The 43,582-nt window shown below is 64.9% G+C and carries 42 protein-coding genes, 1 tRNA gene and 3 pseudogenes; 22 read left to right on the plus strand and 24 right to left on the minus strand.

Annotation, left to right across the window (positions count from 1 at the left end; translation table 11 throughout):
* Nucleotides 1–22: 22 nt before the first annotated feature.
* The 4 genes from bfr to pyrC form a co-directional block, all read right to left on the minus strand.
* The gene (bfr, locus tag C722_RS0109675; RefSeq protein WP_017640309.1) at nucleotides 23–499 is read right to left on the minus strand and encodes a bacterioferritin; all 477 of its coding nucleotides are present in this window, start codon (nucleotides 497–499) and stop codon (nucleotides 23–25) included.
* Between the two features lie 192 nt (nucleotides 500–691).
* Nucleotides 692–907: a bacterioferritin-associated ferredoxin gene (locus C722_RS0109680; RefSeq protein WP_026083759.1), complete on the minus strand. Its 216-nt coding sequence runs from the start codon at nucleotides 905–907 to the stop codon at nucleotides 692–694.
* A 118-nt stretch (nucleotides 908–1,025) separates the two neighbouring features.
* Complete coding sequence (gene rnt / locus C722_RS0109685) at nucleotides 1,026–1,697, minus strand: ribonuclease T (RefSeq protein ID WP_371099781.1); 672 nt, start codon at nucleotides 1,695–1,697, stop codon at nucleotides 1,026–1,028.
* A gap of 2 nt (nucleotides 1,698–1,699) precedes the next feature.
* The gene (gene pyrC, locus C722_RS0109690) at nucleotides 1,700–2,743 is read right to left on the minus strand and encodes a dihydroorotase (RefSeq protein ID WP_017640312.1); all 1,044 of its coding nucleotides are present in this window, start codon (nucleotides 2,741–2,743) and stop codon (nucleotides 1,700–1,702) included.
* 141 nt (nucleotides 2,744–2,884) lie between these two features.
* Here pyrC and C722_RS0109695 point away from each other — a divergent pair, with 141 nt between their 5' ends.
* Both C722_RS0109695 and C722_RS0109700 read left to right on the plus strand, forming a co-directional pair.
* Nucleotides 2,885–3,835: an OmpA family protein gene (locus C722_RS0109695; RefSeq protein WP_017640313.1), complete on the plus strand. Its 951-nt coding sequence runs from the start codon at nucleotides 2,885–2,887 to the stop codon at nucleotides 3,833–3,835.
* Between the two features lie 116 nt (nucleotides 3,836–3,951).
* On the plus strand, nucleotides 3,952–5,169 hold the full coding sequence (locus C722_RS0109700) for an argininosuccinate synthase (protein WP_017640314.1): 1,218 nt from the start codon (nucleotides 3,952–3,954) through the stop codon (nucleotides 5,167–5,169).
* Between the two features lie 50 nt (nucleotides 5,170–5,219).
* On the opposite strand, the gene C722_RS0109705 is transcribed toward C722_RS0109700, so the two are convergent.
* The 5 genes and pseudogenes from C722_RS0109705 to C722_RS0109725 form a co-directional block, all read right to left on the minus strand.
* Entirely contained in the window at nucleotides 5,220–5,402 is a 183-nt protein-coding gene (locus tag C722_RS0109705; protein ID WP_017640315.1) for a PA3496 family putative envelope integrity protein, read from the minus strand.
* Between the two features lie 140 nt (nucleotides 5,403–5,542).
* The gene (nth, locus tag C722_RS0109710; protein ID WP_017640316.1) at nucleotides 5,543–6,181 is read right to left on the minus strand and encodes an endonuclease III; all 639 of its coding nucleotides are present in this window, start codon (nucleotides 6,179–6,181) and stop codon (nucleotides 5,543–5,545) included.
* Nucleotides 6,178–7,173: pseudogene (locus C722_RS0109715) on the minus strand (RnfABCDGE type electron transport complex subunit B); the annotation flags it as partial. The gene nth and the pseudogene C722_RS0109715, both read right to left, overlap by 4 nt.
* Nucleotides 7,174–7,344: 171 nt before the next feature.
* On the minus strand, nucleotides 7,345–9,384 hold the full coding sequence (metG, locus tag C722_RS0109720; protein WP_017640318.1) for a methionine--tRNA ligase: 2,040 nt from the start codon (nucleotides 9,382–9,384) through the stop codon (nucleotides 7,345–7,347).
* A 220-nt stretch (nucleotides 9,385–9,604) separates the two neighbouring features.
* Nucleotides 9,605–10,756 carry a M14-type cytosolic carboxypeptidase gene (locus C722_RS0109725; protein ID WP_017640319.1) on the minus strand — a complete coding sequence of 384 codons (1,152 nt, stop codon included), beginning with the start codon at nucleotides 10,754–10,756 and terminating at the stop codon, nucleotides 9,605–9,607.
* A 122-nt stretch (nucleotides 10,757–10,878) separates the two neighbouring features.
* Between C722_RS0109725 and apbC the strand changes: the two genes are divergently transcribed.
* From apbC to C722_RS0109750, 5 genes are all read left to right on the plus strand, one after another.
* Nucleotides 10,879–11,973, plus strand: a complete 1,095-nt coding sequence (apbC, locus tag C722_RS0109730; RefSeq protein WP_017640320.1) for an iron-sulfur cluster carrier protein ApbC — start codon at nucleotides 10,879–10,881, stop codon at nucleotides 11,971–11,973.
* A gap of 81 nt (nucleotides 11,974–12,054) precedes the next feature.
* The gene (gene dcd / locus C722_RS0109735; protein ID WP_017640321.1) at nucleotides 12,055–12,621 is read left to right on the plus strand and encodes a dCTP deaminase; all 567 of its coding nucleotides are present in this window, start codon (nucleotides 12,055–12,057) and stop codon (nucleotides 12,619–12,621) included.
* Nucleotides 12,622–12,736: 115 nt separating this feature from the next.
* Nucleotides 12,737–13,666: a chemotaxis protein CheV gene (locus C722_RS0109740; protein ID WP_017640322.1), complete on the plus strand. Its 930-nt coding sequence runs from the start codon at nucleotides 12,737–12,739 to the stop codon at nucleotides 13,664–13,666.
* Between the two features lie 72 nt (nucleotides 13,667–13,738).
* On the plus strand, nucleotides 13,739–14,542 hold the full coding sequence (locus C722_RS0109745; protein WP_017640323.1) for an MOSC domain-containing protein: 804 nt from the start codon (nucleotides 13,739–13,741) through the stop codon (nucleotides 14,540–14,542).
* Nucleotides 14,539–15,429: an LD-carboxypeptidase gene (locus C722_RS0109750; protein ID WP_017640324.1), complete on the plus strand. Its 891-nt coding sequence runs from the start codon at nucleotides 14,539–14,541 to the stop codon at nucleotides 15,427–15,429. The genes C722_RS0109745 and C722_RS0109750 overlap by 4 nt, the downstream gene beginning before the upstream one ends.
* A gap of 21 nt (nucleotides 15,430–15,450) precedes the next feature.
* Here C722_RS0109750 and C722_RS0109755 read toward each other — a convergent pair whose 3' ends face one another.
* Nucleotides 15,451–17,304: a pyruvate kinase gene (locus C722_RS0109755; protein WP_017640325.1), complete on the minus strand. Its 1,854-nt coding sequence runs from the start codon at nucleotides 17,302–17,304 to the stop codon at nucleotides 15,451–15,453.
* A gap of 211 nt (nucleotides 17,305–17,515) precedes the next feature.
* On the opposite strand from C722_RS0109755, the gene nadA reads away from it, so the two are divergent.
* Nucleotides 17,516–18,574, plus strand: coding sequence for a quinolinate synthase NadA (nadA, locus tag C722_RS0109760; protein WP_026083760.1), 1,059 nt, complete (start codon nucleotides 17,516–17,518; stop codon nucleotides 18,572–18,574).
* A gap of 18 nt (nucleotides 18,575–18,592) precedes the next feature.
* On the opposite strand, the gene C722_RS0109765 is transcribed toward nadA, so the two are convergent.
* Complete coding sequence (locus tag C722_RS0109765) at nucleotides 18,593–20,032, minus strand: M48 family metalloprotease (protein ID WP_017640327.1); 1,440 nt, start codon at nucleotides 20,030–20,032, stop codon at nucleotides 18,593–18,595.
* A 95-nt stretch (nucleotides 20,033–20,127) separates the two neighbouring features.
* On the opposite strand from C722_RS0109765, the gene C722_RS0109770 reads away from it, so the two are divergent.
* Nucleotides 20,128–20,382: a sulfurtransferase TusA family protein gene (locus C722_RS0109770; RefSeq protein WP_017640328.1), complete on the plus strand. Its 255-nt coding sequence runs from the start codon at nucleotides 20,128–20,130 to the stop codon at nucleotides 20,380–20,382.
* On the opposite strand, the gene C722_RS0109775 is transcribed toward C722_RS0109770, so the two are convergent.
* Together C722_RS0109775 and C722_RS0109780 are read right to left on the minus strand one after the other, a co-directional pair.
* Nucleotides 20,383–20,856, minus strand: coding sequence for a peroxiredoxin (locus C722_RS0109775; protein ID WP_017640329.1), 474 nt, complete (start codon nucleotides 20,854–20,856; stop codon nucleotides 20,383–20,385).
* Between the two features lie 22 nt (nucleotides 20,857–20,878).
* Nucleotides 20,879–21,439 (minus strand): glycine cleavage system protein R, encoded by a 561-nt coding sequence (locus C722_RS0109780; protein WP_007162770.1) that lies wholly within the window; start codon nucleotides 21,437–21,439, stop codon nucleotides 20,879–20,881.
* A 152-nt stretch (nucleotides 21,440–21,591) separates the two neighbouring features.
* Here C722_RS0109780 and dapA point away from each other — a divergent pair, with 152 nt between their 5' ends.
* From dapA to C722_RS0109805, 5 genes are all read left to right on the plus strand, one after another.
* Nucleotides 21,592–22,470, plus strand: coding sequence for a 4-hydroxy-tetrahydrodipicolinate synthase (dapA, locus tag C722_RS0109785; RefSeq protein ID WP_017640330.1), 879 nt, complete (start codon nucleotides 21,592–21,594; stop codon nucleotides 22,468–22,470).
* 14 nt (nucleotides 22,471–22,484) lie between these two features.
* Nucleotides 22,485–23,669: an outer membrane protein assembly factor BamC gene (gene bamC, locus C722_RS0109790; RefSeq protein ID WP_017640331.1), complete on the plus strand. Its 1,185-nt coding sequence runs from the start codon at nucleotides 22,485–22,487 to the stop codon at nucleotides 23,667–23,669.
* The gene (locus tag C722_RS0109795) at nucleotides 23,608–24,366 is read left to right on the plus strand and encodes an MBL fold metallo-hydrolase (RefSeq protein WP_017640332.1); all 759 of its coding nucleotides are present in this window, start codon (nucleotides 23,608–23,610) and stop codon (nucleotides 24,364–24,366) included. The genes bamC and C722_RS0109795 overlap by 62 nt, the downstream gene beginning before the upstream one ends.
* A gap of 157 nt (nucleotides 24,367–24,523) precedes the next feature.
* On the plus strand, nucleotides 24,524–25,234 hold the full coding sequence (gene purC / locus C722_RS0109800; RefSeq protein ID WP_007162774.1) for a phosphoribosylaminoimidazolesuccinocarboxamide synthase: 711 nt from the start codon (nucleotides 24,524–24,526) through the stop codon (nucleotides 25,232–25,234).
* 80 nt (nucleotides 25,235–25,314) lie between these two features.
* Nucleotides 25,315–25,404 (plus strand) — tRNA-Ser (locus C722_RS0109805).
* Nucleotides 25,405–25,462: 58 nt separating this feature from the next.
* Here C722_RS0109805 and C722_RS0109810 read toward each other — a convergent pair.
* Nucleotides 25,463–25,747 carry a hypothetical protein gene (locus C722_RS0109810; protein ID WP_017640333.1) on the minus strand — a complete coding sequence of 95 codons (285 nt, stop codon included), beginning with the start codon at nucleotides 25,745–25,747 and terminating at the stop codon, nucleotides 25,463–25,465.
* Between the two features lie 577 nt (nucleotides 25,748–26,324).
* On the opposite strand from C722_RS0109810, the gene C722_RS0109815 reads away from it, so the two are divergent.
* On the plus strand, nucleotides 26,325–26,795 hold the full coding sequence (locus tag C722_RS0109815; RefSeq protein ID WP_017640334.1) for a hypothetical protein: 471 nt from the start codon (nucleotides 26,325–26,327) through the stop codon (nucleotides 26,793–26,795).
* A gap of 21 nt (nucleotides 26,796–26,816) precedes the next feature.
* Here C722_RS0109815 and C722_RS0109820 read toward each other — a convergent pair whose 3' ends face one another.
* Entirely contained in the window at nucleotides 26,817–27,023 is a 207-nt protein-coding gene (locus tag C722_RS0109820) for a carbon storage regulator (RefSeq protein WP_017640335.1), read from the minus strand.
* 88 nt (nucleotides 27,024–27,111) lie between these two features.
* A complete protein-coding gene (locus C722_RS0109825; protein ID WP_017640336.1) occupies nucleotides 27,112–27,372 on the minus strand; it encodes a hypothetical protein in 261 nt (86 codons plus the stop codon).
* A gap of 260 nt (nucleotides 27,373–27,632) precedes the next feature.
* On the opposite strand from C722_RS0109825, the gene C722_RS0109830 reads away from it, so the two are divergent.
* Nucleotides 27,633–29,201, plus strand: a complete 1,569-nt coding sequence (locus C722_RS0109830; protein WP_017640337.1) for a catalase — start codon at nucleotides 27,633–27,635, stop codon at nucleotides 29,199–29,201.
* A 71-nt stretch (nucleotides 29,202–29,272) separates the two neighbouring features.
* On the opposite strand, the gene rfbD is transcribed toward C722_RS0109830, so the two are convergent.
* Both rfbD and C722_RS24800 read right to left on the minus strand, forming a co-directional pair.
* Nucleotides 29,273–30,157: a dTDP-4-dehydrorhamnose reductase gene (gene rfbD / locus C722_RS0109835; RefSeq protein WP_017640338.1), complete on the minus strand. Its 885-nt coding sequence runs from the start codon at nucleotides 30,155–30,157 to the stop codon at nucleotides 29,273–29,275.
* Nucleotides 30,158–30,406: 249 nt separating this feature from the next.
* The gene (locus tag C722_RS24800; protein WP_017640339.1) at nucleotides 30,407–31,252 is read right to left on the minus strand and encodes a sigma-54 dependent transcriptional regulator; all 846 of its coding nucleotides are present in this window, start codon (nucleotides 31,250–31,252) and stop codon (nucleotides 30,407–30,409) included.
* A 251-nt stretch (nucleotides 31,253–31,503) separates the two neighbouring features.
* Between C722_RS24800 and C722_RS0109845 the strand changes: the two genes are divergently transcribed.
* Complete coding sequence (locus C722_RS0109845; protein ID WP_017640340.1) at nucleotides 31,504–31,896, plus strand: hypothetical protein; 393 nt, start codon at nucleotides 31,504–31,506, stop codon at nucleotides 31,894–31,896.
* Nucleotides 31,897–31,902: 6 nt separating this feature from the next.
* On the opposite strand, the gene xth is transcribed toward C722_RS0109845, so the two are convergent.
* Entirely contained in the window at nucleotides 31,903–32,691 is a 789-nt protein-coding gene (gene xth / locus C722_RS0109850; protein ID WP_017640341.1) for an exodeoxyribonuclease III, read from the minus strand.
* 444 nt (nucleotides 32,692–33,135) lie between these two features.
* Here xth and C722_RS24805 point away from each other — a divergent pair, with 444 nt between their 5' ends.
* A complete protein-coding gene (locus tag C722_RS24805; RefSeq protein ID WP_037063577.1) occupies nucleotides 33,136–35,820 on the plus strand; it encodes a glycoside hydrolase family 5 protein in 2,685 nt (894 codons plus the stop codon).
* 224 nt (nucleotides 35,821–36,044) lie between these two features.
* Complete coding sequence (locus tag C722_RS0109860; protein WP_017640342.1) at nucleotides 36,045–36,233, plus strand: hypothetical protein; 189 nt, start codon at nucleotides 36,045–36,047, stop codon at nucleotides 36,231–36,233.
* A 13-nt stretch (nucleotides 36,234–36,246) separates the two neighbouring features.
* Here C722_RS0109860 and C722_RS0109865 read toward each other — a convergent pair whose 3' ends face one another.
* The 4 genes from C722_RS0109865 to C722_RS0109880 form a co-directional block, all read right to left on the minus strand.
* Nucleotides 36,247–36,588, minus strand: a complete 342-nt coding sequence (locus C722_RS0109865) for an FKBP-type peptidyl-prolyl cis-trans isomerase (RefSeq protein WP_017640343.1) — start codon at nucleotides 36,586–36,588, stop codon at nucleotides 36,247–36,249.
* A 55-nt stretch (nucleotides 36,589–36,643) separates the two neighbouring features.
* Complete coding sequence (locus tag C722_RS0109870) at nucleotides 36,644–37,504, minus strand: pirin family protein (protein ID WP_017640344.1); 861 nt, start codon at nucleotides 37,502–37,504, stop codon at nucleotides 36,644–36,646.
* A gap of 74 nt (nucleotides 37,505–37,578) precedes the next feature.
* The gene (locus tag C722_RS0109875; protein ID WP_017640345.1) at nucleotides 37,579–38,664 is read right to left on the minus strand and encodes a sigma-54-dependent Fis family transcriptional regulator; all 1,086 of its coding nucleotides are present in this window, start codon (nucleotides 38,662–38,664) and stop codon (nucleotides 37,579–37,581) included.
* Between the two features lie 10 nt (nucleotides 38,665–38,674).
* Complete coding sequence (locus tag C722_RS0109880; protein ID WP_017640346.1) at nucleotides 38,675–39,841, minus strand: acyl-CoA dehydrogenase family protein; 1,167 nt, start codon at nucleotides 39,839–39,841, stop codon at nucleotides 38,675–38,677.
* Nucleotides 39,842–40,142: 301 nt separating this feature from the next.
* On the opposite strand from C722_RS0109880, the pseudogene C722_RS27015 reads away from it, so the two are divergent.
* Both C722_RS27015 and C722_RS27020 read left to right on the plus strand, forming a co-directional pair.
* A pseudogene (locus tag C722_RS27015) lies at nucleotides 40,143–40,829 on the plus strand (PAS domain-containing protein); the annotation flags it as partial.
* 150 nt (nucleotides 40,830–40,979) lie between these two features.
* Nucleotides 40,980–41,369 (plus strand): annotated as a pseudogene (locus C722_RS27020) (methyl-accepting chemotaxis protein); the annotation flags it as partial.
* Between the two features lie 67 nt (nucleotides 41,370–41,436).
* Here the strand turns inward: C722_RS27020 and C722_RS0109890 are convergent.
* On the minus strand, nucleotides 41,437–42,681 hold the full coding sequence (locus C722_RS0109890) for an acyl-CoA dehydrogenase family protein (protein ID WP_017640348.1): 1,245 nt from the start codon (nucleotides 42,679–42,681) through the stop codon (nucleotides 41,437–41,439).
* Nucleotides 42,682–42,867: 186 nt separating this feature from the next.
* On the opposite strand from C722_RS0109890, the gene C722_RS0109895 reads away from it, so the two are divergent.
* Nucleotides 42,868–43,582: MBL fold metallo-hydrolase (locus C722_RS0109895; RefSeq protein WP_017640349.1), on the plus strand; the 715-nt coding region annotated here is incomplete at its 3' end.

Consider the following 43,582-nt stretch of genomic DNA (forward strand, 5'->3'; position numbering starts at 1 on the left):
TTTTTTATGGGCGTTTGCCCGATCAATCGTCGTCGTGCATCTGCGACTGGATGTAGTTCTCGATCCCGACGCTGGCGATCAGACTCAGCTGGGTTTCCAGCCAATCGATGTGCTCTTCCTCGGACTCGAGGATGCTCTTGAGCATGTCGCGGCTCACGTAGTCCCGCACGCTTTCGCAATAGGTGATGGCTTCACGCAGGTCAGCCACGGCGCTGATTTCCAGGCGCAGGTCGCACTGGATCATTTCCTGGGTGTTCTCGCCGATCATCAGCTTGCCCAGGTCCTGCAGATTGGGCAGGCCTTCCAGGAACAGGATGCGCTCGATCAAGCGATCGGCGTGCTTCATCTCGTCGATGGATTCCTTGTACTCATGATGACCCAGCTTGCGGATACCCCAGTCGTTGTACATCCGCGAGTGCAGGAAATACTGGTTGATGGCCACCAGTTCGTTGCCAAGGATCTTGTTCAAGTGCTGGATGACGGTGATATCGCCTTTCATGGCCGGACCTGCAAATCGGGTGGGATTGCCGGCAGTCTGAGCGTGGAAGGGCCCTTTGTCAAAAGCTTAAGTTGTTGAAAAATCGACGAAAATCGAACGGTAATCGAAAGCTTTTCCATCCTTTCCGTAAGCGTTTGATTAGACAATAAAAAAGCCGGACGCAAGGTCCGGCTTTTTTTGCAGGGATGTTGCTCAGGCGCGCGGGACGTCCAGGGCGTAGGCGAGCTGCTGGGCACCATGTAGCTCACCGAGGGTTTCCTTGACCACCTGCTTGGCGAGGCAAGCGCACTTGCCGCACTGGGTGGCGCAACCCGTGCTTTCCCGGACTTCCCGATAACTGCAGCAGCCTTCATAGATGGCTTCGCGAATATGCTTGTCGGTCACGCCACGGCAAAGACACACGTACATGGATCGCCTGCTGTATGAGTGGAGGTGCCGCTAAAGCTAATGACAATGAGAATGATTGTCAAAGGTGTAGGCGGCAAAATCTCATCAAAGACGTCCTGGGCGACAGGCGGTTGTCCGATCAGTCCAGGTCGACCCAGCCGCCCATCTCCCGCCAGCGATTGACGATGCCGCAGAACAGCTCGGCGGTCTTCTCGGTGTCGTAACGGGCCGAGTGGGCTTCGCGATTATCGAATTCGATACCGGCCGCCTGACAGGCCTTGGCCAATACCGTCTGACCATAGGCCAGGCCGGCGAGGGTAGCGGTATCGAAGCTGGAGAAGGGGTGGAAGGGATTGCGCTTCAGGCCACAACGCAAGACCGCGGCATTGAGAAAACCCAGGTCGAAGCTGCTGTTGTGGCCGACCAGGATGGCTCTCTTGCAGCCACTGGCCTTGAGCGACTTGCGCACGCCCTTGAAGATCTCGCTCAGGGCCTGCTCTTCGCCCACCGCCATGCGCAGCGGATGGTCGAGCTTGATGCCGGTGAATTCCAGCGCCGCCGGTTCGATATTGGCGCCGACGAAGGGTTCGACGCGGAAGAAGTAGGTGTGATCCGGATAGAGCACCCCTTCCTCGTCCATGGCCACGGTGGTGGCGGCGATTTCCAGCAGGGCATCGGTGGCGGCGTTGAAGCCACCGGTCTCGACGTCCACCACCACCGGCAAATAGCCGCGAAAGCGGCGCGCCATGGGGATGCGCGAGTCGGACATCGGCTGGCTGGCATCCAGTTCGTCGCTGAAGGTCTCGTCCATGCTCATGCGCCCACCTCCAGCCGCCAGCGCAGCGTTTCGCCCGCGCGCAGCGGAATCACCTCGTGGTCGCCGAACGGCAGGGAGGCCGGCGCCTGCCAGTCCTCGCGCACCAGGGTGACGATCTCGGTGTTGCGCGGCAGGCCGTAGAAGTCGGCACCGAAATGGCTGGCGAAGCCTTCCAGGCGGTCGAGGGCATTGCGGCTTTCGAAGGCCTCGGCATAGAGCTCCAGGGCGCCATAGGCGGTGTAGCAGCCGGCGCAGCCGCAGGCCGCTTCCTTGGCGTGACGGGCATGGGGTGCCGAATCGGTGCCGAGGAAGAACTTGGGATTGCCGCTGGTGGCGGCGTCCAGCAGGGCGCTCTGGTGGGTATTGCGCTTGAGGATCGGCAGGCAATAGAAGTGCGGCCGGATCCCGCCCACCAGCATGTGGTTGCGGTTGTACAGCAGGTGGTGGACCGTGATGGTGGCACCGACGTTGGCCGGGGCCTCGCGCACGAAGGCAGCGGCATCACCGGTGGTGATGTGCTCGAACACCACCTTCAGCGTCGGGAAGCGCTGGACGATACGCACCAGGTGCTCGTCGATGAATCGCTTCTCGCGGTCGAAGACATCCACCTCGGCATGGGTGACCTCGCCATGCATCAGCAGCGGCAGGCCGATCTCGGCCATGGCTTCCAGGGTGGGGAAGAGGTTGTCCAGCGAGGTGACCCCGGAATCGGAGTTGGTGGTGGCACCGGCCGGATAGAGCTTGGCGGCGTGCACGAAGCCGCTGGCCTTGGCGCTGCGTACGTCGTCCGGGCTGGTGCGGTCGGTGAGGTAGAGCACCATCAGCGGCTCGAAGCGACTGCCGGCCGGACGCGCGGCCAGGATGCGCTCGCGGTAGGCGGCGGCCTGTTCGGCGTTGCGCACCGGTGGCACCAGGTTGGGCATGACGATGGCGCGACCGAATTCCCGGGCGGCGTCGGCGACGGTCTGCGGCAGGGCGGCGCCGTCGCGCAGGTGAATGTGCCAGTCATCGGGACGGGCAAGGGTGATCCGGTCGGTCATGCGGGATTCCAGGCTGCGGGAAAGTAGGGAAATGCTACCGGAAAAGGGGGTAGCCGGCACCCGTGCGGCGGGACCGCGCTCAAGTTTTCCGCGCCCTCGACCGATAAGAAGCCCAGGTACTTTTTCTTTCCGGAGCCCGACGTGCGCCCGCGTTACCTCTTCCTTTCCTGTCTGCTGCTCGCCGTGCCGGCCTGGGGGATGACCTTCCAGAGCCGGCTCGAGAGCGTGGAATGGAAAGTGGAGGGCGACATCTTCGCCTGTCGCCTGCTGCAGCCCATCCCGCGCTTCGGCAGTGGTGGCTTCCTGCGCCGCGCGGGCGAAGCCACGGTGTTCGAGCTGCGGCCCAATGGCCAGTGGCTGCCGGCGGGCAGTGCCCACCTCAAGGCGGCCGCAGTGCCCTGGAAGCCGGGGCTCGGGGACATCAGCCTCGGCTCGGTCAAGGTGGTGGAGGGCGAACAGGCGCTGGCCACCAGCGCACAGCAGGCGCAGCGCCTGCTGGCGGGGCTGATGGAAGGGCGTATGCCCCAGGTGAGCAGGGCAGGTGCCCTGGATGACCGGGTCGAGGTCCGGCTGCTGCCGGTGCGCTTCGAGCCGGCCTACCAGCAATTCCAGGCCTGTACCCAGAAGCTGCTGGCGGTCAATTTCGAGCAGATCCGTCATTCCCAGGTCGGCTTCCCGGGCGGCGGCGATACCCTGGACGACCTCGCCAAGGCCAAGCTCGATCTCATCGACGAGTACCTGAAGGCCGATCCGACGGTCAATCACGTCATCGTCTCCGGCTACAGCGACAACCAGGGCACCCGGTTGGACAATCGCCAGGAATCCCGCCTGCGCGCCATCGCCGTGATGGAGTACCTCAAGAGCAAGGGTTTCGCCGCCGAGCAGATCGAGCTGCGCTTCTTTGGCGAGCAGTATCCCGTGGCACCCAACACCAGCAAGGCCAATCGCGCGCTCAATCGCCGGGTGACCCTGGTGTTCTCACGGGCGCCGGCAAGCAGCGAACCAGCGGCCGCGCCAACCACCAGCACCGCCGCCAATCCGGCCGAACCGCCGGCGCCTACCCCGGCACCGCCCGCCAAACCCAAGGGCTGATCCACCCGACCGGATGTCGCCCAGACATCAGAGTGCGTCGCGCCCCTGTAAAAGCGGCGAGGCGACCAGTAGACTTGTCGCTTTCCGACTCAACGCAACACACGGGAGCGAACGGCATGGCGGATGTGAAGAAGGTAGTCCTGGCGTATTCCGGCGGCCTGGACACCTCGGTGATCCTCAAGTGGCTGCAGGATACCTATAACTGCGAAGTGGTGACCTTCACCGCTGACCTCGGCCAGGGCGAGGAAGTCGAACCGGCACGCGCCAAGGCCCAGGCCATGGGCGTCAAGGAAATCTACATCGACGACCTGCGCGAAGAGTTCGTCCGCGACTTCGTCTACCCGATGTTCCGTGCCAACACCGTCTACGAAGGCGAGTACCTGCTGGGTACCTCCATCGCCCGTCCGCTGATCGCCAAGCGCTTGATCGAGATCGCCAACGAAACCGGTGCCGACGCCATCTCCCACGGCGCCACCGGCAAGGGCAACGACCAGGTGCGCTTCGAGCTGGGTGCCTATGCGCTCAAGCCAGGCGTCAAGGTGATCGCCCCCTGGCGCGAGTGGGACCTGCTGTCCCGCGAGAAGCTGATGGACTACGCCGAAAAGCACCAGATCCCGATCGAGCGCCACGGCAAGAAGAAGTCGCCGTACTCCATGGACGCCAACCTGCTGCACATCTCCTACGAGGGTGGCGTGCTGGAAGACACCTGGACCGAGCACGAAGAAGACATGTGGCGCTGGACCAAGTCCCCGGAAGCCGCACCTGACACCCCGACCTACATCGAGTTGACCTACCGCAACGGTGACATCGTCGCCATCGATGGCAAGGAGCTGAGCCCGGCCACGGTGCTGGCCGAACTGAACCGCATCGGCGGCGAGAACGGCATCGGTCGCCTGGACATCGTCGAGAACCGCTATGTGGGCATGAAGTCCCGTGGCTGCTACGAGACCCCCGGCGGCACCATCATGCTCAAGGCCCACCGCGCCATCGAGTCCATCACCCTCGACCGCGAGGTGGCCCACCTCAAGGACGAACTGATGCCCAAGTACGCCAGCCTGATCTACACCGGCTACTGGTGGAGTCCCGAGCGGCTGATGCTGCAGCAGATGATCGACGCCTCCCAGGCCAACGTGAACGGCGTGGTGCGGCTGAAGCTGTACAAGGGCAACGTCATCGTCGTCGGTCGCCAGTCCGACGAGTCGCTGTTCGACGCCAACATCGCCACCTTCGAAGAAGACGGCGGTGCCTACAACCAGGCGGACGCGGCGGGCTTCATCAAGCTCAACGCCCTGCGCATGCGCATCGCCGCCGGCAAGGGTCGCACCCTGCTGTAAGGGTGGCCCTGCAACGCAAAACCCCAGCCTAGGCTGGGGTTTTTTATGGGCTACAGATCGAAGTCGTACTCGGAGATCTGCCGCTTCAGGCGACGCTCTTCGAGCATGTCGTCGATCAGGCGCCGCTTGGTCAGATTGGTCTTGCTGATGACGATGGGCTCGACGGTTTCAGGCGTCTCGCCATCGGTCTCGAAATCGTCGTCTACATCGATATCGCTTTTGTCTTCGGCCATTGGTAACTCCTGCAAGGCTGGACAGGGTCACACGCACTCATGACAGGGCGGCGGGACCTTTTCGCGCACCTTATAACGACAAAGCAGGGGCCGGTAAAAAAGATTTTTTCAATCGCTGAAGGGCTTTGATACGCCCTTTTTCAATCGTCAGAGGTTTTTGCCTTGTATTCACAGAGATCTTCGATGCGGCAGCTGCCGCAGCGGGGCTTGCGCGCCTGGCAGACATAGCGGCCATGCAGGATCAGCCAGTGGTGGGCATCCAGCAGGTAGGCCTTCGGCACCACCTTGAGCAGCTTGAGCTCGACCTCCACCACGTTCTTGCCGGGGGCCAGATTGGTTCTGTTGCTGACCCGAAAGATATGGGTGTCCACCGCCATGGCGAGCTGGCGGAAGGCAGTGTTGAGCACCACGTTGGCGGTCTTGCGGCCCACGCCGGGCAGGGCCTCCAGTTCTTCGCGGGTCTGGGGTACCTCGCCGCCATGGCGTTCCAGCAGCAGCCGGCAGGTCTCGATGACGTTCTTGGCCTTGCTGTTGTAGAGCCCTATGGTCTTGATGTACTCCGACAGACCCTCTACCCCGAGATCCAGGATGGTCTGGGGCGTGTTGGCCACCGGATAGAGGCGGGCGGTGGCCTTGTTGACGCTGACGTCGGTGGCCTGGGCGGAGAGGATCACCGCGATGAGCAGCTCGAACGGCGAGGCATAGGCCAACTCCGTCTTGGGGTCGGGATTGTCCTCGTGCAGGCGACGAAAGATTTCCAGGCGTTTGGCAGCGTTCATCGGGCGATTTGCTCTTCCAGGGCCACGAGGCGGTGAGCCGCCTGCTGAGCGGCGCTGTGCAAGGTTTCCAGTTGCGCGTTCTGCTCGAGTGTTGGCTCGGTACCAAAGGCCCGCTCGGCCTTGGTCAGCTGGGCACGCGCCAGGGTGGCAGCGATCCGCGCCTGCTTGAGGGCGGCGGGATCGGCGGCTGGCGTCGCCAGAGCAGGTGCGCTGGCAGTGGCGGGCGCTTGCTGCGCCTGGTCGAGGGCCGCCTGGGCCTGCTGGGCGGCTTCACGCAACTGCTGCACCTGGGTTTCCAGTGCGGGCGTGCCGTATTGGGCCAGTTGCCGTTCGGCCTTCTGCAGGGCGACACGTGCCATGGCGGCAGCGATCTTCAGCGGCTTGAGCGAGGATTCCGCCGTGGCGGGGTGCTCTGCAACCGTGGCGGTCGCAGGTGGCACCTGACGGCGCTGGCGCTCGGCGTCCAGTCGCTCGCGGTCCCGCTGCAGGCGCGCCTGGCGGGCATCGAAGCGGCGGCGGTAGTACTGCGCGCGCTGACGTTCCGCCTGGCGATCGACCGGTGCCGGCACCGCCACCAGATCGATGCAGTCCACCGGACAGGGCGCCAGGCACAGCTCGCAACCACTGCATTCGCTTTCGATGACCGTGTGCATCAGCTTGGCCGCGCCGAGGATGGCGTCGGTAGGGCAGACCTGGATGCACTTGGTACAGCCGATGCACTCGGCCTCGCGGATCACCGCGCGCTGGCTGGGCGTCACCGGATAGGGCGAATCCAGGGGCAGCGGCGGACGCTGCAGCAGCGCTGAAAGCTCGAGGATGGTGGCTGCGCCCCCGGGCGGACACTTGTTGTGCGCTTCGCCCGCGGCGATGCCCGCCGCATAGGGCTGGCAACCGGGATGGCCGCACTTGCCGCACTGGGTCTGCGGCAGCAGGGCGTCGATGGCGGTGATGAGAGTAGCGTGGGCGTTCATGATCAGGGTCGGGGCTGGGGGAAGAACGGCGCCCTGAGAGCCTGCTCAAAGTCGGCTGCGCGTCGGCCAAACTGCGTTGAAAATGGCTTCGGAATGCTCATTTACGCTTTGTAAACTCCGCTTCCTCAGCCATGTTCGCCTTGTTTGTCGCTAGCTCGCTCGCCTTTGAGCAGGCTCTCGGCGCCGTCGCTGTCACATCACCCGCTGGCCGGGCTTGGCGCCACTGTCGGGGCTGAGCAGGTGGATCTCGGTGCCGCCGGGGCCGGCGGCCAGGACCATGCCTTCGGAGACGCCGAACTTCATCTTGCGCGGAGCCAGGTTGGCGACGTACAGGGTCAGCCGACCTTCGAGCTGGCTCGGCTCCGGGTAGGCGCTCTTGATGCCGGAGAAGACGTTGCGCTTGGCGTCGCCGATGTCCAGGGTCAGGCGCAGGAGCTTGTCAGCGCCCTCGACGAATTCGGCCTTTTCGATCAGTGCGATGCGCAGGTCGACCTTGGAAAAGGTATCGAAGTCGATGGTCTCGGCCAGCGGGGCCTTGGTCAGTTCGCCGTTGCCGGCGGGCTCGGGCGCGGCCTGGGCGGCCAGGTCTTCCTTGGAAGCGTCGATCATGGTCTGCACCTTGGCGGGTTCGATGCGGGTGAGCAGGGGCTGGAAGGCGTTGAGCTGATGATTGGCCAGGCGGGTGTCCAGGTCGGCCCAGGTCAGGGGGGCGACATTGAGGAAGGCCTCGGCGGCGGCGGTCAGGTTGGGCAATACCGGCTTGAGCAGGATCGCCAGCTGGCGGAACAGCTCGATGCCCTGGGCGCAGATGGCCTGGACTTCGTCGGCCTTGCCGTCCTGCTTGGCCAGGCTCCAGGGCGCCTTGTCGGCGATCCAGGCGTTGGCGCGGTCGGCCAGGGCCATGATCTCGCGCATGGCACGGCCGAAGTCACGGGTCTCGTAGGCCTCGGCGATGCTCGGCGTGGCGGCGCGGAAGGCGGCTTCCAGTTCGGGTGCGGCCTGGGCATCCACCAGCAGGCCGGCGTTGCCCTTGTGGATGAAGCCGGCGCAGCGGCTGGCGATGTTGACCACCTTGCCCACCAGGTCGGAATTGACCTTCTGCACGAAGTCCTCGAGGTTCAGGTCGATGTCCTCGACGTGGCGTGAGAGCTTGGCGGCGAAGTAGTAGCGCAGGTATTCGGGATTCAGGTGATCCAGGTAGGTGCGCGCCTTGATGAAGGTGCCGCGGGACTTGGACATCTTCTGGCCGTCGACGGTGAGGAAGCCGTGGACGTTCAGCGCCGTGGGCTTGCGGTAGCCGGCGCCTTCGAGCATGGCCGGCCAGAACAGCGCATGGAAGTTGACGATGTCCTTGCCGATGAAGTGGTACAGCTCGGCCGTGCTGTCCTTGGCCCAGTAGGCGTCGAAATCCAGGTCGTCACGACGGTCGCAGAGATTCTTGAAGCTGGCCATGTAGCCGATGGGCGCGTCCAGCCAGACATAGAAGTACTTGCCCGGGGCGTCGGGGATCTCGAAGCCGAAGTAGGGCGCGTCACGGGAGATGTCCCATTCCTGCAGGCCGGCGTCCAGCCATTCGGCGATCTTGTTGGCCACCGATTCCTGCAGGGCGCCGCTGCGGGTCCAGCCCTTGAGCATCTCGGCGAAGTCGGGAAGCTTGAAGAAGAAGTGCTCGGATTCGCGCAGCACCGGGGTCGCGCCGGAGATGGCCGACTTGGGGTCCTTCAGCTCGGTGGGCGCATAGGTGGCGCCGCACTTCTCGCAGTTGTCGCCGTACTGGTCGGCGCTGCCGCATTTGGGGCAGGTGCCCTTGATGAAGCGGTCGGCCAGGAACATCTGCTTGTCCGGGTCGAAGTACTGGGTGACCGGACGGGTGGCGATGTGGCCGTTCTCCCGCAGCTTCAGGTAGATGGCGCGCGACAGCTCGCGATTCTCTTCCGCATGGGTGGAGTGGAAGTTGTCGAAGGCCACGCCGAAGTCGGCGAAGTCGGCGCTGTGCTCGCGCTTGACGTTGTCGATCAACTGCTCGGGCGTGATCGCCTCGCGCTCGGCGCGCAGCATGATGGCCGAGCCGTGGGCGTCGTCGGCGCAGACATAGATGCACTGGTTGCCGCGCAGCCGCTGGAAGCGGGCCCAGATGTCGGTCTGGATGTACTCGACCATGTGGCCGAGGTGGATGGAGCCGTTGGCGTAGGGCAGGGCGCTGGTGACGAGAATCTTGCGGGGCTCGGTCATGGTCTTGGCTGGATCGCGGCGCTGATAAGTTGACCGACCATCATAGCGAAATGGCCGGTCGGTTTCATCCGTGGGGATGGGCGTTGAAAAGCGCGAAGTCCTGCGAGCTAGCGCCAGGCAAGGCGGAAATTGCCGAAGAGGCGCAGTTTACAACGGGTAAATGAGCATTCTGAGGCAGTTTCCAACGCCGTCTGGCCGACGCGCAGCAGACTTCGAGCATTTAGAGATCGGCCAGCTGCCAGTACAGGGCATTGACCATGGCCGCGCCCAAGGCGGCGCTGCGGGCACCGTTCCAGCCCACATCCGGGCGGGGGTCATTGGCGTTGTCCTTGAACGGCAGCTCCAGGGTCAGGGCCAGGCAGCCATGGGTATGGCCGACATACTTGGTGGCGAGTTTCAGGGTTTCGCTGCCGAAGTGACCACGGGGATAGCCGTACCGGGTCTGGAAATCCGGGCTCGCACGTTGGAAGCGCTGCAGGAAGGCCTGTTGCTCGGCCTCTTCGCGCTCACCGAAGTTGGGCAGGCCATTGCAGCCGTCGACGAAGACATAGGGCAGGGCCTCGTCGCCGTGGATGTCGAGAAACAGGTCGCAGCCGCTCGCGGCGATGGCGCGGCGTACCGCCAGCACCTCGGGACTGCGTCCTTCGTCCGGCTCCAGCCATTCGCGGTTGAGGTTGGCGCCGGCGGCGTTGGTGCGCAGATTGCCCAGCGCCGAGCCGTCGGGATTCATGTTGGGCACCACGTGCAGCACGGCCCGCTCCAGCAGCTTGGCGCCCACCGGATCGCCCTGGTGTTCGCCCAGGCCGAGCAGCCTACGCAGCAGGCCTTCCACGAACCACTCGGCCATGGGCTCGCCGGGGTGCTGGCGGGCGATGATCCAGATGTTCTTCTTGCCAGCGCCCGGCGTACCGATGCGCAGCAGGTCCAGCGAACGTCCCAGCAGCGAACGGCCGACGGTTTCCAGACGGACGGCGGGGTGGCGTTGCGCCTCACCAACGAAGGCCAGGTGACGGCTCTCCGGATAGGGCTCGAAATAGGCGAAGAACAGGCTGTCGTGTTCCGGGGTGACGGTCCAGCTCAGGGTCTTGCCGTCGTAGCGGGTGGGAATGCGGAACCACTCCTGCCCGCAATAGCTGGCGACCACGCCATAGTCGCGCCAACCCTCTGGGTAGGCGCACGCGCCGGCGTTGTCGAAGCTCAGCTGGCAGGGTAGGCCGCGGGCGCCTTCGAGACGGAAATGGAACCACTGGGTGAAGGGCGAGGCGGTGTCCGGGCGAATGCGCAGGCGGATATCCGCGTGATCGGCCAGGGACAGCACCTCGACGGCGCCGCTGTCGAAGGTGGAACTGATGTGCAAGGAAGAGGCGTTCACGCAGGGCTCCACGGGCGAGGGGAAAGCCGGGAGTGTAGCGCCGCGTGGATAGGCTTTAGCAAGGACAGTGGGTAGCATAGGCCGCAGCTTCTCTTTCCTATCCGCTGTTTCCGGGAGTCTGCATGACCGCTCCGACTCGCGAGGCCATCGAGGCCGCGCTGCGCCAGTATCACGATCCCTATCTCGAACAGGACCTGCTCAGCGCCGGCGCCCTGCGCGACCTCGCGCTGGACGGTGGCCGGGTGCGCGCCCGCTTCGAGCTGGGCTATGCCGCCGGACTGTTCAAGGGTGGCCTGGCCCAGGTGCTCAAGACTGCGCTGGAGAACGTCCCCGGGGTCGAGACCGCCGAGATCCAGATCGACTGCACCATCGCGCCCCACGCGGCGCAGCCGCAGTTGGAGGCCATGGGCAACGTCAAGAACATCATCGCCGTGGCCTCGGGCAAGGGCGGAGTGGGCAAGTCCACCACGGCTGCCAACCTGGCGCTGGCGCTGGCCCGCGAAGGCGCCCGGGTCGGCGTGCTGGACGCCGACATCTATGGCCCCAGCCAGGGCATCATGTTCGGCTTCGCCGAGGGCACCCGTCCCGAGGTGCGTGACGAGAAGTGGTTCATCCCGCTGCAGGCCCATGGCGTCGAGGTCATGTCCATGGCCTTCCTGACCAACGACAAGACCCCGGTGGCCTGGCGCGGCCCCATGGTCTCCGGCGCCCTGATCCAGCTGATCACGCAAACCGCCTGGAATGACCTGGACTACCTGGTGATCGACATGCCGCCGGGCACCGGCGACATCCAGCTGACCCTGGCGCAGAAGGTGCCGGTGGCCGGTGCGGTGATCGTCACCACGCCCCAGGACCTGGCCCTGCTGGATGCCAAGAAGGGCGTGGAGATGTTCCAGAAGGTCAACATCCCGGTGCTCGGGGTGGTGGAAAACATGGCGGTGCACATCTGCTCCAACTGCGGCCATGCCGAGCACCTGTTCGGCGAAGGCGGCGGCGGCCGGCTGGCCGAGCAGTACGGCGTGGACCTCTTGGCCTCGCTGCCGCTGGCCATGGCCATCCGCGAGCAGGCCGACGCCGGACGGCCCACCGCCATCGCCGATCCGGACAGCCAGATCGCGCTGATCTACCAAGAACTGGCGCGCAAGGTCGGTGCCCGCATCGCCCAGGGCGGCCAGGCTGGCGGCGGCATGCCGACCATCACCGTGAGCGACGACTGATTTCGTCCGTTCGCCTTTGAGACCGCGCGGCTATCCACTAGAATGCGCGGTCAATTTTTTCGCCCCGGAGCCAGACCTGCCATGAGCATCAAATCGGATAAGTGGATTCGCCGCATGGCCCAGGAGCACGGCATGATCGAGCCCTTCGTCGAGCGCCAGATGCGCGGCGCGGACGACAGCCGGGTGATCTCCTACGGGGTGTCCAGCTACGGCTACGATGTGCGCTGCGCCAACGAATTCAAGGTCTTCACCAACATCCATTCCGCGGTGGTGGACCCGAAGAACTTCGATGACAAGAGCTTCGTCGATGTGGTCAGCAACGTCTGCATCATCCCGCCGAACTCCTTCGCCCTGGCGCGCACCGTGGAATACTTCCGCATTCCGCGCGACGTCCTGACCATCTGCCTGGGCAAGAGCACCTACGCCCGCTGCGGCATCATCGTCAACGTCACGCCGCTGGAGCCCGAGTGGGAAGGCCACGTCACCCTGGAGTTTTCCAACACCACGACCCTGCCGGCCAAGATCTACGCCAACGAGGGCGTGGCCCAGATGCTGTTCCTGCAATCCGACGAGGCCTGCGAGGTCTCCTACAAGGATCGCGGCGGCAAGTACCAGGGCCAGCGCGGCGTGACCCTGCCGCGCGCCTGATCCGCGCGTCTGTTCTGGAAGCCGCCCTCGGGCGGCTTTCCTATTTCCGGGACTCAAGAACTGGCGTCAGCCGCCGATAGCCTGTGACCTGACTTATCTTTGGAGTGGACTTTCCATGGCCGGCATTCTCGACACCGTCGATCAACGCACTCAGCTGGTTGGCGAGAACCGTCTGGAAATTCTCATGTTCCAGCTGTCCAGCCGGCAGATGTTCGCCATCAACGTGTTCAAGGTGCAGGAAGTCCTCAAGCTGCCGCGCCTGACCCAGATGCCCAAGCGCCATCCGATGATCTGCGGCGTGGTCCACCTGCGTGGCCAGACCCTGCCGGTGATCGACCTGGCCGCCGCCATCGGCATGCGACCCATCACCCCCGACGAGAACAGCACCATCATCGTCACCGAGTACAACCGCTCGGTGCAGGCCTTCCTGGTCGGTAGCGTCGATCGCATCATCAACCTCAACTGGGACAGCATCCAGGCCCCGCCCGGCGGCGCCGGACGCCAGCACTACCTGACCGCCATCACCCGCATCGAAGACCGCCTGGTGGAGGTGATCGACGTGGAAAAGGTGCTGGCGGAGATCGCCCCCTACAACGTCAAGGTCTCCCAGGAGCGCCTGGCCGATCCGCTGCTGGCCAAGGCCCGCGGCCGCGAGGTGCTGCTGGTCGACGACTCCAGCACCGCCATTGGCCAGTTGCGCGACACCCTGGTGCAGCTGGATCTGAAATTCCACGTCGCCACCGACGGCCTGCAGGCCCTGCGTAAGCTCAAGGCCTGGGCTGACGAGGGCGTGGTGCTGACCGAGAAGCTGCTGATGGTACTGACCGATGCCGAGATGCCGGAAATGGACGGCTACCGCCTGACCACCGAGATCCGCCAGGATCCGCGCCTCGCCGACCTCTATGTGGTGTTGCACACCTCGCTGTCCGGCAGCTTCAACGAAGCCATGGTGAAAAAGGTGGGCTGCAACGCCTTCCTCTCCAAGTTCCAGCCCGATCAACTGGTCGAGGAAGTGCGCCGGCGCCTGGCGCTGGCCGAGGAGTAGTTCCCGCGGTTTCGCCGCTCCGGCGCCTCCCTTACACTGGCGGCCTTTGTCCGCCGCCAGGAAGCCGCGCCCATGTCGCACCTCAGTGCCCTCTATCGTTATCCCGTCAAGTCGACGGCCGTGGAATCCCTGGCGCAGGCCGAGGTGGACGCCTTGGGCCTGGTGGGTGATCGCCGCTGGATGGTGGTAGATGCCGACACCGGCCGCTTCCTGACCCTGCGCCAACTGGCGCAGATGAATCAGATCGAGGCGCGCTGGCTGGCCGCTGACCGCCTGCGCCTGAGCGCACCGGGACGGACGCCGATCGAGGTGGCGGTGCCGGGCGCGGCAGACGAGCAACTCGGCGTGACCATCTGGCGCGATACCCTGCAGGCGCCGGTGGCTGCCGAAGCCGATGCCTGGCTGAGCGACTTCCTCGGGCGTCCTTGCCGCCTGGTGCACATTGCCGAAAGCCATGCTCGCCAGATCAACACTGATTTTGCCGAGCCCGGGCAGAAGGTCCACTTCGCCGATGGCTTTCCCCTGCTGCTGACCAGCGAGGCCTCTCTGGCCGATCTGGTGGCGCGCGTCGGCAAACCGCTGGAAATGCTGCGCTTCCGGCCGAATCTGGTGGTGGAAGGGACGCCGGCCTATGCCGAGGATGGCTGGAAGCGACTGCGCATCGGGACGGTGGACTTCGCCGTGGCCTGTCCCTGCGCGCGCTGCATCGTCATCACCCAGGATCCGGTGACCGGCGAGAAGGATCCGGATCGGCAACCGCTGACCGCGCTGCGCGAATACCGCTTCAATGACAACCGCATGTTGTTCGGCATGAACGTCATCCCCCTGGGCCGTGGCGTCATCGAGGCCGGCATGCCAGTGGAGGTGCTGGAATGAGTCCCGTGCGGCGTGTGGCGCTGGTCAGTCCGGCAGGTGCGGTCAAGGAAGAGCTGGTCACGGCAGCGGTCGAGCAGTTGCAGGCCACCGGTATCGAAGCGGTGCTGGGGGAGCAGGCGCTTAAGCGCCATCGCTATCTCGCCGGAACCGCCGAGGAGCGGGCAGCGGATCTGCATTGGGCGTTCAGCCAGGCAGACGTGGATGCAGTCTGGTGCCTGCGCGGCGGCTATGGCTCCGCCCAGCTGCTGCCCTGGCTGGACTGGTCGCGGCTGTCCAGCAGCAAGGGGCGGCCCCTGATCGGCTACTCCGATCTGACCGTACTGCTGGAAGCCTTTCACCGCCGTGGCCTCACCGCAATCCACGGTCCCGGCGCGCTGGACTGGGGGCGTCGTGACGAGGATCCTGAAGCCCAGGCCGCCCGTATCCGCTCCCTGGAGTCGGTGCTGGAGCTGTGCGCCGGTGCCCGTCCGGGCTGGCAACTGGAGCGCCTGGCCGGTCCGGCCCAGGTGCCTGCCGGCGAGCTGATCGGGGGTAACCTCACCACCCTGGCCAGCGTGGTCGGCACGGCGGCAGCGCTGCGTCCCCATGATGGCGCCATCCTCATGCTGGAAGACGTCGGCGAGCCCTACTACCGGCTGGAGCGCAGCCTCTGCCAGCTGCTGGGCAACCTGACCGAACATCGCATCGGCGCCGTCTGCCTGGGCACCTTCACCGATTGTCCACCGCGCAACGTCGAGCAGTCGCTGGAAGAGATCTTTGCCGAATGGCTGGCCCCGCGCGGCATCGCCCTCTACCGCGGCTTGCCCAGCGGCCACGGCCCGGAAAACCAGGCCTGGCCCTATGGGGCTCGTGTCCGTCTGGAAGCGGGTCGCCTGCAGGTCCTCTAGGCCTAACCGGCCCTGGGCGGATCAGTCCGCCCAGGGCGAGGCCAGTTCCAGCTTGCGCAGCATCTGGCGCTTCTTGCTGTTGTAGCCCTGCATCCGCACCAGCAGCTCATCCAGGGTGGCGACCGCCTTGAGGATGTGCGGGCCCTTGTTCAGCATCACGCATTCGGCGCGGACCCCGGTGGCGGCATCGGTGATCTCGGCGCGGGAAGGTGAGCCCTTCTTGGCCAGGTTTTCCAGGACCTGGGTCGCCCAGATCACCGGCACATGGGCCGCTTCGCACAGGCAGAGGATGTCTTCCTGCAGGGCCGCCAGACGCTCGAAGCCGCCTTCCACCGCCAGATCGCCACGGGCGATCATGACGCCGAATCCGCCGCGCTGCATTCCCGCCAGCAACAGCGCGGGAAGGTTGTCGAAGCCACGCCGGGTCTCAATCTTCAATACCACGGCCAAGTGGTCGGCCTGCAGGCGTTCCAATTCCACGAGCAAGGCGCGGACGTCGTCCGCGCTGTTGACGAAGGACATCTCGATGCCGTCGGCATGCTCGGCGGCAAAGGCGAGGGCGGCGAGGTCCTGGTCGCCCAGCGCTGCCAGCCGCAGGGTGCTCTGGGGAAAGTTGATGCCCTTGTCGCCCTTGAGCTTGGCGCCGCCGGGCGCATGGGTGATGCGGACGTGCAGTGCGTCTTGATCGGCGCGCTCGATCACCCCGCCGATCTTGCCGTCGTCGAACCAGACCGGCTCGCCGCCGCGCACGTCGGCGAATACCTGGGGCAGGGTGCAGCCCAGGGTGGCCGGTGTCAGCAGGCGACCGCCGCTGTCATGGCTGGCGGACTGGCCGGGCGTCTGGTCGGCGGTCAGGATCAGCAGGTCATCCTCGGCCAACCGCAGAGCGCCTGGCTGCGGAGCGAAGTCACCGATGCGGCTGTGCCGCTTGCGTCCGTAGCGCTCGACGCTCAGGTGCAGCCCAGGTGCGAGATAGGTGGTCTTGGCCGCCTCCGCCCAGCAGCCGCGGTCCGTGACCTCGACGATCGTCCAGCGACGCTGCGCCCGACGCGTGTCCGTCAGCTGGATCCGGTCACCTGGCTGCAAGCCGCTCAGCCAGCGCTCGCCTACCTGAATACTGGCCGCCGCGGGGGAGGGCGCCGGTCGCGACCGGCGGCGACCGGTCAGCCAGATCCGCGCTGGATGGCGTACGCGACCCTGGGCGTCGCGCTCGGGCTTTACCTTCTGCACCGCCGCGCCCGTGGCGATGGGGCCGGTGCGCAACTTGGGTCCCGGCAGGTCCATGAACACCCTGCACGGCCGGTCCAGCTCCGCGCTGGCCCGCCGCACGTGCTCGATCATGCGTCGCCAGCTGGCCGGTTCGTCATGGGCGCAGTTGATGCGCGCGCAATCCATGTGCGCCGCCAGCAGGTCGCGTACCAGCGAATAGTTGTCCGCGGCCTCCCGTGGCAGGGTGACCATGATGCGCACCGCCCGTGCGGAGGACGGGGTGCCGAACAGCGTCCGGGCGTGGTCGGCCAGGGGGTTGGCGGTCTTGGTGGTAGGCCGTGCCGCTGGGCTGCCACCCAGCAATCGTTCCAGGGTGTTGATGAGCGTCGTCACCGCCGGCAGCACCGCGGCTTCGGAGCGGCCCAGAGAGGACAACCCCAGGGCGGAGAGCTGCAGCTGCAGGCTATGCAGGTCGCCATCGCGCAGCGCCAGATAGGCGAGCAGGTTCTGCGCGCTGGCCCGGTAGGCGGGATTGAGCGCCTGCCGATCCAGCCGTGGGTCCGCGCTGGCCTGTTGCAGAGCGCCGTGCAGGGCGCGTAGCTCATCGAGGAGGGTGGCGAGAGCGTGATCGGGGGTCCGGGAGCGCGAGGTCGAACGGGGCGGCACGATAGGTCTCCAGCAGCAGGGGCCGGCGAGACGCTCGCCGGGCGTTCCTGTCTCGGACCCCCGGCCGCCGGAGAAGTGAAAAGCCAAGTGTTGCCAGACATTAGCGGCACATGGCCACTCATCACGGAGGTGCCGCTGGCGACCATAGGGAGTCGGCGAGGATGCTGCTATGATGCGCGGCCTTGACGACCACCGTTTTCAGGTACCCGCCATGGTGCAGATTTCCGAACGTCTCCTGGTCCAGGCCCATCTGGCCGCCAAGCAGCCCAAGGCGCTCGGTCCGGACGAGATCGCGGCCTACAAGACCGCCATCGCCCGCGAGCTCAAGGCGCAGAACGCGGTGCTCCTGGCCCACTACTACACCGATCCGCTGATCCAGGCCCTGGCCGAGGAGACCGGCGGTTGCGTCGCCGATTCCCTGGAGATGGCCCGCTTCGGCAATCGCCATCCGGCGTCCACTGTGGTGGTGGCCGGGGTCAAGTTCATGGGCGAGACGGCCAAGATCCTCAACCCGGAAAAGCGGGTGCTGATGCCGACCCTGGAAGCCACCTGCTCCCTGGACCTGGGCTGCCCGGTGGACGAATTCTCCGCCTTCTGCGACCAGCACCCCGAGCGCACCGTGGTCGTCTATGCCAACACCTCCGCCGCCGTGAAGGCGCGCGCGGACTGGGTAGTGACGTCCGGCTGCGCGCTGGATATCGTCGAGCACTTGATGGACAACGACGAGACCATCCTCTGGGCGCCCGATCGTCACCTGGGTCGCTACATCCAGCGCGAGACCGGTGCCGACATGCTGTTGTGGGAAGGCTCCTGCATCGTCCACGAGGAGTTCAAGGCCAGCCAGCTGGAAGACCTCAAGCGGCTCTACCCGGAGGCCGCCATTCTGGTGCATCCGGAATCGCCCGAGGCGGTGATCGAACTGGCTGACCATGTCGGTTCCACCAGCCAGATGATCAAGGCCGCCCAGACGCTGCCCAATCGCCAGTTCATCGTCGCCACCGATCGCGGCATCTTCTACAAGATGCAGCAGGCCTGTCCGGACAAGACCTTCATCGAGGCGCCCACCGCCGGCAACGGCGCCGCCTGCCGCAGCTGTGCCCACTGCCCTTGGATGGCGATGAATACCTTGGAGCGCACCCTCAACTGCCTGCTCGACGGCTCCGGCGAGGTGCTGGTCGATCCAGCCCTCATCCCCCGGGCGGTCAAGCCGCTCAAGCGCATGCTCGACTTCACCCAGGCGCTGCAGCTAAGGATCAAGGGCAACGCCTAATAGGCGCTGCCTGGGACGCTAGCGCAGGATCTCTTCGCTCAGCTTGCGCTGGGCGATCATCTCCTGCTGGCGGGCGTCGATTCGCGCGGCCAGCTGATAGTTACTGGCCGCACGCTGTTTGGCGAAGCCCAGCTGCTGGATGGCCTGGTTGTAGTCGCCGGTCAGGGCGAAGTACTCGGCTCGCGCCTGGTGCACCCCGACCAGATCACCGGCCTGGCCGCGGACGTCCGCCGCCTGGTTCCACAGATCCGGATCGATCGGCCGCTGCTTGAGCAGCTTGTCGAGCAGTTGGCTGGCGGCCTTGGCCTGCTTGGTGCGGCCGAGCATGTCCACCTGGGCCAGACTCACGGCCAGATCGTCTGGATAGAGCTCCAGCAGCCGCTGCACCCGTTTCTGGGCGTCGGGTAGGCGATTGGCGGTGATGTCCAGATCGACCTGGGCGAGGTTGTAGCTGATGTCGTCCGGCGCCTTGCGCAGCAGCGGCGCCAGGGTGTCGCGCGCCTCGTTGAGCTGACCCTGCTTGGTCAGCCCCATGGCCAGGCCGTAGCGTACAGCATCGTTGTCCGGGTTTTCCTGCAGCTGGGCCCTATAGCGCTTCACCAGCAGGCCGGCGGTTTCCTCGAAATACATCTGAGCACGCACCTTCATCAGTTGGAAGCGCTTGCTGTCCTCCACGCCGCCCTTGGGAAAACGCTCGGCACGCGCCTGGGTATCGGCGATCCGGCTGTCGGTGACCGGGTGGGTCAGCAGGAATTCCGGCGGGGTGCGGTCGTAGCGATACTGGCGGGCGAGACGGCCGAACATTTCCGGCATCGCGCGCGGATCGTAGCCGGCGCGCTCCAGGTTGACGATGCCGACCCGGTCGGCCTCCTGCTCATTGAGCCGGGAAAAGCGCAACTGGCTCTGGATGGCCGCCGCCTGGGTCGAGGCAATGGCGGCGATTCCTGCATCGCCACCGCCCGCGGCCGCAGCTACGATGCCGGCGAGCAGCGCGGCCATCAGCGGCAACTGCATGCGCTGCTGGTTTTCCACCCCGCGGGCGAAGTGGCGCTGGATGAGGTGACCCAGCTCATGGGCCATGACCGCCGCGTACTCGGCTTCGGTCTCCGACTTCAGGAACAGCCCGCCATTGACCCCGATCACCCCGCCGGGCGCGGCGAAGGCGTTGATCTCCGGATCCTTGATCAGGATGAAGACCATGCGGTGGTCCTGCAGGTCGCTGGTCTCGGCCAGCTTGTAGACGGTCTGTTCGACGAATTGCTTGAGCTGCGGATCGTTGATGGCCGGGACCTGGCCGCGCAACATGCTCAGCCAGGCGCGGCCCATCTGAAACTCCTGCTCGGGCGAGACGATCGAAGAGCTGGCATCGCCCAGCGACGGCAGATCGTTCGCCCCCTGCGCCAGGAAGGGCGCGGCGAGCAGCGCCAGGGACAGCAGGGCAGGGCGCAGGACTTTCATGGCATGACTCGTGGCCGCAAAAGGGCTACTTTAGCGGCCCGCCGTCTAGGTGCCTAGCGACCCTGACACTGGCGTACCCCACAATGGAGAATCCCATGGCCGACCTGAGCCAACCCTACACCGGCGCGGTGACCGCCCAGCTGGACGCCACCGGCCTGAGCTGTCCCATGCCGTTGCTCAAAGCCAAGCTGGAACTCAACCGTCTGGCAACCGGCGAGGTCCTCGCCGTTACGGCCACCGATGCCGGCTCGCAACGCGACTTCCGCACCTTCGCCAAGCTGTCGGGACACGCTCTGGTGGGTGAAGAGGTGGCAGGGGAGACCTTCCGCTACTGGCTGCGCAAGGCCTGATCAGGCTCCGTTCAGCGCCTGGGCGGCGGCCAGCACCTCGGCGACGTGCCCGGGCACCTTCACGCCGCGCCAGATCTGGCGCACCACACCTTCCCGGTCGATGAGGAAGGTGCTGCGATCCACGCCGATGTAATCCTTGCCATAGAGCTTCTTTTGCCGCATCACGTCGAACAGCTGGCAGAGGGTCTCGTCCTTGTCGCTGATCAGCTCGAAGGGAAAGCCCTGCTTGGTGCGGAAATTTTCGTGGGTGCGCAGGCTGTCACGGCTGACGCCCAGGATCAGGGTGTCGGCCGCCTGGAACTGCTCGTGCAGATCACGAAAGCCCTGGCCCTGGGTGGTGCAGCCGGGGGTGTTGTCCTTGGGATAGAAGTACAGCACCGCCTGGCGACCGCGCAGGCTGGCGGGCGAGACCTCGAGGCCGCTGGTGGCCTGGGCCTGGAAATCCGGAAGCGGTTGGTCGAGGGTCACGCTCATGGGCAGCTCCTTGCGGGTCCTGTCAGTTGCTCTGCGGGCGCCAGGGCTCGATCAGGGCATCGAGATTGAGGGCGTCGGCGAAATCCAGGAACTGGTCGCGCAGCCAACTGATCTGGGTGCCAGCCGGCAGGGTCACGGTGATGGTGGCGTTGAGCATGGTGCCGCCGGTCTGGGGCGCCTGGTAGGAATCGCAGACCAGGTTCTCCACCTCGATCTTGTGGTCAGCGAAGAACTGGCAGAGTTCGTTGAGGATGTCCGGACGATAGGCGGCGCTGACATAGACGACGTACGGCAGGGCCTGGGGGCGATTCTCCAGGGCGGCGCTGCGGGTGACGCCGACGGTGAAGCCGTGACGCTTGCCAAGGCCGGCGAGGCCCCCTTCGAGGCGCGCCAGACCGTCCCAGTTGCCCGAGACCTGCAGGATCAACGCGCTGTATTCCCCGTGGCGGCTCAGCCGGCTGCTGACCACCGCGCACCGGTTGTCCATGCAGCTGCGGTAGAGCACGTTGGTCAGTTCCATGGGATTGGCGCCCAGCGCACTGATGACGAGAAATTGTTCGCGAATCGGGGGGGTAGCGGACATTAGGGTTCCTGGCAGGGGAGATACAGACTGGCAAAGGCGAAAGGGTAGCGAAAAGCGCTCGCGGGGGGAATGCCCGTTGGGGGCACGTTGCTTGTGCTGGCGCAGAGGCGTCAGTACCATTACCGCTCTCTTTTTCCGGCAGGAGCGGTTGCATGATTGCGGGGAGCATGGTGGCGCTGGTCACCCCTATGGACGCCCAGGGGCGTATCGACTGGGACAACCTGACCAAGCTGGTGGACTTCCATCTCGCCGAAGGCACCGACGCCATCGTCGCGGTGGGCACCTCGGGTGAATCCGCCACGGTCGACGTCGACGAGCACGTGGCCGTGATCCGTCATGTGGTCGAGCAGGTCAAGGGCCGCATCCCGGTCATCGCCGGCACCGGTGGCAATTCCACCCGTGAGGCCATCGACCTGACCCGCGCCGCCAAGGACGCGGGCGCCGATGCCTGTCTGCTGGTCGTGCCCTACTACAACAAGCCGACCCAGGAAGGCCTGTATCAGCACTTCCGCATGATCGCCGAAACCGTCGCCATCCCGCAGATCCTCTACAACGTGCCGGGCCGTACCGCCTGCGACATGCTGGCCGAGACCGTCGAGCGCCTGGCCAAGGTGCCGAACATCATCGGTATCAAGGAAGCCACCGGCGACCTGGCCCGCGCACGCGACATCCTCTCCCGTGTCAGCAAGGACTTCCTGGTCTACTCGGGCGATGACGCCACCGCTGCGGAGCTCATGCTGCTGGGCGGCAAGGGCAACATCTCGGTGACTGCCAACGTGGCGCCCAGGGCGATGAGCGAACTCTGCGCCGCCGCCATGCGGGGCGATGCCGACACCGCACGCGCGCTCAACGAAAAGCTGATGCCGCTGCACAAGAATCTGTTCATCGAATCGAATCCGATCCCGGTGAAGTGGGCCCTCCACGAAATGGGCATGATCGACGCCGGTATCCGCCTGCCGCTGACCTGGCTGAGCTCGCGCTGCCATGAAGTGGTACGTCAGGCCCTGCGTCAGGCGGGAGTGCTGGCGTGATCAGGAAACAGTCGATGAAACGTGTTCTGGGTTTGACCACCCTGGGGCTGGCCGTGGCCACCGCCAGTGGCTGCAGCTGGGTGTGGGGCGAGCACGGTTATTTCCGCGATCGCGGCAATGACTATCTCGAATCCCGCGAAACCGGCCCCATGCAGGTGCCGACCGATGTCCAGGCCAAACCTATGGATCCGCTGCTGCCGATCCCGGCCAACGTGGCCGACACCCAGAATCGCTCCTATGGCTTCGAAGTGCCGAAACCCCAGGCGCTGGCCGTCCAGGGCAGTGGCAACGAGCAGTTCAGCGTGCAGCGCAGCGGCAACGCCCGCTGGCTGGCCGCCCAGAAGGTCCCGGCCAACGTCTGGCCGGTGGCCCGTCAGTACCTGACCGACAATGGCTTCCGCATCGCCGAAGAGCGTCCGCAGACCGGTGAGATCATCACCGCCTGGCAGTCGCCGACCGAGCTGTCGACGCCCCTGGCCCGCAGCCTGAGCACCAATGGCCGCCTGCAGCCGGGCACCGAGCTGCGCACCCGCCTGCGCATCGAGCCGGGCGTGCAATCGGGCAGCAGCGAGATCTTCCTCCAGACCCAGACCCGCAGCCAGGGCAGCTCCAGCGAGCCGTCCTGGTCCAGCAGCCAGAACAGCTCGGCGCTCGATGACGCCCTGCTGAATCAGGTGCTGGCCGGCCTGGACCGCAGCGAGCAGGGCAGTGGCTCGGTCTCGCTGCTGGCTGCCGGTGGCTACGATACCCCCGAGCGCGTGACCTACGAGGTCGACGGCAGTGGCGTGCCCATGCTGGTGCTGGAAAGCGATCTGAATCGCGCCTGGTCCAGCGTGGGTCGCGCCATCGAAGGCGCCGACATCCGCGTCGACGACATGGATCGCAGCCTGGGTGTCTACTACGTGAACATCGCCGAAGGCGCGCAGAAACCCGAAGAGCGCAAGCCGGGCTTCTTCGGCCGCATGTTTGGCAAGGGCGAGACCAAGGAAGAGGAAGACGCCCGCGCACGGCGCTTCCAGGTGCGCCTCACCTCGGTAGGCAACACCGTCCAGGTCACCCTGGACAAGACCATCAACACCGCAGCACCCCAGGACATCGCCGAAGGCGTGCTGAAAAAGCTTCAGACGAGCATGCAGTATGCGCTTCGCAATCCTGGGCAGCGGCAGTCGGGGCAACTCGACCCTGGTGCACAGCCATAACAGCTATGTGCTGATCGACTGCGGCTTCTCCCTGCGGGAAGCCGAACGTCGTCTGGCCCGGCTGGGCGTGGTACCTGCCCAGCTGGACGCCGTCCTGGTCACCCACGAACACTCCGATCACGTGCAGGGCGTCGAGCTCCTAGCGCGCAAGCACGGAGTGCCGGTGTATTACAGCGCTGGTACCGGTCGCGGCTTGCGCAAGCCAGTAGCGGCCCAAGGCTTGCTGGTGGACGGCGAGCGGCTGGTGCTGGATGCCCTGGAGGTGACGGTGGTGCAGGTGTCCCACGACGCCCTGGAGCCGACCCAGTTCGTCTTCGACGACGGCCGCAAGCGCCTCGGCGTGCTCACCGATCTCGGCGAGGCCACTCCCGGCGTGCTGGCCCATTACCGCGGTCTGGATGCCCTGGTGATCGAAGCCAACCACGACAGCAATATGCTCGCCGCGGGACCCTATCCCTATCACCTCAAGGCGCGGGTTGGTGGGGTGCGTGGGCATCTCAACAACCGGCAATCGGCCGAGCTGGTGATGGAGCTGGCCTGTCCGGGCCTGCAGCATCTGGTGCTCGCCCACCTGAGCGAAAAGAACAACAACCCCTGGCTTGCCCGCGCCTGCTTTACCAACGTGCTCGGCTGCGACGCGGACTGGCTGCAGATCGCCGATCAGCAGCAGGGACTGGAGTGGCAGGCCATCGCCTGAGACGCTGACCCGGTTTTCTTTAGCGGCCGGGCGCTCCTGCACGGCCAAAATACCCACGATCCTATGTAAACTGCGCTTCCCGGCTGTACTCGTCCCGAACCGCTCGTCTCACCTGCGTTCGTCCACAGCCTGCAAGCCATTCGAACCGGAGTCCAAGATGGAAAAACGCGCAGAACTCTACCGTGGCAAGGCCAAGTCGGTATTCACCACCGACGATCCCGATCGCCTGGTCCTGTTGTTCCGCAACGATACCTCTGCCTTCGATGGCGAGCGCATCGAGCAACTCGAGCGCAAGGGCATGGTGAACAACAAGTTCAACGCCTTCGTCATGCAGAAGCTGGAAGCCGCCGGTATCCCCACCCAGTTCGAACAACTGCTGGGCGACAACGAGTGCCTGGTCAAGAAGCTAGAGATGATTCCGGTGGAGTGCGTGGTACGCAACTTCGCTGCTGGCAGCCTGGTGCGCCGTCTGGGCGTGGAAGAGGGCCTGGAGCTGACGCCGCCGACCTTCGAACTCTTCCTGAAGAACGATGCGCTGCACGACCCCATGGTCAACGAAAGCCATGTCCAGGCCTTCGGCTGGGCCACCCTCGACCAACTGGCCGAGATGAAGGCGCTGACCTTCCGCATCAACGACATCCTCAAGCAGCTGTTCGACGACGCCGGCCTGCTGCTGGTGGACTTCAAGCTCGAATTCGGCCTGTTCCACGGCAAGGTCGTGCTGGGCGACGAATTCAGCCCGGACGGCAGCCGTCTCTGGGACAAGGAAACCCGCAAGAAGATGGACAAGGATCGCTTCCGCCAGGGTCTGGGCGGCGTGATCGAGGCCTACGAAGAGGTCGCCCAGCGCCTGGGCGTCCCACTCTAAACGCAAGCCGCTGATACCAGAGCTTTTTTTGCAATTGCTTGTTCGCTTTTGCCCCCATGGCTGGTATCATGCGCCGCGTTGGAGAGATGCCGGAGTGGTCGAACGGGACGGATTCGAAATCCGTTGAGTCAGCAATGGCTCCTAGGGTTCAAATCCCTATCTCTCCGCCATATCCAGAAGCCCCGAGCGTGCCAGGCACCTCGGGGTTTTTTATTGCCTGACGTTTGGCTAGCTAGCCTTGCCCCTGACCTGGTTCGCAAGGCAGCAGCTTGGCTCCGCCGCTGCACCAACCAGGCGTTGGCCGGAGAATTCCTGCAGGCGCTGGTAACGGTCCAGCCAGAAGCCCAGTTCCAAGACCAGGGTCTTGCGCTCCAGCGGAGAGAGCGCGGCTGGCCCCTGGCGGATGACCTTCTCGGCATGGTCGATGGCGGCCCGTTGCTCAGGCGTACGGGCAGGGCAGTTTCTGATGGCGTAATGAAGCGCTTCGTTGAAGTCGCTATCCAGACCAGACATAAAAAGTCCTTGAGTCGATAAGGGATTCTTCGAGTAGCTTTGCCTTTATCACTATCGAAAGGACGAGCGCTCTGGAGCGCCTCTTCAACTGCTCGTCGGCAACGCGGTCTGGCGTCGGCAGCATGACGTCAGGACCTGCCAAGTCCTTGTTAACGCGAGCCTTTGAATCGGTCCAGGCGCCGATGTTGGCTGAATACTAGTCCGCTGCAGAGAACTTGAGCAGGCCACATCGAGTTGCCTGATAGGCGGTACGAAAAGCTGTACCTGTCTTGTATCCGGCTCTGGAGTGGGGTTTTGCCGTGATCTGGAACAGCTGATCCGGCAAGTGCCGCCGCTTGCATCTTGTATGGAAATTGGACGAAGCCGCGACTTTTTCGGCAGCCAAGCGCAATGGCGTCGACGAAACTGCGCGCCGTCGAGCGGTAGTGCCCGGCGCCTGGGAATGGCTGGACGCCTCAGGCAAATGGAGCGATGCTGAAAACGTACGCTACAGCGCGTGCGATCCCAAGGGGCGAGCGGCAAACGGCAGACCTTGGAAGGTGACTTCGGCGCATAACAATAAAAGAGGAGTCGAGCGATGTTCTACAAGGTCAGCGTGTATTCACGGCCTGAAGATCGTGGGCTGCTGGTATGGCGGTGGAAGAAGCAGTTTCTCGGTGAATGGGTGGAGTCGCGTCAGGAATTCGAGGACTGCGACCATTGCGTCCACCATGCCCTGCAGGATGCCAAGGGGCAGAGCGTTCACCTCGAGACTGATCGCTGCACTCTCTATCGTTACCGCTTCGCAAGCATGCTGCATCAATATGGCAGCTGCTATTGCCTGAGTGGCGGTCGCTCGGCCGAAGCGGTCCTGGATCTCATCGCCCAGATCGAAGAGCGCCACAACGTCATCGTCCTGCGCGACGGCCAGCCATTCTTCGCCCACTATCGAGCGGACCTGCAGGCCGAAGGCACGCTGGCGCCGGAGCTCTGGCAGGGCATTGAATGGCGGGGTCTGGAGGGGCGTTTCGAGTACGTGCGCAACCGCCACTCGCCCTGGTTGCGGTAGCGACCGTCGGTCAGCGGCGACTCAGAAGGGCAGCAATTCCTGCCGCATCACGCTGATGTCGGTCGGCGCCTGGATGCCTACCTGCACGCGGTCGCCCTGCACCTTGAGAATGCGGATGTTGATGCCGCCATTGAACAGCAGGTCCAGCACCTGTTCTTCATCGGCCCCTGGCTTCAGGGAAAGATTGATGATTTCGTCGGTGCGACGGGTCAAGACCAGATAAGACATGAGCATCCCTGCCATGATTTCAGGGCGGCGATGATAACCAGTTCCGCCTCCGGTGAGAATCAGTAGGCAGATTGTTGGGTTCCGCCGGCTATCTGGCGCGCTGTACGGAGCGACACCGACGCCCCAGTTGCCAGCGCCGTCCAACGAACCCCAGAGCGCCTGCGAGGATCACCAGCAGGTTGATGGCATTGGTCGGACCGCTGCCGTGATAACCCGCGAGCAAGGCGACCAGGGTGGTCAGCGCCCAGACGGAAATGGCGGCGGCGACGGCAGCAGCCATTTCGTTGAAGTCGGAGTGCCCCGCCGGTTTCGGGCAGGGGTGCGGATCGCTTTCGTAGTCTTCTGGCATGGGAAGCTCCGGCTGCTGTTCTTGTTGGAGAGTATCGCCGTGAGTCTTATCGACTGCTGATAAACAGTCTGGATGGGATCGATAGCGCGATCAGCGATTTTTTCCGCCGAACGGACGAGAGGTAGCGGCTAGAGCCCCGGGTGGTCGGCGCAAGCGACCCAGGCGCCGTTTCGTCTCCGGACAGCTCGTCTGACGGCAGACAACTGCCGCGGACAGGCCCGGTCACTGCAGTGTTCGACGTGACTAGCCTGGAGACCACCATGAGCGACGACAAGATCACTCTCACGACCCGCCAGGGTCATCCGGTACGGGACAATCAGAGCCTGCGCAGCGTGGGCGAGCGGGGCCCCGCCACGCTGGAAAACTACCAGTTCATCGAGAAGATCACCCATTTCGATCGGGAGCGGGTGCCCGAGCGGGTGGTGCATGCCCGGGGTACCGCTGCCCACGGCTGGTTCGAGGCCTATGGCACCATCGGCGACGAGCCTGCCAGCCGCTACACCTGCGCCAAGGTGCTGACCAAAACCGGGGTGAAGACGCCGGTCTTCCTGAGATTCTCCACTGTCATCGGGGCCAAGGAGTCGCCCGAGACTGCGCGCGATCCGCGGGGCTTCGCGATCAAGTTCTATACCGAGGACGGCAACTGGGATCTGGTGGGCAACAACCTGAAGGTGTTCTTCATTCGCGACGCCATCAAGTTTCCCGACATGATCCATGCCTTCAAGCCCGATCCCATCACCAATCGCCAGGAGCCCTGGCGCTTCTACGACTTCGTCCAGCATCACCCGGAAGCCCTGCACATGGTGACCTGGGTGAAGAGCCCCTGGGGCATCCCGGCGGACTATCGGCACATGCAGGGTTCCAGCGTGAACACCTACAAGCTGGTCAATGACCAGGGCGTGGCGGTGCTGTGCAAGTTTTCCTTCGAGCCCAAGCAGGGCATCCGGAATCTCACCAGCGAGCAGGCGGCCGAGATCCAGAAGTACGACGTGGGCCATGCCAGTCGCGATCTCTACGACGCCATCGAGCGGGGTGACTATCCCGAGTGGGAGATGTGCGTGCAGATCATGACGGACGAGGCGCACGACGAACTGCCTTTCGATCCTCTTGACGACACCAAGCGCTGGCCGGAGGACCAGTTTCCCCTGCTGCCGGTGGGCCGGCTGGTGCTGGATCGCAATCCCTCGAATGTCTTCGCCGAAACCGAGCAGGCCGCCTTCGGCACGGGGGTGCTGGTGGAGGGCATCGACTTTTCCGACGACAAGATGCTGCAGGGGCGGACCCTGTCCTATTCCGATACCCAGCGCTATCGGGTCGGCGCCAACTATCTGCAGTTGCCGATCAACGCGCCCAAATGCCCCTACGCCACCAATCAGCGCGATGGCCAGATGGCGCTGCAGGTGGATCGCAGCGGGAGCAATCCCCACGTCAATTACGAGCCCAGCTCCCAGGGTGGCCTGAGCGAGGCGCCGCGGCCGCAGCACGAGTATCGTCAGTGGATCGAAGGGCATCTGGGGCGCTATCAATCCCGCAAGACGGCTGCCGACTACCAGCAGACCGGTGCGCGCTATCGCAGCTTCGAAGACTGGGAAAGGGACGATCTCATCGCCAACCTGGTCGCCGACATGCAGGCCTGTCCCGAAGATATCCAGTTGCGCATGGTCTGGCACTTCTGGCATTGCGATCCGGACTATGGCACCCGGGTGGCCCAGGGCGCCGGCATCGACCTGGAAAGGGCCAAGGCGCTACCGAATCTGCCGGGCCATCCAGCGCCCAACGAGGACGTGGCTGAACCTACCTACCAGGGTGGCGAACGGGAAAGCCGTTGAGGGGGGACGCCATCGCCTGCGGCTGAAGCCGAGGCGACCCGGCGGACAGGCGCCGCCGGGGTCCGACCCGCTCAATTCAGCGTTCTATCGCGTTCGAACCGCGCCCAGCAACGGTCGAAGTCGGCCTGCCAATCCGGCAGGGCGTTCGGCAGGACCGCTTCGACCTTGCTGCAGTCAAGACACGAATAGAGCGGTCGCGTCGCCGGCGTGGGGTAGTGTGCGGTCGTGGTGGGATAGAGGCGGGCGCGCAGTTCGCCGCGTCGCTCCAGGCGCGCGGCGATGGCGGCGGCGAAGCCGTACCAGGAGGTCTGGCCTGCATTGGTCAGGTGATAGAGACCGCCGACATCGCCGTGCTCCAGCAGGCGTTCGACCAGCTGGCGGGTGGCCGTGGCGATCGTGGGCGCCCAGGTGGGGGCGCCGAGCTGATCCTCGACCACATGGAGTTCGTCGCGCTCGGCCAGCAGCTGGCGCATGGTGTTGAAGAAGCATTGGCCGTCATGGGAGTAGACCCAGGAGGTGCGCAGCACCAGGGCGCGGCCCCCGGCCGCCAGTACCGCCTGTTCGCCTGCCAGCTTGGAACGGCCATAGACGCTCAGGGGCGCCGGCGCGCAAGCCTCGGTATAGGGCTGATGCCCGCGGCCATCGAAAACGTAGTCGGATGAATAGTGCACGAAGGGGATATCCCGCTCACGCGCCAACTCGGCCAGGATTTGCGGCGCCCGGGCGTTGATCGCCTCGGCACGCTCGATTTCCGCTTCAGCCTGATCCACGGCGGTATAGGCGGCGGCGTTGAGGATGAGGTCGGGCTCCAGCTGGTCGAAGGCCGCGCGCAGTTGCTCGGTCCGGGCCAGATCGAGATCCGCCTGACCCAGCACGGTCAATTGATGGGTGCTACCGAACTCGCGCTGCAAGGCGCGCGAAACTTGGCCGGAACGGCCAGTGATCACAATATTCATGAAAGCATGCCTGAACGTCTTCAGCGGAAGACGTACGTCCTGTCGGTCGATTCCTGAAAAGCCCTGGGCTTTTCCCACACGAGTCAACGTCTGCCGCGCGAGGCAACAAAACGAGGATTCCGGTCATCTTTCCTGGGAAAGATGGCAGCCGCTGGCTATGGCGGAGTGGGCATCGACAGGATGGACAGGGTGGTCATGCTGGGACTCGAACAAGGGTACGCGGCTAGGACTGCCGTCTGTCGGCAGAGTTCAGCGGGGTACCAGGGACAGTGGCAGCAGCTTGCCAAGCTGGAGTCCTGACGTCGAGGCAGTCAACAGCGCGGTATGGAGAACCTGTTCAAGTTCGCGAATGTTTCCCGGCCAGGGATAGGCGATCAATGCAGCCTGGTCCTGGGTCGTCAGCTCTGGCGCCCTGCGGTCGAGACGGTCCGCGTGCTGCTGGAGGAAATACCGGGCCAGCGGTAGCAGGTCGGCCGGGCGCTCACGGAGCGGCGGGACGGCCACCAGACCTGGCGCAAGCAGCGCCCAGAGGCGAGCAGAGAAGTTACCCGCCTGAACCGCCTGTGCCAGGTCGACGCTGGAACCGGCGATCAGGCGGACATCCACGGCTGTGCGTAAGCTACTGCCCAGGCGCAGGATGCTGCCGTCCAGCAGGACCTCCACCAGCTCTTCCTGCAACGCGCCAGGCAGGTCGGCGATTTCGTCGAGATAGAGGCTGCCCTCGTGAGCGGTGCCGAACCAGCCCAGGCGGCTGCCAGAGGTGCCGGCATAGGCCCGGGGGACATAGCCAAACAATTCGGCAGCGCCATGTCGGCGACTGAGCGAGGCGCAATTCAGGCTGCTGAACAGGCCGCTTCGGCCGCTGCGTTCGTGCAGCCGACGCGCCAGTAGCTCGCGCCCGGTTCCCCATTCGCCTGACAGTACGACAGGGCTTGGCAAGGGTGCCCACTCGTCCAGTTGTTCGAGCAGCTGTCGGGAGCGGGGATCGGCGAAGGCCAGTGCCTTGGCGCGGATGGTCAGGGTACTTTGCTGATCCGCAGGGACGATCAGCAGATCGGACGAGAGCGTAGGCATGGTGAGGTCGTAGGCAGTCAAAGCATCATCCTACGTGGTAGTTGTTATGCCAAAAATAAGCTTTAGCTATGCCTTTAGCTCGTTTGGTTATCTATACGGATCGGGTATGAATTGATCGCAGCTCTGGGAGTCCGGGTAGTGACCTGAAGGTCTGCTGAAGACCGGCAATTGCCTCTTCCAACAAGGCTGCATTGCGTGACCGCTGCCACTATCGCTAGGGTGGAGCCGCGGGCCTATTCCTGTTGCCCCTGAAGAAGAGGAATCGAAGTCAGATGGCTTCCCTGCGTGCTCCCTGTCCACCTGGTGTCTGCACCTGCGAGCGTGACGCCATTCTGGCGGACCCTGCCGGTGATGCCCGAGCGCTGTTGCTCAATCGCCAGGAAGAGCAGCGGCTATTGGAACGACTGGAAAACATCGCCAGCGTAGCTGAGCTGGAGCGACTGCAGCAGCGCCTGCAGGAACAGCTTGGCATCCGCCTGGAGATCGGGCCGGGACCCGGAGAGGTACGCAGCGCCCGTGGCATGCTGATCGAATTGCAGCCGCGACCGGGACTGTGCCGCAAGCTCCATCAGTCGATACCGGCGGCGGTGCGCCGTGGTCTTAACCAGCGTCCGGAAGTCCTCTTCGCGCTGCTCAATGCCAACGATCTGCTGCGCGACGCCTGAGCGCGCTCAGGCAGGGGCCTTGAAGCGAATCCAGGTGGGGGCGTGGTCGCTGGTCTTTTCCAGGCCGCGTACCCAGCGATGCACGCCCGCTTCCTGCAAGGAATCCTGCAGTGCCGGACTCAGCAACAGATGATCGATGCGCAGGCCGGCGTTGCGCTGCCAGCGTTGGCGAAAATAGTCCCAGTAGGTGTAGATCGCCTCGTCCGGATGGCAGGCCCGGAGGGCATCCAGCCAGCCTTGACGCAATAGGCGTTCGAAACAGGCACGGCTCTCGGGTTGCAGCAGGGCGTCCTTGCGCCAGGACTTCGGATCGTAGATGTCATGGTCGGTCGGCACCACGTTGTAGTCCCCGGCCAGCACTACCGGATGACCACTCTCCAACAGACTCTGAGCGTGGTCGATGAAGCGCTCGAACCAGGCCAGTTTGTAGTCGAATTTAGGACCAGGCCAGGGGTTGCCGTTGGGCAGATAGAGGCTGGCGACGACCACGCCCTTGACCGCCGCTTCCAGATAGCGGCGTTGCGGATCGTCGGCCAGTCCCGGCAGGCCCCGCCGAATCTCCAGGGGCTGGTCGCCCCGCGCCAGGATAGCGACCCCATTCCAGGACGGCTGTCCATCCCACAGCGCACCGTAGCCCGCCGCTTCCAGCTCCGCCTGGGGAAAGTCGGCGGACTTGGCCTTCAGTTCCTGCAGGCAGACGATGTCGGGCTGCTCCCGCTCCAGCCACTGCAGGAGAATGGGCAATCGAGCGCGAATGCCATTGACGTTATAGGTGGCAAGGGTGAGGGCGGTCATGGGTCGCTCCTGAGTCGGTTATAGCCATGACCCAAGCTTGATGTAGCCAGTTCCTCTTGCACCATTATGTGATCAACTTCGCATTAATTTGTGGCTTACTTTTTTTTGGCACCTTAGGGAACTTTTTGGCGGTTGTTCCAATATGGCGGAAGTAAATTTGACGGCGGGCGGGAGTGTGGTGTTGGGAAAACGGAGGTGAATGGATTCACTCGTCTGAGTCGATGAGCGGAAATTTTAAAAAATCCAATAAAAACAAAGGCTTTTATTATTCTTCCGTGATGTCTAAATAGTGGCCATCATAATTGCTGATGAAGTTGGCATGTGGCTTGTATAAGTAAACCTGCCTGGAGGCAACGTCGTGCCAAATTTCCTGCGCGCGACTCTTCTCTCACTTCATATCGGCCAGCGTTCAGGGAGCGCGCTGTCGATTTAGCGCAGTTGGTGATGATGAATCCATCCTTCCTGAAGTTTTCCCGCAGGGCAGCCCGGGTGCTTCCCTTCGTTGCCGTCCTGACCCTGGCTGCCGCTGCCAAGGCCGAGCAGGTCAATCTGGTGGGCCTCAATCTGTCCGGTGCCGGTTTCGCCGGACAGGTACTACCGGGTGTCAACGGTACCCACTACATCTTTCCCGTCGAAGCCTACTTCAAGCAGTGGAGCGGCAAGGGCATCAAGCTGATTCGCTTCCCGATCATCTGGGAGCGCCTGCAACCCGTGCTGGGCGGTCCGTTGGACCCGACCTATGCGGCGCTGGTGGACCAGACCTTCGCCAATGCGCAGAAGTACGGCATGCGCATCATCCTCGATCTGCACAACTACACCTTCTATCGCGGATCGGTGATCGGCAGCGCGGCGGTTCCCTACGACCGCTATCAGGAGATCATGACCCGGATCGCGCAGCGCTGGAGCAGCCAATCCTCGCTCTATGCCTACGACATCATGAACGAGCCCCACGACTCCATGGCCCAGTGGCCGATCGCCGCCCAGTACGGCATCAACGGGGTCCGTGCGGTCGACAAGACCAAGCCCATCATGATCGAAGGCAACGGCTGGTCGGAGGCGACCCGCTGGCCGCTGTGGAACGACTCCCTGCTGGCGCTCAAGGATCCTTCCGACAACCTGATCTTCCAGGCGCACTCCTATTTCGACGAGAGCGCCGGTGGCAACTACACCGGGATCGATGTCGGCAAGCTGAGCCAGGATTACGGCGTGGAGCGTGTTCGGCCGTTCGTCGAGTGGCTGAAGAAGAACAGGAAGAAGGGCATGATCGGTGAGTTCGGCGTGCCGGATAACGATCCCCGTTGGCTGCCGTTGATGGACCGGATGCTGGCCTATCTCAAGCAGAACTGCATTCCCGCCACCTACTGGGCCGCCGGCCCGGGCTGGGGCAACTATTTCCTGTCGGTGGAGCCGATCAATGGCGTCGACCGGCCGCAGTGGCCGACCCTGCGTAAGTACATCGATGACAGCAGCTGCACCGCCATCGGTCCCTTCGCCAGCAGTACTGGCAGCACCCCGGCCAGCGGCACCGGGGCCACGGGTGGCGGCACTGGTGCCACCGGCGGCAGCGGTGGTTCCAGCAGCGGCAATACCGGTTCGAGCAGCGGTGGCAGCTCGGGCGCGGCTCCCGCCGCGGGCGGCGGCAATACCGGAGGCTCCACCACGACCGGGGTGACCACCGCGATCAATGATTTCACTAACGAAGACTGGCTGCATGGCGTCTATCGTAAGGCCGCCGGCTTCTCCATTCCGGCCTCGGCCGCCAACGTGGGCGCCTTCAAGGTAGGCGCGCAGATCACGCCGGCCGATGGCAAGAGCTACAAGGTGACCTATGCCCAGGTCGTCGGCAGCAACATGAGCGTCTTCATCGAGAGCCCGCAGCTCGATGGCAATGCCTATGGCTATCCCAAGACCTTGAAGACCGGTACCACCACCTCTGGCACGCCGGCGACGGTGCCGGGTGCCACGACCGGTTCGACCGGTGGTACGGGAAGTGCGGGCAGCACCGGTAGCACCAGTTCGGGCGGCAACTCGGGCAGCACGACTCCGGTCGTGACGGCGCCGGTGGTCGAGGTGAAGCCCGCGACCGGCACCGGCAGCTCCGGCGCGACCACGCCGGGGACCGGTTCCGCGGCGACGCCGACGGGATCGACCGGCACACCCGCCAACAGCGCCAAGCTCAATCTGGTGGGGCTGAACTTCTCGGGTGCCGCCTTCGCGCCCCAGAGCCTGCCGGGGGTGCTCAACGTCAACTACATCATGCCGGGCGAGGCGCATTTCCAGCAGTGGAGCGCCAAGGGCGTACGGTTGATCCGCTTCCCGGTGATCTGGGAACGTCTGCAGACGCGCTTCTTCGGGAGCCTTGAAGGGGCGTACACCCAGCAGGTCACCCAGGTGCTGGAGCTGGCCAAGAAGTACAACATGAAGGTGATCCTGGCGCTGGACAACGGCGGCCGCTACAAGGGCACCCTGATCGGCACCGGTACCGTCACCAACTTCAACTATTGGGATCTGATGTACCGTCTGGCCTACCAGTGGGGCAACCATGCCGCGCTCTATGGCTATGACATCATGGGTAAGCCCAATGGCGCCGACAGCAGCTGGCCGGTGACGGCGCAGTCCGGCATCGACGGCGTGCGCACCATGGACCGCACCCACCCGGTGATCGTCCAGGGCAATGCCTGGGGTAGCGCGGCCAACTGGCCGAGCGCGAGCAATGCCTTGCTCAATCTGAAGGATCCGGCCAACAACATCATTTACGCGGCGAACGTCTACCTCGATGAGGACGGCAGTGGCAGCTACGCCGCGCAGAACATGAACAACTTCGATCCGCAGGTGGGGGTCAATCGCGTCAAGCCCTTCGTCGAATGGCTCAAGCGCAATGGCAAGCGCGGCATGATCGCCGAGTTCGGCGTACCGGCTGGCGACAGCCGCTGGCTGACGGCTACCGACAATCTGCTGGCCTACCTGCAGCAGAACTGCATGCCGCTGACGTACTGGGCGGCGGGTCCGGGCTGGGGAACTGCCGCGCTGGCGGTGGAGCCGGTCAATGGCGTGGAGCGGCCGCAGTGGCCGACCCTGAAGAAGTACGTCGATGCCAGCAACAGTTGCACGGCGGTAGGACCGCGCTAGCTTTCGCTGAGCCTATCCTGAAGGCGACGAACCTCTTGAGGTTCGTCGCCTTTTTTCTTGACCGACTGGTAAGGAAAAACGCGCCTTTCACGCAGCACGGAAGCGCATCAGCGAGACGAAACGGCTCTGTAGCGGTGGTTTAAGGGACGACGAACGGCTCTAGCTCGATTTGTCAGGGCACGGTTAGAGTCCGCTTGACACCACAAGCACAAGGAGTAGGTGCCATGACGCAAACCACCCAGCAGCGGCTGCAGACTCTCGAAGAGCAAATTCGCAGTCATCGACAGGATCTCGCCCGGAGCCGGCAGAGCTTTCAGGAGCAATTCGTCATCTACACCCGAGAGTTTGCCCGGCTGAGCGTGCTCGAAGCCCAACTCGAGCTGGTACGCCGGAATACCAAGGCGTCGAACTGAAGTCGGTCAGGCATCAATCGTCCCGCGTCAGGACTTCCAGCAACTCGATTTCGAACCTCAGGTTGGAGTGCGGCTTGATCAGAGCACCGACCTGGCGTTCGCCATAGGCGAGCGCCGCCGGTACCTCCAGGCGCCGCTTGCCGCCCACCCGCATGCCCATCAGCCCCTGGTCCCAGCCCTTGATCACCCGGCCGGTGCCGATCACGCACTGGAAGGGCCGCCCTTTGGCACGGGACGAATCGAACAGGGTGCCGTCGTCTAGCCAGCCCTCGTAGTGGGTGGTGATCAAGGCGCCCTTGACCACCGCCTTGCCGTCACCCACTACCAGATCCTCGATCCGCACTTCGTCACTCATCGCTGCGCTCCCGGCAAAAGCCGGATTCTAGCCTGAGCGTGCTCTTATGGCTGACTCACTCCGGAACCTCGCCGAACAGGCCCGCCTGATAGTCGCGGATTGCCTGGCGGATCTCCTCGGCGCTGTTCATGACGAAGGGGCCGTGGGCGACGATGGGTTCGGCAAAGGGTGCCGCATGCCCATAGAGCAGTACCGCACCGTCGCGACTGGCGACTTCGACCTGGTCGCCGTCGTCGGCGAACTGGAACAGCTGCCACGGCGCTTCTTCCTGGCCGCCGATCTGCAGGTTGCCACGGACGCCGTAGCAGAACACGGTGGCGCCGGACGGGGCGGGCAGGGTGGCGCAGCCCCCTGGCGCGATCTCGACGGTCATCAGGGTGATGGGGTTTGGCGTCGCCACCGCGCCCCGGATGCCCTGATGGCTACCTGATGCCAGGCGGAGGCGTACCCGGCCGTCATCCGCCTCGATCAGCGGCAGGTCCGCAGCCGGGACGCCGTGGTAGGCCGGCGGCGTGAACTTGAGGCGAGCGGGGAGATTGATCCACAGCTGCAGGATCTCCAGGTCGCCACCGTCGCGCTTGAAGGCGGCAGGCGACAGCTCGGCATGGACCAGGCCGCTGCCAGCGGTCATCCACTGGATGCCACCGGCTTCGATCACGCTCTCGTGGCCGCCGCTGTCGCGGTGGGCGAGCGAACCGGCCAGGATGAAGGTCACCGTCTCGAATCCGCGATGGGGGTGGGGCCCGAAGGGCAGGCCGGCGTTGTGCGGCGGATACACCTGGGGACCATGGTGATTGAGGAAGAGAAAGGGATCCAGGTGGGGCAGGCCGGGACCCGGCAGCGGGCGCCGGGTCTGGAGATCGCCGATATCGTCGCGCCGGGCGGGGTGACGGTGCAGCAGGGTTCGGGCGGTCATGCGGGGCCTCGCGGGGCAAAACCCCAGTGTAAGGGGCGCCTCGGCACGCGGGTACCCCAGCTGGGCGGACCGGCTCAGATGGAGAAGCGCATCTCGCGTTCAGGCCGGGCCACGAGTGGACGGCGATGATTGACTACCAGTTCGCCGATACGGATCAGGTGGGCACGGGTGACGTTGCGACTCAGCCCCAGCAGGCGCGCGGTATGGACCTGGTTGCGATGGCAGAAGCGATAGGCCGCGCGCACCAGGGCAGCCTCGACGCGCTCGTGCAGGGCCTCCGGTTGCTCTTCGAACAACTGGGCGAAGGCCTCGGTCAGCAGGCTGTCCACCGGCGCCGTTTCGACCGGCCGAGGTGCTGGCGGAACGAGGCTGGGCCGCTGGACGAACGACAGGTCAGTGGCTTCCAGCTGGCCCTGGGGTTTGAGCAGCAGGGCGTGCTGCAGGGTGTTTTCCAGCTCGCGGATATTGCCCGGCCAGGGGTGTTCCAGCAGGCGTCGCTCCGCCGCCGGCGTCAGGGAGACCGGCGCCTGGGCATAGGCGTGGAGGAAGTGCCGGGCCAGCGGCAAGATATCGCCCTGGCGCTGGCGCAAGGGCAGCAGCGGCAGGCTGACCACATTGAGGCGATACCAGAGGTCCTCGCGAAAGCTTCCTTCGGCCACCGCTCGCTCCAGCGGGACGTTGGTCGCGGCGATGATGCGCACGTTCAGGGCCACGCTGCGCCGAGAACCCAGTCGCACCACCTCGCGCTCCTGCAATACGCGCAGCAGCTTGACCTGCACCGACAGCGGCAGATCGCCGATCTCGTCGAGAAACAGGGTGCCGCCGTTGGCTTCCTCGAACCAGCCGGCGCGGGCAGCCAGGGCGCCGGTGAAGGCGCCTTTTTCGTGACCGAACAACTCCGCCTCGACCAGGCTCTCGGCGAAGGCGCCGCAGTTGACGGCGACGAAGGGGCCGGCATGGCGGTGGCTCAGAGCATGGATATGCCGGGCGATCAGCTCCTTGCCGGTACCGGTCTCGCCGATTACCAGCACACTGGCATCGCTCGGCGCGATCTTTTCCAGATGGGCGAGCAGCTCTCGTGATTTCGGGTCGGCGAAGACCTGGGCGGTCGCCCGGTAGCGGGGCACCTCGGGCGTGCGGGTCAGGGTCAGCAGGGTCATCGCGGGTTCCTCAGGAGTAGAAGCTGGGGGTGGGCAGGACATCGTTGAGGGCCCAGTCGCCCAGTTCGTGCAGCTTGTAGTCGAGCGGATCGTGCAGGGTCTGGGTGCGCAGGTTGCGCCAGTAGCGATCCAGCCGCAGGGCGCCGGCGGTGGCTCGGGCGCCGCCGACTTCGAACAGCCGACTGGCGAGATCGAGACCGTGGCGACTGGCGGCGACCTTGGCGGTGGCGATGGCGACGGCCAGTTCGCCGCGGACTTCGGCGGTAAGGGCCGGTCCCTGTTGCCAGGCCTGGGCGAAGGCGCCATTGGCCCGCTCCACCAGCAGGCGGCTGCTTTCCAAGGCCACCCAGAACTCGCCGTAGTGACGCAGGATGTAGGGGTCTTGGTTGGCACTTGCCGCCGGGGACTTGAACCAGGGGCGCGCCTGGGTGGTGGTGTAGCGGCGCGCCTCGGCGAAGGCACCTTCGGCCAGGCCGAGAAAGATGTTGGCGAAGATCAGCTGGGCCAGCAGCGGCCGCAGGCAGGCGAAGGGCGTGCTCAGGGGGCCGGGGTCGAGCAGCCATTCCCGCTGTTCGACACGCACGGCGTCGAAGCGGGCGCTGCCGCTGTCGGTCTGGCGCTGGCCGTTGTTGTCCCAGTCGTCGAACAACTGGATGCCGGCACGGCCGGTGGGGACCACGGCGATCAGCAGGCGCCCGCTGTCGTCGTTTTCCAGGGCCGAAAGCAGCAGCAGATCGGAGTCCAGGGCGCCGCTGCAAAAGCTCTTCTGGCCATCCACCTGCCAGGCGTCGCCGCTGCGGCGTGCGAGGGTACGGCGATCCAGGGGATTGAGGGCGTTACCCCAGAACAGGGCGTCGCGGGCGGTGCTTTCCAGCCAGGGACGCCATTGCGCGGGCTGGCCGAACAGCTGGGCAGTGGCCAGCAGCAGATGATGGAAGCCGAAGACATGGGCCAGGGAGCTGTCGACCCGGGCCAGTCGCCGCACCGCTTCCAGTGTCCGATCCCAGGGGGCGCCGAGCCCGCCCAGTTCCTGGGGAATGCTCAGGGCCAGGAGACCGCTCTGGCGCAGGGCGTCACGCTCGGTCTTGGGCGTGCCGCCCTGACGATCGCGCTCCGCCGCGGTGGCGGCGAAGCGTTCCAGCAGGGGAAGAAGGGGGGCCAGCAGGGGATCGGACATGGGGGACTCTTGCAGTGGAGAGAGCAGACAGGCGTTAGAACGTAATGCCGACCAAACCCTTAGCCGAAATATTTTTTTGTTATTAGTTAATGGCCTGCCGCCATCCATCTTTCATTCCGGACGTCTCGTCATCGTCCGCATGTTGGCATTAAAGGCCTGACTGATTCCGGTCGATACAGCGGTAACCTAAACTCCCAACCAGGGGCGTGTCATGTTCAACAAAGGCCTAAAACAAGAACTGCAGCGCCTCCGCGAGCAGGTAGATTCCTTCAAGCGGCTCAAGGCCGAGCTGGACGTGGAGATGCTGGGCCTGGAACTGGATGGCCGCGGGTGCATCTCCGCGGTGAACGCCAACTTCGAAAAGGATATGGGCGTGCGCGCCGCGGATCTGCTGGGGCGACCCCTGGCGGAACTGATCCCGGCGCACGTCCGCAATCAGGAATACAGCCGCCGACTGCAGCAGAGTCTGAGTCGCGGTGAGCCCTACAGCGGTGCCCTGCATCTCCTGCGTGGCGACGGCCAGGAAGCCTGGTTAAGAGGCATCCTGCATCCCTTCCATGATAGCCAGGGCCAGGTGACGCGCTTTCGGTTGTTCTGCAATAACCTGACTCGAACCATCGAAACCTCCCGCGAGCACGAAAGCCTGCTCAAGGCCCTGCGTCGCTCCACGGCGGTCATCGAGTTCAACCTCGACGGCGAGGTGCTCGATGCCAATGACCGATTCCTGCAGGCCATGGGTTATTCCCTGGCGCAGATCAAGGGCAAGCACCACCGGCTGTTCTGCGAGCCAGCCGAGGCCAACTCCGACGCCTATGGGCAGTTCTGGGCGCGCCTGCGTCGCGGCGAATTCGTCGTGGATCGCTTCAAACGGCTGGATGCCCACGGTCGCGACGTCTGGCTGGAAGCCTCCTACAACCCGGTGATCGATGCCCATGATCGCCTGTACAAGGTGGTCAAGTTCGCCACCGTGATCACCGATCAGGTTCACCAGGAGCAAGCGGTGTCCGAAGCCGCCAGCGTGGCCTTCGAGACTTCCCGGCATACCGATGACACCGCCCGCAAAGGCGCGGCAGTGGCGCAGCAGACGGTGGACGTCATGCGTGCCCTGGCTACCCAGATGCAGGAGGCGGTGAAGGGCATCGAGGCGCTGGACAATCAGTCCCAGGTGATCGGCACCATTATCAAGACCATCAGCGGCATCGCCGAGCAGACCAACCTGCTGGCACTCAACGCGGCCATCGAAGCGGCCCGGGCCGGCGAGCAGGGCCGCGGCTTCGCCGTGGTGGCCGACGAGGTCCGGCAACTGGCCTCGCGCACCAGCAAGGCGACCGAGGAGATCGTCGGGGTGGTGCAACAGAACCAGCAACTGGCCGGCGAAGCGGTGACGGTGATCGAGAATGGCCGGCGCCAGGCCGAGCAGGGCCTGGAACTGGCCGGGCAGGCCGGGCAGGTGATCGTGGAGATCCAGGACGGCGCCCAGCGGGTGGTCGGGGCCGTGGGACGGTTCGCCCGCCAGCTGTCGAACTGATCTAGCGCGCTGAATGCACAACGGCAACCTTGGGGTTGCCGTTGTGCATTCAGGTGGTCACTCGACGTCAGCCCTGCTTGCTGCCGCCGCCGATCTGCCAGACGAAGGGCGGTTCGCTGCCCTCGATCTCCCAGGCGCCGACGATGCGCTCCTTGTAGATCAGTGGATTGTGCGAGGCGGCCGTGCGGGCGTTGCGCCAATGGCGATCGAGTCCCTTGCGGGTGCTGGTGGCCGAGGCGCCCAGGGCATTGAACAGATCGCTGGTGGCGCGCAGCACCAGTTCGGCGACCGCCGATTGCGCCTGGGCCGATTCCAGTTCCGCCGCCACGTTGGCGTCGTGCTCGGCGGCAGGGTCCCCGGCATAGCGGGCCTCGAAGGCGGCCTGGGCCGCAACGGCGGCTGCCAGGGTCGCCGCCTCGGCGGCATAGACGAAGGCCGAGGCTTTGCCGACCACCTGCTGTACCTGGGGGTCGGCACTGGCCGCGCTGGCATTGCCGTGGCTGTATACCCGTGCACGACCGCGCACTTCACCGGCGAATTCGCGCACGGCCGCCTGGCCGCTGCCGGTGATCACCGCCAGCAGCACCAACTGGTAGAAGGCGGTCTGGTACTTGAAGCGGGTAGCGAAGTCGATGAGGTTGTCGGGTTCCACGACGACATCTTCGAACACCGAGGTGCCGCTGGCCGTGGTGCGCTGGCCGAAGCCGTCCCAGTCGTCGGACTGACGCACGCCTGGTTGGTCGGTGCGAATGGCGGCGATGACGTCCCCGCCGGTGTCGTCACGCTGGGCGTAGACGTCGATCCAGTCGGCGAACAGGCTGCCGGTGCTGTAGTACTTGGTGCCGTTGAGACGCCACTCGCCGTCCTTACGGCTGACCCGGGTGATGACCTCGCCAAGCTTGACCGTGCCGATCTCGGTCCAGGCATTGCCCACCAGGTCACCGGCGACGAAGCGCTCGAACCAGATCTGCTGGGAGGCACTGGCGTGGGCGTTGAGGCGATCCTCGACAAAGGCGAAATGGCCGCGCAGGGCCTGGGGCAAATTGCTGTCGGCAGCCGCCAGCTCGATCAGCAGTTGGACCAGCTGCGGCAGGCTGGCGCCGGCGCCACCGAATGCCACGGGCACCCGCACGGCACCGAAGCCGGCCTCCTTGAGCCAGGCGATGGGGGCATAGGGCAGGTTGCGGTTGCGTTCGCGCTCCAGGGCACCCTCGGCGATGCGGGTAAAGATCGGGCGGAAGCGCGCAGCCAGTTGTTCGTAGTCCGGGCTTTCCGTGCGGGCAGGCGGCAGGTGGCGAATGGGCAGATTCATGGTGGTCCTCGGCGGATGTAGGGGCGACGCCAGAGGCTTTGCAAGAGCGTTGCCAGGGCGAAAAAGCCCGCGTTCTCGGGGTTTGCCGGGCCTGGCCTGCCTGGCCGGCAGCAGGAGTGCCCGGCCGCTGTTGCCCGGGCGACAGCGGGGCAGCCACGCTAGACTGGTCTTTTGCCTGGAGCCTCCATGGACCTCTTGTTTCTCGGCACCTCGGCCGGGGTGCCAACCCGGCGGCGCAATGTCTCGGCCCTTGCCCTGATCGAGGACCAGGGCAAGGGCTGGTTTCTCGTCGATTGTGGCGAGGCCACCCAGCACCAGCTGCTGCGCACGCCGCTGTCGGCGGCGGACCTGCGCGCCATCTGCATCACCCATGTGCACGGCGACCACTGCTATGGCCTGCCGGGGCTGCTGGCCAGCGCCGCCATGACCGGACGCAGCCAGCCGCTGGTGCTGATCGCGCCCCAGGCGGTACAGGACTGGCTGGCCGCTACCCAGGCCCTGACCGCGCTGCACCTGCCCTTCGAGTTGCAGTTCCATGCCCTGGAAGGTTTCACCGGGCTTGCCGTGGGCGCCTGGGATATCGACGCCTTCGCGCTTTCCCATCGGGTGCCCAGCCACGCCTTTCGCTTCCGCGAGACCCGCCGACCGCAACGGCTGGATCCGGCAGCCCTGGCGGCTGCCCAGGTACCGCGCGGCCCACTCTGGGGAAGATTGCATGGAGGCGAGGATGTGCCGCACGAGGGCCGGTTGCTGCGCAGCGCCGACTTCCTGCAGGCGGCCCATGGGGAGCGGCGGCTGGTGGTGGCGGGGGACAATGACGATCCTGCGCTGCTGGCGGAGGCCTGCCGGGGCGCTCAGGTGCTGGTCCATGAAGCCACCTACGCCCAGGCGCAGATCGACA

The organism is Pseudomonas sp. 313 (assembly GCF_000316965.1).
Taxonomy (GTDB): Bacteria; Pseudomonadota; Gammaproteobacteria; order Pseudomonadales; family Pseudomonadaceae; genus Chryseomonas; species Chryseomonas benzopyrenica.

What these genes read in the sequence shown, in the direction of transcription:
- bfr (WP_017640309.1), bottom strand. Translation starts at nt 499, where the DNA reads ATGAAAGGCGATATCACCGTCATCCAGCACTTGAACAAGATCCTTGGC.
- C722_RS0109680 (WP_026083759.1), bottom strand. Translation starts at nt 907, where the DNA reads ATGTACGTGTGTCTTTGCCGTGGCGTGACCGACAAGCATATTCGCGAA.
- rnt (WP_371099781.1), bottom strand. Translation starts at nt 1,697, where the DNA reads ATGGACGAGACCTTCAGCGACGAACTGGATGCCAGCCAGCCGATGTCC.
- pyrC (WP_017640312.1), bottom strand. Translation starts at nt 2,743, where the DNA reads ATGACCGACCGGATCACCCTTGCCCGTCCCGATGACTGGCACATTCAC.
- C722_RS0109700 (WP_017640314.1), top strand. Translation starts at nt 3,952, where the DNA reads ATGGCGGATGTGAAGAAGGTAGTCCTGGCGTATTCCGGCGGCCTGGAC.
- C722_RS0109705 (WP_017640315.1), bottom strand. Translation starts at nt 5,402, where the DNA reads ATGGCCGAAGACAAAAGCGATATCGATGTAGACGACGATTTCGAGACC.
- nth (WP_017640316.1), bottom strand. Translation starts at nt 6,181, where the DNA reads ATGAACGCTGCCAAACGCCTGGAAATCTTTCGTCGCCTGCACGAGGAC.
- metG (WP_017640318.1), bottom strand. Translation starts at nt 9,384, where the DNA reads ATGACCGAGCCCCGCAAGATTCTCGTCACCAGCGCCCTGCCCTACGCC.
- apbC (WP_017640320.1), top strand. Translation starts at nt 10,879, where the DNA reads ATGACCGCTCCGACTCGCGAGGCCATCGAGGCCGCGCTGCGCCAGTAT.
- dcd (WP_017640321.1), top strand. Translation starts at nt 12,055, where the DNA reads ATGAGCATCAAATCGGATAAGTGGATTCGCCGCATGGCCCAGGAGCAC.
- C722_RS0109740 (WP_017640322.1), top strand. Translation starts at nt 12,737, where the DNA reads ATGGCCGGCATTCTCGACACCGTCGATCAACGCACTCAGCTGGTTGGC.
- C722_RS0109745 (WP_017640323.1), top strand. Translation starts at nt 13,739, where the DNA reads ATGTCGCACCTCAGTGCCCTCTATCGTTATCCCGTCAAGTCGACGGCC.
- C722_RS0109750 (WP_017640324.1), top strand. Translation starts at nt 14,539, where the DNA reads ATGAGTCCCGTGCGGCGTGTGGCGCTGGTCAGTCCGGCAGGTGCGGTC.
- nadA (WP_026083760.1), top strand. Translation starts at nt 17,516, where the DNA reads ATGGTGCAGATTTCCGAACGTCTCCTGGTCCAGGCCCATCTGGCCGCC.
- C722_RS0109765 (WP_017640327.1), bottom strand. Translation starts at nt 20,032, where the DNA reads ATGAAAGTCCTGCGCCCTGCCCTGCTGTCCCTGGCGCTGCTCGCCGCG.
- C722_RS0109770 (WP_017640328.1), top strand. Translation starts at nt 20,128, where the DNA reads ATGGCCGACCTGAGCCAACCCTACACCGGCGCGGTGACCGCCCAGCTG.
- C722_RS0109775 (WP_017640329.1), bottom strand. Translation starts at nt 20,856, where the DNA reads ATGAGCGTGACCCTCGACCAACCGCTTCCGGATTTCCAGGCCCAGGCC.
- C722_RS0109780 (WP_007162770.1), bottom strand. Translation starts at nt 21,439, where the DNA reads ATGTCCGCTACCCCCCCGATTCGCGAACAATTTCTCGTCATCAGTGCG.
- dapA (WP_017640330.1), top strand. Translation starts at nt 21,592, where the DNA reads ATGATTGCGGGGAGCATGGTGGCGCTGGTCACCCCTATGGACGCCCAG.
- bamC (WP_017640331.1), top strand. Translation starts at nt 22,485, where the DNA reads ATGAAACGTGTTCTGGGTTTGACCACCCTGGGGCTGGCCGTGGCCACC.
- C722_RS0109795 (WP_017640332.1), top strand. Translation starts at nt 23,608, where the DNA reads ATGCGCTTCGCAATCCTGGGCAGCGGCAGTCGGGGCAACTCGACCCTG.
- purC (WP_007162774.1), top strand. Translation starts at nt 24,524, where the DNA reads ATGGAAAAACGCGCAGAACTCTACCGTGGCAAGGCCAAGTCGGTATTC.
- C722_RS0109810 (WP_017640333.1), bottom strand. Translation starts at nt 25,747, where the DNA reads ATGTCTGGTCTGGATAGCGACTTCAACGAAGCGCTTCATTACGCCATC.
- C722_RS0109815 (WP_017640334.1), top strand. Translation starts at nt 26,325, where the DNA reads ATGTTCTACAAGGTCAGCGTGTATTCACGGCCTGAAGATCGTGGGCTG.
- C722_RS0109820 (WP_017640335.1), bottom strand. Translation starts at nt 27,023, where the DNA reads ATGTCTTATCTGGTCTTGACCCGTCGCACCGACGAAATCATCAATCTT.
- C722_RS0109825 (WP_017640336.1), bottom strand. Translation starts at nt 27,372, where the DNA reads ATGCCAGAAGACTACGAAAGCGATCCGCACCCCTGCCCGAAACCGGCG.
- C722_RS0109830 (WP_017640337.1), top strand. Translation starts at nt 27,633, where the DNA reads ATGAGCGACGACAAGATCACTCTCACGACCCGCCAGGGTCATCCGGTA.
- rfbD (WP_017640338.1), bottom strand. Translation starts at nt 30,157, where the DNA reads ATGAATATTGTGATCACTGGCCGTTCCGGCCAAGTTTCGCGCGCCTTG.
- C722_RS0109845 (WP_017640340.1), top strand. Translation starts at nt 31,504, where the DNA reads ATGGCTTCCCTGCGTGCTCCCTGTCCACCTGGTGTCTGCACCTGCGAG.
- xth (WP_017640341.1), bottom strand. Translation starts at nt 32,691, where the DNA reads ATGACCGCCCTCACCCTTGCCACCTATAACGTCAATGGCATTCGCGCT.
- C722_RS24805 (WP_037063577.1), top strand. Translation starts at nt 33,136, where the DNA reads ATGATGAATCCATCCTTCCTGAAGTTTTCCCGCAGGGCAGCCCGGGTG.
- C722_RS0109860 (WP_017640342.1), top strand. Translation starts at nt 36,045, where the DNA reads ATGACGCAAACCACCCAGCAGCGGCTGCAGACTCTCGAAGAGCAAATT.
- C722_RS0109865 (WP_017640343.1), bottom strand. Translation starts at nt 36,588, where the DNA reads ATGAGTGACGAAGTGCGGATCGAGGATCTGGTAGTGGGTGACGGCAAG.
- C722_RS0109870 (WP_017640344.1), bottom strand. Translation starts at nt 37,504, where the DNA reads ATGACCGCCCGAACCCTGCTGCACCGTCACCCCGCCCGGCGCGACGAT.
- C722_RS0109875 (WP_017640345.1), bottom strand. Translation starts at nt 38,664, where the DNA reads ATGACCCTGCTGACCCTGACCCGCACGCCCGAGGTGCCCCGCTACCGG.
- C722_RS0109880 (WP_017640346.1), bottom strand. Translation starts at nt 39,841, where the DNA reads ATGTCCGATCCCCTGCTGGCCCCCCTTCTTCCCCTGCTGGAACGCTTC.
- C722_RS0109890 (WP_017640348.1), bottom strand. Translation starts at nt 42,681, where the DNA reads ATGAATCTGCCCATTCGCCACCTGCCGCCTGCCCGCACGGAAAGCCCG.